At 71.7% G+C, this 54,169-nt stretch carries 47 protein-coding genes, 2 tRNA genes and 1 riboswitch (1 of these 50 cut by a window edge); of the genes, 22 read left to right on the forward strand and 27 right to left on the reverse strand.

Annotated features, from left to right (window positions below; translation table 11 throughout):
* From H566_RS27640 to metF, 4 genes are all read left to right on the forward strand, one after another.
* Positions 1–1,019 carry the 3' portion of a hypothetical protein gene (locus tag H566_RS27640; RefSeq protein ID WP_051378875.1) on the forward strand. The gene continues 295 nt to the left of window position 1, outside the view, so the window shows 1,019 of its 1,314 coding nt (coding positions 296–1,314); its start codon lies beyond the left edge, outside the window; the stop codon is at positions 1,017–1,019.
* Between the two features lie 189 nt (positions 1,020–1,208).
* Positions 1,209–1,337: riboswitch (S-adenosyl-L-homocysteine riboswitch) on the forward strand.
* 37 nt (positions 1,338–1,374) lie between these two features.
* The gene (ahcY, locus tag H566_RS0116250; RefSeq protein ID WP_028312256.1) at positions 1,375–2,793 is read left to right on the forward strand and encodes an adenosylhomocysteinase; all 1,419 of its coding nucleotides are present in this window, start codon (positions 1,375–1,377) and stop codon (positions 2,791–2,793) included.
* Positions 2,794–2,938: 145 nt separating this feature from the next.
* The gene (locus tag H566_RS0116255; protein ID WP_028312257.1) at positions 2,939–3,286 is read left to right on the forward strand and encodes a phage holin family protein; all 348 of its coding nucleotides are present in this window, start codon (positions 2,939–2,941) and stop codon (positions 3,284–3,286) included.
* A 13-nt stretch (positions 3,287–3,299) separates the two neighbouring features.
* Complete coding sequence (gene metF, locus H566_RS0116260) at positions 3,300–4,151, forward strand: methylenetetrahydrofolate reductase [NAD(P)H] (RefSeq protein ID WP_028312258.1); 852 nt, start codon at positions 3,300–3,302, stop codon at positions 4,149–4,151.
* 7 nt (positions 4,152–4,158) lie between these two features.
* Here the strand turns inward: metF and H566_RS25800 are convergent, their stop codons facing one another.
* Positions 4,159–4,770 carry a 5-formyltetrahydrofolate cyclo-ligase gene (locus H566_RS25800; protein WP_084545200.1) on the reverse strand — a complete coding sequence of 204 codons (612 nt, stop codon included), beginning with the start codon at positions 4,768–4,770 and terminating at the stop codon, positions 4,159–4,161.
* Positions 4,771–4,825: 55 nt separating this feature from the next.
* On the opposite strand from H566_RS25800, the gene H566_RS0116270 reads away from it, so the two are divergent.
* The 6 genes from H566_RS0116270 to H566_RS0116295 all read left to right on the forward strand — a co-directional run bounded on the left by H566_RS0116270 (position 4,826) and on the right by H566_RS0116295 (position 11,737).
* Positions 4,826–6,994, forward strand: a complete 2,169-nt coding sequence (locus H566_RS0116270) for a lytic transglycosylase domain-containing protein (RefSeq protein ID WP_156924469.1) — start codon at positions 4,826–4,828, stop codon at positions 6,992–6,994.
* A 46-nt stretch (positions 6,995–7,040) separates the two neighbouring features.
* A complete protein-coding gene (locus tag H566_RS0116275) occupies positions 7,041–8,030 on the forward strand; it encodes a complex I NDUFA9 subunit family protein (protein WP_028312260.1) in 990 nt (329 codons plus the stop codon).
* A gap of 235 nt (positions 8,031–8,265) precedes the next feature.
* A complete protein-coding gene (locus tag H566_RS0116280; protein ID WP_028312261.1) occupies positions 8,266–8,925 on the forward strand; it encodes a glutathione S-transferase family protein in 660 nt (219 codons plus the stop codon).
* Between the two features lie 7 nt (positions 8,926–8,932).
* Entirely contained in the window at positions 8,933–10,504 is a 1,572-nt protein-coding gene (locus H566_RS25805) for a multifunctional CCA addition/repair protein (RefSeq protein WP_084545201.1), read from the forward strand.
* A 26-nt stretch (positions 10,505–10,530) separates the two neighbouring features.
* Positions 10,531–11,367: a ligase-associated DNA damage response endonuclease PdeM gene (pdeM, locus tag H566_RS25810; RefSeq protein WP_084545202.1), complete on the forward strand. Its 837-nt coding sequence runs from the start codon at positions 10,531–10,533 to the stop codon at positions 11,365–11,367.
* The gene (locus H566_RS0116295; protein ID WP_034412052.1) at positions 11,354–11,737 is read left to right on the forward strand and encodes an RNA-binding S4 domain-containing protein; all 384 of its coding nucleotides are present in this window, start codon (positions 11,354–11,356) and stop codon (positions 11,735–11,737) included. The genes pdeM and H566_RS0116295 overlap by 14 nt, the downstream gene beginning before the upstream one ends.
* A gap of 78 nt (positions 11,738–11,815) precedes the next feature.
* On the opposite strand, the gene H566_RS0116300 is transcribed toward H566_RS0116295, so the two are convergent.
* The gene (locus H566_RS0116300) at positions 11,816–12,520 is read right to left on the reverse strand and encodes a short chain dehydrogenase (RefSeq protein ID WP_342668735.1); all 705 of its coding nucleotides are present in this window, start codon (positions 12,518–12,520) and stop codon (positions 11,816–11,818) included.
* Positions 12,521–12,543: 23 nt separating this feature from the next.
* Here H566_RS0116300 and H566_RS0116305 point away from each other — a divergent pair, with 23 nt between their 5' ends.
* Positions 12,544–13,431 (forward strand): LysR family transcriptional regulator, encoded by an 888-nt coding sequence (locus tag H566_RS0116305; protein WP_028312264.1) that lies wholly within the window; start codon positions 12,544–12,546, stop codon positions 13,429–13,431.
* Positions 13,432–13,480: 49 nt separating this feature from the next.
* On the opposite strand, the gene H566_RS0116310 is transcribed toward H566_RS0116305, so the two are convergent.
* The 3 genes from H566_RS0116310 to H566_RS25820 are packed head-to-tail and all read right to left on the reverse strand — an operon-like array spanning position 13,481 to position 15,607.
* Positions 13,481–13,981, reverse strand: coding sequence for a metallophosphoesterase family protein (locus H566_RS0116310; protein WP_034412003.1), 501 nt, complete (start codon positions 13,979–13,981; stop codon positions 13,481–13,483).
* Between the two features lie 5 nt (positions 13,982–13,986).
* Positions 13,987–14,550, reverse strand: a complete 564-nt coding sequence (locus H566_RS27645) for a hypothetical protein (RefSeq protein WP_051378878.1) — start codon at positions 14,548–14,550, stop codon at positions 13,987–13,989.
* Positions 14,531–15,607 carry a type IV toxin-antitoxin system AbiEi family antitoxin gene (locus H566_RS25820; protein ID WP_051378879.1) on the reverse strand — a complete coding sequence of 359 codons (1,077 nt, stop codon included), beginning with the start codon at positions 15,605–15,607 and terminating at the stop codon, positions 14,531–14,533. The genes H566_RS27645 and H566_RS25820 overlap by 20 nt, the downstream gene beginning before the upstream one ends.
* A gap of 245 nt (positions 15,608–15,852) precedes the next feature.
* Here H566_RS25820 and H566_RS0116325 point away from each other — a divergent pair, with 245 nt between their 5' ends.
* The 4 genes from H566_RS0116325 (at position 15,853) to H566_RS0116340 (ending at position 22,152) form a co-directional block, all read left to right on the forward strand.
* Entirely contained in the window at positions 15,853–16,494 is a 642-nt protein-coding gene (locus tag H566_RS0116325) for a TetR/AcrR family transcriptional regulator (protein ID WP_028312266.1), read from the forward strand.
* 73 nt (positions 16,495–16,567) lie between these two features.
* Entirely contained in the window at positions 16,568–18,358 is a 1,791-nt protein-coding gene (locus tag H566_RS0116330; RefSeq protein WP_028312267.1) for an acyl-CoA dehydrogenase C-terminal domain-containing protein, read from the forward strand.
* A 67-nt stretch (positions 18,359–18,425) separates the two neighbouring features.
* The gene (locus H566_RS0116335) at positions 18,426–20,819 is read left to right on the forward strand and encodes a 3-hydroxyacyl-CoA dehydrogenase/enoyl-CoA hydratase family protein (RefSeq protein ID WP_034412004.1); all 2,394 of its coding nucleotides are present in this window, start codon (positions 18,426–18,428) and stop codon (positions 20,817–20,819) included.
* Positions 20,820–20,922: 103 nt separating this feature from the next.
* Positions 20,923–22,152, forward strand: a complete 1,230-nt coding sequence (locus H566_RS0116340) for an acetyl-CoA C-acyltransferase (RefSeq protein WP_028312269.1) — start codon at positions 20,923–20,925, stop codon at positions 22,150–22,152.
* 82 nt (positions 22,153–22,234) lie between these two features.
* Here the strand turns inward: H566_RS0116340 and H566_RS0116345 are convergent, their stop codons facing one another.
* Positions 22,235–23,641, reverse strand: a complete 1,407-nt coding sequence (locus H566_RS0116345; protein ID WP_051378891.1) for a HipA domain-containing protein — start codon at positions 23,639–23,641, stop codon at positions 22,235–22,237.
* Positions 23,638–23,928, reverse strand: coding sequence for a helix-turn-helix domain-containing protein (locus tag H566_RS0116350; protein ID WP_028312271.1), 291 nt, complete (start codon positions 23,926–23,928; stop codon positions 23,638–23,640). Before H566_RS0116350 ends, H566_RS0116345 begins: the two co-directional genes overlap by 4 nt.
* Positions 23,929–24,191: 263 nt before the next feature.
* On the opposite strand from H566_RS0116350, the gene H566_RS0116355 reads away from it, so the two are divergent.
* Positions 24,192–24,971: an enoyl-CoA hydratase gene (locus tag H566_RS0116355; protein ID WP_028312272.1), complete on the forward strand. Its 780-nt coding sequence runs from the start codon at positions 24,192–24,194 to the stop codon at positions 24,969–24,971.
* Positions 24,972–25,053: 82 nt separating this feature from the next.
* On the opposite strand, the gene H566_RS0116360 is transcribed toward H566_RS0116355, so the two are convergent.
* The 5 genes from H566_RS0116360 to H566_RS0116380 form a co-directional block, all read right to left on the reverse strand.
* The gene (locus H566_RS0116360; RefSeq protein WP_028312273.1) at positions 25,054–26,262 is read right to left on the reverse strand and encodes a zinc-dependent alcohol dehydrogenase; all 1,209 of its coding nucleotides are present in this window, start codon (positions 26,260–26,262) and stop codon (positions 25,054–25,056) included.
* Between the two features lie 162 nt (positions 26,263–26,424).
* The gene (locus H566_RS27650; protein WP_051378880.1) at positions 26,425–27,348 is read right to left on the reverse strand and encodes a phosphatase PAP2 family protein; all 924 of its coding nucleotides are present in this window, start codon (positions 27,346–27,348) and stop codon (positions 26,425–26,427) included.
* The gene (locus H566_RS25830) at positions 27,345–29,096 is read right to left on the reverse strand and encodes an ArnT family glycosyltransferase (RefSeq protein ID WP_051378881.1); all 1,752 of its coding nucleotides are present in this window, start codon (positions 29,094–29,096) and stop codon (positions 27,345–27,347) included. The genes H566_RS27650 and H566_RS25830 overlap by 4 nt, the downstream gene beginning before the upstream one ends.
* Complete coding sequence (locus tag H566_RS25835) at positions 29,093–30,271, reverse strand: glycosyltransferase family 2 protein (RefSeq protein WP_084545204.1); 1,179 nt, start codon at positions 30,269–30,271, stop codon at positions 29,093–29,095. Before H566_RS25835 ends, H566_RS25830 begins: the two co-directional genes overlap by 4 nt.
* Complete coding sequence (locus H566_RS0116380) at positions 30,268–31,257, reverse strand: lysylphosphatidylglycerol synthase domain-containing protein (RefSeq protein WP_028312274.1); 990 nt, start codon at positions 31,255–31,257, stop codon at positions 30,268–30,270. The genes H566_RS25835 and H566_RS0116380 overlap by 4 nt, the downstream gene beginning before the upstream one ends.
* A gap of 192 nt (positions 31,258–31,449) precedes the next feature.
* Here H566_RS0116380 and H566_RS0116385 point away from each other — a divergent pair, with 192 nt between their 5' ends.
* On the forward strand, positions 31,450–32,397 hold the full coding sequence (locus H566_RS0116385) for an AEC family transporter (protein ID WP_028312275.1): 948 nt from the start codon (positions 31,450–31,452) through the stop codon (positions 32,395–32,397).
* Positions 32,398–32,487: 90 nt separating this feature from the next.
* Here the strand turns inward: H566_RS0116385 and H566_RS0116390 are convergent, their stop codons facing one another.
* Positions 32,488–33,054 carry a hypothetical protein gene (locus H566_RS0116390; RefSeq protein WP_028312276.1) on the reverse strand — a complete coding sequence of 189 codons (567 nt, stop codon included), beginning with the start codon at positions 33,052–33,054 and terminating at the stop codon, positions 32,488–32,490.
* A gap of 299 nt (positions 33,055–33,353) precedes the next feature.
* On the opposite strand from H566_RS0116390, the gene H566_RS0116395 reads away from it, so the two are divergent.
* The 4 genes from H566_RS0116395 to ampD are packed head-to-tail and all read left to right on the forward strand — an operon-like array spanning position 33,354 to position 38,180.
* A complete protein-coding gene (locus tag H566_RS0116395) occupies positions 33,354–34,283 on the forward strand; it encodes a DUF808 domain-containing protein (protein WP_028312277.1) in 930 nt (309 codons plus the stop codon).
* A 27-nt stretch (positions 34,284–34,310) separates the two neighbouring features.
* Positions 34,311–35,960: a sensor histidine kinase gene (locus tag H566_RS25840; protein ID WP_156924470.1), complete on the forward strand. Its 1,650-nt coding sequence runs from the start codon at positions 34,311–34,313 to the stop codon at positions 35,958–35,960.
* Positions 35,957–37,585, forward strand: coding sequence for a sigma-54-dependent transcriptional regulator (locus H566_RS0116405; protein ID WP_028312278.1), 1,629 nt, complete (start codon positions 35,957–35,959; stop codon positions 37,583–37,585). Before H566_RS25840 ends, H566_RS0116405 begins: the two co-directional genes overlap by 4 nt.
* Before the next feature lies 1 nt (position 37,586).
* Entirely contained in the window at positions 37,587–38,180 is a 594-nt protein-coding gene (gene ampD / locus H566_RS0116410) for a 1,6-anhydro-N-acetylmuramyl-L-alanine amidase AmpD (protein ID WP_028312279.1), read from the forward strand.
* A gap of 98 nt (positions 38,181–38,278) precedes the next feature.
* Here the strand turns inward: ampD and prfA are convergent, their stop codons facing one another.
* From prfA to H566_RS25850, 14 genes are all read right to left on the reverse strand, one after another.
* Positions 38,279–39,355 carry a peptide chain release factor 1 gene (gene prfA / locus H566_RS0116415; RefSeq protein WP_028312280.1) on the reverse strand — a complete coding sequence of 359 codons (1,077 nt, stop codon included), beginning with the start codon at positions 39,353–39,355 and terminating at the stop codon, positions 38,279–38,281.
* A 12-nt stretch (positions 39,356–39,367) separates the two neighbouring features.
* Entirely contained in the window at positions 39,368–40,657 is a 1,290-nt protein-coding gene (gene hemA, locus H566_RS0116420) for a glutamyl-tRNA reductase (protein ID WP_211238112.1), read from the reverse strand.
* A gap of 103 nt (positions 40,658–40,760) precedes the next feature.
* Positions 40,761–40,836: transfer RNA gene (locus H566_RS0116425), tRNA-Lys, on the reverse strand.
* A gap of 122 nt (positions 40,837–40,958) precedes the next feature.
* Positions 40,959–41,034 (reverse strand) — tRNA-Lys (locus tag H566_RS0116430).
* Positions 41,035–41,131: 97 nt separating this feature from the next.
* Positions 41,132–41,839 carry a 7-cyano-7-deazaguanine synthase QueC gene (queC, locus tag H566_RS0116435; RefSeq protein ID WP_034412006.1) on the reverse strand — a complete coding sequence of 236 codons (708 nt, stop codon included), beginning with the start codon at positions 41,837–41,839 and terminating at the stop codon, positions 41,132–41,134.
* Between the two features lie 5 nt (positions 41,840–41,844).
* On the reverse strand, positions 41,845–42,609 hold the full coding sequence (gene ybgF / locus H566_RS0116440) for a tol-pal system protein YbgF (RefSeq protein WP_028312283.1): 765 nt from the start codon (positions 42,607–42,609) through the stop codon (positions 41,845–41,847).
* Between the two features lie 87 nt (positions 42,610–42,696).
* On the reverse strand, positions 42,697–43,215 hold the full coding sequence (pal, locus tag H566_RS0116445; RefSeq protein WP_034412058.1) for a peptidoglycan-associated lipoprotein Pal: 519 nt from the start codon (positions 43,213–43,215) through the stop codon (positions 42,697–42,699).
* A 114-nt stretch (positions 43,216–43,329) separates the two neighbouring features.
* Positions 43,330–44,625 (reverse strand): Tol-Pal system beta propeller repeat protein TolB, encoded by a 1,296-nt coding sequence (tolB, locus tag H566_RS0116450; RefSeq protein WP_028312285.1) that lies wholly within the window; start codon positions 44,623–44,625, stop codon positions 43,330–43,332.
* A gap of 7 nt (positions 44,626–44,632) precedes the next feature.
* Positions 44,633–45,832: a cell envelope integrity protein TolA gene (gene tolA, locus H566_RS25845; RefSeq protein WP_245591390.1), complete on the reverse strand. Its 1,200-nt coding sequence runs from the start codon at positions 45,830–45,832 to the stop codon at positions 44,633–44,635.
* Between the two features lie 13 nt (positions 45,833–45,845).
* Complete coding sequence (tolR, locus tag H566_RS0116460) at positions 45,846–46,283, reverse strand: protein TolR (protein WP_028312286.1); 438 nt, start codon at positions 46,281–46,283, stop codon at positions 45,846–45,848.
* A gap of 11 nt (positions 46,284–46,294) precedes the next feature.
* Positions 46,295–46,969 carry a protein TolQ gene (gene tolQ / locus H566_RS0116465; RefSeq protein WP_028312287.1) on the reverse strand — a complete coding sequence of 225 codons (675 nt, stop codon included), beginning with the start codon at positions 46,967–46,969 and terminating at the stop codon, positions 46,295–46,297.
* A gap of 36 nt (positions 46,970–47,005) precedes the next feature.
* The gene (gene ybgC, locus H566_RS0116470; protein WP_028312288.1) at positions 47,006–47,410 is read right to left on the reverse strand and encodes a tol-pal system-associated acyl-CoA thioesterase; all 405 of its coding nucleotides are present in this window, start codon (positions 47,408–47,410) and stop codon (positions 47,006–47,008) included.
* 100 nt (positions 47,411–47,510) lie between these two features.
* Positions 47,511–48,590: a Holliday junction branch migration DNA helicase RuvB gene (ruvB, locus tag H566_RS0116475; protein ID WP_034412008.1), complete on the reverse strand. Its 1,080-nt coding sequence runs from the start codon at positions 48,588–48,590 to the stop codon at positions 47,511–47,513.
* Positions 48,591–48,626: 36 nt separating this feature from the next.
* Positions 48,627–50,834, reverse strand: a complete 2,208-nt coding sequence (locus H566_RS25850; protein WP_051378882.1) for a M3 family metallopeptidase — start codon at positions 50,832–50,834, stop codon at positions 48,627–48,629.
* A 228-nt stretch (positions 50,835–51,062) separates the two neighbouring features.
* Here H566_RS25850 and H566_RS27655 point away from each other — a divergent pair, with 228 nt between their 5' ends.
* Positions 51,063–53,354 (forward strand): prolyl oligopeptidase family serine peptidase, encoded by a 2,292-nt coding sequence (locus H566_RS27655; protein ID WP_084545206.1) that lies wholly within the window; start codon positions 51,063–51,065, stop codon positions 53,352–53,354.
* The last annotated feature ends 815 nt before the right edge of the window (positions 53,355–54,169 follow it).

Consider the following 54,169-nt stretch of genomic DNA (forward strand, 5'->3'; position numbering starts at 1 on the left):
GCGAGGCCTGGGTGCGCTGGATTCCCAAGACCTACAAGCGCATCCGCGTGTTCGCGCAGGCGGTGCAGGAACCTTCGCTGCCGGCGGCACCCTTCGACGCGGTGGCCGCGTTCTCGGGTGGGGTCGATGCCACCTTCACCGCGATGCGCCATGCCAAGGCCCAGGTCGGCTACCGCAGCCGCAAGCTCCAGGCCTGCGCCTTCATCCACGGCTTCGACATCGGCCTGGATGACGAGGCCGCCTACGAGCACGCCTTCGAGGGGGCGCGTCGCACGCTCGACGACGTGAAGGTGCCCCTCGTCCGCATCCGCACCAACTTCCGCCAGCTCGTGCCCGTGAGCTGGGAAGACGCGCACGTGGCCGCGCTTGCCGCCGCGATGCACACGGTGCAGGGCGTGGCGCGCGCCGCGCTGGTCGGCAGCACCAAGGCCTATGACGAGCTGGTGATTCCCTACGGCTCGCTGCCCATCACCGATGCGCTGCTCACGAGCGAGCGCATGCAGATCATCCACGACGGCGCGAGCCACACCCGCACGCAGAAGGTTGCCGCGATCGCCACCTGGCCGGCGGGCGCTCAGGGCCTGCGCGTGTGCTGGCAGGAAGCCTCGATGGGCCGCAACTGCGGCAAGTGCGAGAAGTGCGTGCGCTCGATGCTCAACTTCCGGGTCAGCAACCTGCCCATCCCCGACTGCTTCGACGAGCCGCTCAAGCCGGCGCGCATCCTCAAGGCGAAGATGCGCGCCGCGCCCATCTTCAAGGAGTACTACTCGCTGTTCATGCATGGGCTGAAGCACGGCGCCTCGCCGACCATCCTCGTGCCGATCGCGATCGTGCTTGGCTTCGCGCCGATCCGCTGGCTGTGGAGCAACGGGCTGGCCCTGCCGGGCCGTGTGATCCGCAAGCTCGGCCGCATGCGCGCAGCAAAGCGCGCGGGCGGTGCGCCGTCGGTGCCGGCGGCGATGATTCCCAAGTGCGCCAAGCCGGCGGTGTTCGAGAACACGCGCTCGCGCACGGTCTGAATGCGCGGTATCGCCGAGCGGTACGTGCCCGAGCCGCGCCACACGGGCGCGTGCTGCATGCCCGGCGCCATGGTTCCGCTCGACTGCCGTGCGTCGGCACGCGCGGCAGCACTTGTCAGCCGGCCCTGCCGGCCGAATCCCCAATTCGACGGATTGAGCGGTCTCGCTACCGCTCTATAATCCGCGCCGCGTTTCGAGGAGCGTTGCGACGGGAAGCTTTCCCGCCAGGCTCGAAGCGCGAAGGACGCCGCCGCCATAGCGCCGCGTCCCGACCTGAAGCCGGGCAGCTCGCCCTGCGATCAACGGCGCTCGCGAACCATCTTTTTTGAACATCAAGAAAGGAGGGCGCGAGTCTATGAGCGCCGTCATCAAGCCCATCGAAACACAAGACTTCATCGTTGCCGACCTCGGCCTCGCCGACTGGGGCCGCAAGGAAATCCGCATCGCCGAGACCGAGATGCCCGGCCTCATCGCGATCCGCGACGAATACGCCGCCACCAAGCCGCTGCGCGGCGCGCGCATCACCGGCTCGCTGCACATGACGATCCAGACCGCCGTTCTCATCGAGACGCTGGTCGCGCTCGGCGCCGAAGTGCGCTGGGCCTCGTGCAACATCTACTCGACCCAGGACCATGCCGCCGCCGCCATCGCCGCGACCGGCGTGCCCGTCTTCGCCGTCAAGGGCGAGACGCTGGAGCAGTACTGGGACTACACCCACCGCATCTTCGAATGGGCCGACGGCGGCTACTCGAACATGATCCTCGACGACGGTGGCGACGCGACGCTGCTGCTGCACCTTGGCGCCGATGCAGAGAAGGATCTGTCGGTGCTCGCCAGCCCCGGCAGCGAGGAAGAGACCGTGCTGTTCGCGGCGATCAAGGCCAAGCTCGCGACCGATCCGGCGTGGTACTCGGCCCGCCTCGGCAAGATCAAGGGCGTGACCGAAGAGACGACCACCGGCGTCAAGCGCCTGTACCAGATGGCCAAGGACGGCAAGCTCAAGTTCCCGGCCATCAACGTGAATGACTCGGTCACCAAGAGCAAGTTCGACAACCTCTACGGCTGCCGCGAATCGCTGGTGGACGGCATCAAGCGCGCCACCGACGTGATGATCGCCGGCAAGGTCGCCGTGGTGTGCGGCTACGGCGACGTGGGCAAGGGCTGCGCCCAGGCGCTGCGCGCGCTGTCGGCCCAGGTGTGGGTGACCGAAGTGGACCCGATCTGCGCGCTCCAGGCCGCGATGGAGGGCTACCGCGTCGTGACGATGGAAGACGCCGTCGCGCACGCCGACATCTTCGTGACCGCCACGGGCAACCTGCACGTCATCACGCACGAGCATCTCGTCGCGATGAAGGACCAGGCCATCGTCTGCAACATCGGTCACTTCGACAACGAGATCGACGTCGCGAGCCTCAAGCAGTACCAGTGGGAGAACATCAAGCCCCAGGTCGATCATGTGATCTTCCCGGACGGCAAGCGGATCATCCTGCTGGCCGAGGGCCGCCTCGTGAACCTCGGCTGCGCCACCGGCCATCCGAGCTACGTCATGAGCAGCTCCTTCGCGAACCAGACGATCGCCCAGATCGAGCTGTTCACGAACACCTCGGCCTATCCGATCGGCGTGTACGTGCTGCCCAAGCATCTGGACGAGAAGGTCGCCCGCCTGCAACTGCGCAAGCTCGGCGTGAAGCTGACCAAGCTCAGCGACGCGCAGGCGCGCTACATCGGCGTCAGCACCGAAGGCCCGTACAAGCCGGACAGCTACCGCTACTGATGCGGGCGGGGCGGCGAGCGCCGTCCTCTCGACGGGCCACCGCCGCGACGGCAGTGGCCCGCGCAAGCGCGCGGCATGCCCCTGGCGGCCAGCCGCATGACCGCCGCGCTCCCGGCGCGGCAACCGATTCCCCACGAGGAAACCGATGCGCCTCCTGCTCGTCTGGCTGCTCAATGCGATCGCGCTGCTCGGCGTGGCCTATGTGATGCCCTCGGTGCACGTTGCCAGCTTCGGCTCGGCGCTCATCGCGGCGGCCGTGCTCGGCGTCGTCAACCTGCTGATCCGGCCGGTGCTGGTGCTGGTGACGCTGCCCATCACCGTGCTCACGCTCGGCTTCTTCTACCTAGTGGTCAACGGCCTGCTGTTCTGGTTCGTCGGCTCCATCCTCGAAGGCTTCAGCGTCGGCGGCTTCTGGGCCGGCGTGCTCGGCGGGCTGCTGTACGGCCTGATCTCCTGGCTGCTGTCCTTCCTCGTGCCGGCCCGCGAGGCCTGAACGGAAACAAAACATGCAACGCAGCTACAGCTTCGAATTCTTCCCGCCCAAGACGCCCGAGGGCGCGCAGAAGCTCGCCGCCACGCGCGCCGAACTCATCGCGCTCGGGCCCGACTTCATCAGCGTGACCTTCGGCGCCGGCGGCACCACGCGCGAAGGCACGCTCGCCGCCGTGCTCGACGTGATCGCCGATGGCGTGCCGGCCGCGCCGCACCTGTCCTGCGTCGGCTCCACGCGCGCCGGCATCCGCGACATCCTCAACGAATACAAGGGCGCCGGCATCCGCCGCATCGTCGCGCTGCGCGGCGACCTGCCGTCGGGCTGGGGCGAGATCGGCGAGTTCCGCTTCGCCAACGAGCTGGTCGAGTTCATCCGCGCCGAGACGGGCGACCACTTCCACATCGAGGTCGCGGCCTATCCGGAAGTGCATCCGCAGGCGCGCTCGGCCTCGGCCGACCTCGCCAACTTCGTGCGCAAGGTGAACGCGGGCGCCGACTCGGCCATCACGCAGATGTTCTTCAACGCCGACGCCTACTTCCGCTTCGTCGATGACGTGCGCAAGGCCGGCGTGACCGTGCCGATCGTGCCGGGGATCATGCCGATCACCAATTTCACGAGCCTGCGCCGCTTTGCCGAAGGCTGCGGCGCCGAGCTGCCGCGCTGGATCGGCGAGCGCCTGCGCGACTACGGCGACGACCTCGCGTCGATCCGCGCCTTCGGCCTGGATGTGATGACCGACATGTGCGAGCGGCTGCTGGCCGCCGGCGTGCCGGGGCTGCACTTCTACACGCTGAATGCGGCGGGGCCGGTGAAAGGGTTGTGGAATCGGCTCGGTTTGCAAGGCCGCCTGCCGGCCAAGCCCTGAACCTGTATCAGTGCCGGCCGGTCATCGACCTGCCGGCATCGCTCGCGACGGCATCGAGCGCGATGTCGTGCGGTTCGGCCTCCAGCGCGCAACGCGCCGACTCGAAGCCGATGCCCACCGACTTCGCCCCGCCCGCGATCAGCTCGGCCAGCGTGCGGTCGTAGTAGCCCCCGCCATACCCCAGCCGCCACCCCGCCGGATCGAACCCCACACACGGAATCACCAGCACCTCCGGCACCACCCGCACATCCTCGGCCGGCACCGCCAGCCCGAGCGCGTCGCGCCCCTGCGGCGCCGTCCCGTCCCATTCGCGGAACACCATCGGCGCCGCCTTCTCGACCACCACCGGCAGCCCGAGCTGCGCGCCGGCGTCGAGCAGCATCCGCCACAGCGCATCCAGCTCCGGCTCGCCACGGATCGGCAGATAGGCCGCCACCACCCGCCCGGCGAGCCCCCGTTCGCCCGCGAGCGCGACGATCGCGTCGAAGGCATTGCGCGCGATCGCGGCCTCGGCTTTCGCGCGTTCCTCGGCGGGGATTTCGGCGCGCCTTTTCAGCAGCAATTGGCGCAATTCCTTGCGTGCTAGAGTCGTTTGGTCGCCCGAAACAGTCGCAGTCATGGTGTCCGTTTTCCTTCGAAATCAAGCGCGCGCCATGGTGGCGACCGCCCTTTGCATGAGCCTCGATGCCAGCGTCGTGTCGGCCCAGCCGGCCGGCATCGTGGCATCGAAATCCGCCGCCCGGCATGCCGGGACGGTCGCGGGCATGGCGGTTTCCGCCAACGGTGCGGGTGCCGCGCTCGCGGCCTCTGGCGCGGCAGGCTCGGCCTCCGGCGTGACCGCCGCCGCGTCGGGCGCCACGGCCGCCGCCGCGCGCGCCGCCATTCCGCAATCGCCCGACGACATCTTCGTCGCGCTGCGCGAGGCCTCGCGCGCCAACGATGCCGCCCGCGTCCAGGCGCTGGCCGACGCGCTGCCGCCCGATTTCGACATCCCGTCCTACGTCGAGTACTACCGCCTGCGCGCCCAGATCTACGACGGCAACGGCCTGCCGCGCGCCGTCACGCCCGACGAGGCCATCCGCGCCTACCTCGCGCGCTGGCAGGGCGAGGCGATCGCCGACCGGCTGCGCAACGACTGGCTGCTCGCCGTCGGCAAGCGCCGCGACATCGACCTGTTCGAGCAGCAGTACCCGCTGTTCGTGCTGAAGGACGACCGCCAGCTGGAGTGCTACGCGCTCGCCTTCCGCGCCCAGCGCCTGCTCGGCGAATCGGCCAGCTCGGTCGAGGGCGCGCTGTCGCCGTCGGCGCGTGACGCCCTGCGCGATGCGCTGTCGCGCGATGCCGCGCCGCTGCTGTTCGACGGCAAGGGCTGGGGCGACGGCTGCCAGCTGCTGGTCGAGACGCTCGCCGCCGGCCAGGTGCTCAATGACGACGACATCTGGCATTTCCTGCGCATCGCCTTCGACGCCAATCGCCTGACCGAATCGCGCCGCGCCGCGCGCTGGCTCGCCAACGCGCCCGACAAGTCGGCCCTCGACCAGGCCGCCGACAAGCCCGCCGTCTTCCTCGCCAAGGCCGACCTCAGCGACGCGCCGTCGCAGGAACTGGCCGTGCTCGCGCTCATCCGCATCGCGCGCGACGACCCGCGCGCCGCCGCCGTCTGGGCCGACCGCATCGGCGCCCGGCTCGCGCCCGCGCGCGCCGCCGCCGCCTGGGCGCAACTGGGCGGCATCGCCGCGCGCCGCACGCTGCCCGAGGCGGCCGACTGGTTCCGCCGCGCCGACGCCGCGTCGCCCGACGCCCGCCTGCCCGACGACGTGCTCGTCTGGCAGGCCCGCGCCGCGCTGCGCGCCGGCGACTGGAAGGGCTTGCGCATCGCCATCGACCGCATGAGCCCCGGCATGGCCGCCGATCCGGCCTGGGTGTACTGGCGCGCCCGCGCGATCCAGCCGCAAAGCCCCGAACGCGCGAAGGAGCTGCTGCGCTCGATCGCCGGCGACCAGTCCTTCTACGCGCTGCTCGCGCATGAAGACCTCGGCCGGCCCATCACCGTGCCGCCGCGCGCGCCCGCGCCCGGCGATGCCGAGGTCGCGCCCTTCGGCAGCAACGGCGGCATCGCGCGCTCGCTGCGCTTTTACGCGCTCAACCTGCGCTTCGAGGCCATCCGCGAATGGAACTGGCAGATGCGCGGCCTTACCGACCGCCAGCTGCTCGCCGCCGCCGAGTACGCGCGCCGTCAGGGCATCTACGACCGCGCCATCGCCGCCGCCGAGCGCACGCGCGACGAGCACGACTACTCGCTGCGCTACATCAGCCCCTTCCGCGATCTGGTCGAGCGCCAGGCCAGCCAGCTCTCGCTCGATCCGGCCTGGGTGTACGGCCTGGTGCGCCAGGAATCGCGCTTCATGCCGTCGGTGCGCAGCTCGGTGGGCGCGGCCGGGCTGATGCAGGTGATGCCTGCGACCGCGAAGTACGTGGCGAAGCGCATCGGCTGGGCCGACTACAAGCCCGAACTCATCGACGAGCCCGACACCAACATCACCCTCGGCACCAGCTATCTCAGGCTCGTGTACGACGACCTCGACCAGTCGGCCGTGCTCGCCTCGGCGGCCTACAACGCCGGGCCGGGCCGGGCGCGCCAGTGGCGCTCGACGCTCACCCGGCCGGTGGAGGGCGCCATCTTTGCCGAGACGATCCCGTTCAACGAGACGCGCGATTACGTGAAGCGCGTGCTCGCCAATGCGACGCTGTACGCGGCATTGTTCGAGGGCCGTCCGCAGTCGCTGAGGAGCCGGCTCGGCAGCATCGCGCCCTCGGCTGCGGCCACGACCGATCTGCCGTGAACTTGCGCTGCGGACCCGATTCAAAGACCAACAACATCCGAGTCCAATGAAGCATCGACGAATTCTCCTGATTGGCGGCACCGGCTTCATCGGCCGCGCCATCGCCGCGCGGCTCGCCGCCCGGGGCGCGACCGTGACCGTGCCGACGCGACGCGCCGCGCGCGCCGGCCAGCTGCCCACGCTGCCGACCGCGCAGGTGGTCGAGGCCAACGTCAACGATCCGGCCGCGCTCGCACGCCTCGTGGCGGGGCAGGACGCGGTCATCAACCTCGTCGGCATCCTGCATTCGCGGCGCGGCGAGCCTTACGGCCCGGATTTCGCGCGGGCGCATGTCGATCTGCCGCGCGCGATCGCCGCCGCGATGAAGGCCGAGGCCGCGCGCGCCGGCCGGCCGCTGCGGCTGCTGCACATGAGCGCGCTCGGCGCCGATTCGGCCGGGCCGTCGATGTACCAGCGCAGCAAGGGCGACGGCGAGGCGGCGTTGCGCGGCGAGGTGGCCGGCTCGGCGCTGGCGCTGACGATCTTCCGGCCGTCGGTGGTGTTCGGGCCGGAGGACAGCTTCCTCAACCTGTTCGCGAAGCTGGCGGCGAAGGCGCCGGTGCTGCCGATCGGTGGCGCGGACGCGCGCTTCCAGCCGGTGTTCGTCGGCGATGTGGCCGATGCCTTCGTCAACGCGCTCGACGATCCGGCCACGTACGGCCGCGCCTACGAGCTGTGCGGGCCGAAAACCTATTCGCTGCGCGAGCTGGTGGCCTTCGCGGCGCGGGCGTCGGGGCATCCGCGCTGCGTGATCGGGCTGCCGGCGGTGGCGGCGCGCATGCAGGCGCTGGCGCTGGAATTCGCGCCGGGCGGGCCGCTGATGTCGCGCGACAACCTCGATTCGATGAAGACCGACAACGTCGCGCCGGCCGGCTGGCAGCCCGCGCCCGAGCTTGGCCTCGCGTCGCTCACGCCGGTCGAGGCGGCGGCCGACTGGCTGCCCGGCACGGGGCGGCTCGGCAAGCTCGACGATTACCGGCGCGCCGGGCAGCGCTGAGGCGGCATCCGGTCGGCCCGGCTGGGCGGCATCCGGTCGCGACCGGCGCGCGGCGCGGCAACACCACCCGCGGCTCGGCGCGCGCGTTCATCGCCGCGCCCGCCGCCGCCCGTCTGGCCCGCGCCATGCATGCGGCCATGAATGCGCCGTGTGCATCAACACAATCGACAATCCTCGTTTGACGCGCCGCCGCATGCGCCGCGACATTGACCCTTCCGTAACCCGAGGTCATGCCATGTACGAGCTGGTGATTGCCGACAAGAACTATTCCTCCTGGTCGATGCGCGCCTGGGTGCTGATGCGCCATCTGGGTCTCGACTTCACCGAGCGTCTCGTGCGCCTGGCCCAGCCCGACACCGCCGCGCTCATCGGCGGCGTGTCGCCGTCGGGCCGCGTGCCGGTGCTGCTCGACGACGGCTTCGCGGTGTGGGATTCGCTCGCCATCGCCGAATACCTGGCCGAGCGCCATCCCGAACTGCGCGTCTGGCCCGCCGATGCGCGCGCCCGCGCCCGCGCGCGCTCCGTGTCGGCCGAGATGCATGCCGGCTTCCAGGCGCTGCGCCAGAACATGTCGATGAACATCCGCAAGCGCTCGCCGGGTCTGGGCCACACGCCCGAGGCGCTGGCCGAGGTGGCGCGCATCGACGCGATGTGGAGCGGGCTGCTCGCCGAGCATGGCGGGCCCTTCCTGTTCGGCGCCGAATTCACGGCGGCGGACGCGATGTACGCGCCGGTCGCGACACGCTTCGTCACCTACTCGGCACCGCTGTCGGCCGCGTCGCAGGCATATGTGGAAGCCGTGCTGGGCGTGCGCGCGGTGGCCGAATGGATCGCCGCCGGCGTGGCCGATCCGGTCGCCATCGAGAAGTACGACCGGCCGCACGAGCAGGAGTAGTCCGCCCATGTCCGTCCCCCGCGATCCGCTCACGCCGCCGCCCGCGCCGGGCGATGCCGGCCCGCGCGTGTACCAGGTCGGCGGCTCGCTGCGCGACGAGCTGCTCGGCCTGCCGGTGCAGGACCGCGACTGGGTCGTGGTGGGCGCGACGCCGCAGCAGCTGCTCGACATGGGCTTTGTCGCGGTGGGCAAGGACTTCCCGGTCTTCCTGCATCCGGTCACGCATGAGGAATACGCACTCGCGCGCACCGAGCGCAAGACCGCGCCCGGCTATCACGGCTTCGCGATCCATGCCTCGCCCGAGGTGACGCTGGATGAAGACCTGCTGCGCCGCGACCTGACGATCAACGCGATCGCGCGCGGGCCGTATGCGTTGTCGGTCGAGCGGCCGTTGGCGAAGCGCGCGGCGACGGGGGCGGGCGGTTTCGCGCCGGCAGGGGCTTCGGCTGGCGTGTCGCCGGCGTTGACGGAAGTGGCGACATCGGCCATCGCGCCGCCCGCAGGTCCGGCGTCCGCCGCCGAACTGGCCGATCCGCACGGCGGCCGCGCCGACATCGCCGCGCGCGTCTTCCGTCACGTGAGCCCGGCCTTCGCCGAAGACCCGGTGCGCATCCTGCGGCTCGCTCGCTTTGCCGCGCGCTTCACCGACTTCACCGTCGCGCCCGAGACGCTGACGCTCATGCGCGCGATGGTCGCGGCCGGCGAGGTCGATGCGCTCGTGCCCGAGCGCGTGTGGCAGGAGCTGTCGCGCGGGCTCATGGAAAAGCGGCCGTCGCGCATGTTCGAGGTGCTGCGCGACTGCGGCGCGCTCGCGCGGCTGCTGCCCGAGCTGGACCGCCTCTGGGGCGTGCCCCAGCGCGCCGACTACCACCCCGAGGTCGATACCGGCGTGCACGCGATGATGGTCATCGACATGTCGGCCCGCCTCGGCCTGCCGCTCGACGTGCGCTACGCCGCGCTGCTGCACGACCTCGGCAAGGGCACGACGCCGGCCGACGTGCTGCCGCGCCACATCGGCCACGAGCAGCGCAGCGAGCGGATGGCCGAGGAGGTGAGCCGCCGCCTCAAGGTGCCGACCGACTGCCGCGATCTCGCCCGGCTGGTCGCGCGCGACCACGGCCGCTTCTACAAGATCGACGAGATGCGCGCCGCCACCGTGCTCGACACGCTCGACGCCTGCGACGCCATGCGCAAGCCCGAGCGCTTCGCGCGCGTGCTCGACGCCTGCGAATGCGACCGGCGCGGCCGGCTCGGCTGGGAGGACGCCGGCTTTCCCTGGCGCGAACCCTGGCTTGCCGCGCTCACGGCCGCGCGTGGCGTGGACGCCGGCGCGATCGCGAAGGAAGCCACCGCGCGCCATGCCGAGCACGAGGCGCGCAAGGCAGCGCAGGACGCGGCGGCAGGGCAGGGCGCCCGGCCGGTGTCCACCAATGCCGCCGATGCGCAGTCCGCGGCCGACGCGCCAACGTCCCCCGCCGCGAAGCCCGCCCGCGCCAACCCCGCCGAAGCCATCCGCGAAGCCGTGCGCCATGCGCGCATCGCCGCCGTCGCCGCCGCGCTCGGCAAGCCCGCGCACTGAGGGCCGATGCGCGCCAGCCGTTCCGCATGAAGTTCAAGCTGCATTCCGAAGACATCTTTCTCGCGCCCGAGCGCGCGCTCGACTGGCTGCGCCGCCGCACCCTGCTCGTGGCCGATGCCCACTTCGGCAAGGCCGCGAGCTATCGCGCCAAGGGCATGCCGGTGCCCGAAGGCACGACCGCCGACAACCTGCGCCGACTCGACGCGGCCATCGACCGCCATGGCGCCGAGCGCGTGATCTTCCTCGGCGACTTCATGCACGACGCCCATGCGCACAACCCGCGCACGCTCGCCGCGCTGCGCGACTGGCGCGCGCGCCGGCGCCAGCTCGCGCTCGTGCTCGTCGGCGGCAACCATGACGCGAAGGCCGGCGCGCTGCCCGTCGACCTCGGCATCGACGAGCGGCCCGAAGGCTGGCGCGAGGAGGGCTTCGCCTTCTGCCATCACCCCTGCGAGATCGACGGCGCCTATGTGCTCGCGGGCCATCTGCATCCGGCGTGGCGGCTCGCGACGCGGCGCGAGGGGCTGCGGCTGCCGTGCTTCCACTTCGGCGCGCGTACCGGCGTGCTGCCGGCTTTCGGCGATTTCACCGGCGGCATGATGGTTGATGCCGCGCCGGGCGACGCCATCTGCGTGGTGACGCCGGAACGGGTGTTCGCGGTGCCGCGCGCGGCGGCCGGTGACGCCGCCGTGCAGGCGGCGGGCGCGGCGTGCATGGCGGCCTTGGCGCCGTCCGTCGCCCCCGCCCTCGGCACTTCCGCGCAGGCGCAAGCCGCCGCGCGGGTTCACGCTGCAAAGGCTCGCAAGGGCGAGCCGGAAACCCTCAACCTTCTCGACGGGACTCCTGCCTATGGCCGTGACTGAACGCGTCCGACTCGACAAATGGCTCTGGGCCGCGCGCTTCTTCAAGACGCGCAGCCTCGCGACCGAGGCCTGCCAGGCCGGGCGCATCAAGCTCAACGGCGCGGTGGTGAAACCGGCGCACGACGTGCGCGCGGGCGACTGGCTGCTCGTGCGCTCGCCCGGCGGCGAATTCGAGATCCAGGTGCAGGGCGTGAGCGATGTGCGCGGCCCGGCGCCGGTGGCGCAGGCGCTCTACGCCGAGACCGACGCCAGCCGCAAGAGCCGCGAGCGCGAAGCCGAACAGCGCCGGCTCGCGCCCGAGCCGAGCTTCGAGCTGCACGGTCGGCCGACCAAGCGCGACCGGCGCGAGATGGAGCGCTGGCGCGGCTGAACCGCCGGCCTGCCGCATGGCACCGCGGGCCGCGCACCGCGCGAGCCTTGCCGCCTGCATGCCCAGTTGCCGCGCGCCTCAGCTCCAGACGCGATACACCTGCCCCGTCTCGCCGGCCTCGATGCTGCGGCGATAGGCGCGCGCCACCTTGGCGGCCGGCGCGTCGTCGAAGCCGGGCAGGTAGTCGCCGTACTTCGGCAGCGATTCGGTCAGCACCGTCGGGCTCACCGCGTTGATGCGCAGGCCGCGCGGCAGATCGACAGCCGCGCTGCGCGCGAAGGCGTCGATGCCGGCATTGCTCACGCTTGCATTGCTGCCGCCGCGCACCGGCTGCTCGCTCAGGCAGCCGCTCGTGAGCGTGATCGAGCCGCCGTCGGCGAGCCAGGGCAGGGCGGCGAGCGCGACATTGATCTGCCCGAGCAGCTTGCCGCCGAGGCCGGCAGCGAACTGCGCCGGCGAGGTGTCGGTCAGCGGCCCGAAATGCGGATCGCCGGCGGCGACGACGATCGCGTCGAAGCGGCCGATGCTTTCGAGCGCGGCCGCGATCGAGGCCGGATCGGTGATGTCGGCATGATGGGCGCCGCTGCTGCGCCCGACGGGCACGATCTCGTGCCGCGCGCCCAGCAATTCGGCAACGGCGCGCCCGATGGCGCCGCTGGCGCCGACGATGACGATCTTCATGACTGCTCTCCTTGTGAGGTGTGGGGAGCAGCGATTCTGTAAACCGGCCCGCCGCGCGTGAACCGCCCGGCGGTGCCGACAGTTCTCACCGCCAGTACGCAATCAGCACGCAATCCGCCTTCCACATGGACAAGCTGCGCAGCATGGAAGTCCTCGTCGCCGTGGCCGAGCACGGCAGCTTCACCGCCGCCGCCGAGGCGCTCGGCATGTCGTCGGGCATGGCGGGCAAGCACATCAGGCAGCTGGAGGAAGCGATCGGCACGCGGCTGTTCACGCGCAGCACGCGGCGGCTGGCGCTGACCGAGATCGGCACGCGCTACTGCGAGCGCAGCCGCGCCATCCTGGCCGAGGTGGCCGCCGCCGACGATGATGCGGCGGCGCTGCGCGGCGGCCCGCGCGGCACGCTGCGCGTGAGCTGCACCGTCGCCTTCGCCTGCTTCGCGCTCGCGGGCGCGCTGGTGGACTATCTCGCGGCCCATCCCGAGGTGCAGGTCGATCTGGTGGCCGACGACCGCATCGTCGATGTGGTGGGGCAGGGCTTCGACGCGGCCTTCCGCGTCGGGCCGCTCGATGATTCGGGGCTGGTCGCGCGGCCCTTGCAGCCCTATCGCATGCTGCTGTGCGGCGCGCCGGCCTATCTGGCGCGGGCCGGGCGGCCCGAGACACCGGCCGCGCTCGCCGGGCATGCGCGGCTCGTGTTCACCTACGGCGGACACGACGTGCGCTGGGCGCTTGACGGTGGCCTGCCCGCGTCCGGGCCGGTGCGGCTGCGCGCGAACAACGGCATCGCGTTGCGCACGGCGGCGCTCGCCGGCTTCGGTCTCGTGATGCTGCCAGCGGCGCTTGTCGCCGACGACATCGCGGCGGGCCGGCTCGTGAGCCTGCTCGACAGCTTCCAGCCGCCGCCCCGGCCGATGCATCTAGTGACGGTGCGTGACCGCCGCATGCCGCCGAAGCTGCGCAGCTTCGTGGACTTCATGGTCGGGCGGTTCGGGGCGGGCGCGGCGGGTTGAGCGTTGTGCGACGGCGTGGCGCTTGATCGCGACGGCGCGCCAGGGGTGGTCAGCGCGTCGCCACCGGCACCGCCGCCTCGCCCACCAGATTGACGAACTCCACCGCCAGCACTGCCCCGTCGGCGCCCGCCTCGATGCGCAGCCGCGCCAGCGCGATCGGCAGCGTGAAGCGTCGCGGACCCGCGCTGCCGGGGTTCACATGCAGCACGCCGTCTTCCTCGAACAGCGTCGGCCGGTGCGAATGCCCGGTCACGATCACGCGCGCGCCGACGTGCTGCGGAAAGCGCCGCAGGTCGGCCTCGTCATGCACGACGAACACGCGCACGCCGCCGAGGTCGAGCGTCGCCCACTCGGGAATCGCGCGCGCCCAGTCGCCCCGGTCGTTGTTGCCGCGCACGACGGTGACGGGCGCGATGCGGCCGAGCGCCGCCAGCACCTCCGGTCTGCAGATGTCGCCGGCATGGACGATGGCGTCGCAGCCGGCGAGGGCGGCCAGCGCCTCGGGGCGCACGAGGTTGTGGGTGTCGGAGATGAGGCCGAGGGTGGGCATGGAGGTCACTCCGTCATGGGGCCGTGCCGGAAGCCGGCGGCGAAGGCCGCCAGCAGGCGCGAGGCGTGGTCGCTGTCGTCATCGGGCAGGGCGCGGGCGAGGCCGAGCGCGAGCTTCGTGCAAAGGCTTGCGTCGTCGAGCAGGGCGGTGATCGCGGCGCGAGTGTCGGGCCGGGCGAGCGTCGCGGCATCGTGGCCGGGCGGCCAGGCGATCGTGCGGTCGCCGGATTCGATCGCGCCGAAGGGGATGAGATCGACGGGCACCGGACTGCCGCCGTGGACGCGCAGCAGGCGCTGGGTCTGGGCGGCCGAGGCATGCCAGCCCGGGCAGGCGAGCAGGGCGGCGCGCAGGCGCTCGTAATCAGGCCAGCCGGCGAGGGCGAAGGCCATGTCGATGTCGCGGGTCGCGCGGGGCGCGGGCAGGCCGTGCACATGGTCGAGCAGCAGATCGCGGGCGGTCGCGCCGACGATGAGGCAGTCGAGGCCGAGGCGGGCGGCGGCCTCGCCCACCTCGGCCGCGATGTCGGCGATGAAGGCCGGCACCGGCCGTTCAGGCTTGAGCGAGCGCATCGGCGAGGTGGCTGTCGAACAGTTGCGCCGCGACCGCGAGCGCGCGCGGGTCGAGCGTGGCGATGAGCTGGGCGTGCACGAGCGGCGCTGGCGCGAGCGGGCCGTCGGGCACGCGGTCGAGATCCCAGAAGCGCTGGAGGATCTCGACCTCGCCATCGGCCGCCGCGCGCAGCTGCCCGGCGCGCGCAAGGCCGCGCAGGCCGGCGTCCAGGTCGTCAGGCGCGAGGTGGAGCGTGACCGTCGCCGGCTTGAGCGCCTGCGTGTAATGCCAGGCGGCCACGTCGCCGCCCCATTGCGCGCCGTGGGCGAGCGGATCGAGGTCGCGCCACCAGTCGGGCTTGCCGGCGGTGAAGCGCCGGGCCTTCAGGCGCGGATGCAGCCGCGTCGGCCAGTGGTTCTCCCATTCGGTGAACAGGCGGCGCGGCTCGATGAGCCGGCGGCGGCCGTCAACCGTGCGCAGATGGCCGCGCCGCGTCAGGTCGTCGAGCACCGCGCCGACGCCGCCGAGGGCGACGCCGGCCGCGGCGGCGATGTCGCGATAGGTGGCGTCGAGTAGCGCCGGGCGCACGAGCAGGCCGAACACGACGCGCAGCGCGGCGGCGTTGCCGGCGCCGCCGTTGGCGCGCTTGCCGGCGAGGAGGCTCGTGGCCTCGTCGTCGGGTTTGTTGCCAACGATCTGCACGAACAGGCCGGCGCCGCGCAGGAAGGCGTTGCCGGCGGCGTCGATGAATTCGAGGTTGTTGGCGCGGCAGCGCTCGGCCTGGGCGGCGTTGATGTGCGGCGCGACAAGCAGTGCGGGGTCGTCGGGCCAACTGGTCATGACAACGCGCGCAAGGTCGGCGGGTTTGGGTGGTCTGGTGATGACGAACGCCCGATAGCGACGCTCACCCGCCGCGCCGACGATGGCGACAAGGGCGTCGGCCGGGGCGCCGCCTTCGGCCACCTGCCGTGTGGCGAGCGTGGCCTGCAAGCCGGTGCGCTCGCGCAACGCGGCGAGTGCCCGGTCGAGCAGGGTGGCCTCGGCGGCGAGGCCGGGAGGCATGGCGAGCGCATTCATCAGCGGTCTTGTTCAAAAATCAGTTGTGTTCATTTTCTCTGAACAGGAAGAAAAAATGAACAAGCCGCAGGTATTCCCGGACACCTGTCCTTCCCGCCCCTCCCGACAAACCCTCGACCGCCTGTAACGCACTTCCACCTGTCATCAATCCCAGCTAAAAAAGCACGACCGTTCGTTTTGTCCGGCGCCGCCACTCAAGCAGCAACCCGACGCCGGCACGACCAGACAACCGAGTTCCCCCCGCCATGTCCACCCCCCTCAACCCCTCCGCCAGCAGCACCCCCCGCACCGGCAAGGGCGAGCAGACCCGCGCCGCCATCCTCGCCGCCGCGCTCGACCTCGCCGCGCGCGACGGGCTGGAGGGCCTGACCATCGGCCTCATCTCCGAGCGCACGGGCATGAGCAAGTCGGGCGTGTTCGCGCATTTCGGCTCGCGCGAGGAATTGCAGATCGCCGTCCTCAGCGAATACCACCGCGTCTTCCGCGCCGACGTGTTCGAGCCCGCGCTCGCGCTGCCGCGCGGCCTGCCGCGCCTGGAGGCGATGGTCGCCAACTGGATCCGCCGCGTGTGCGAGGTCGAGATCCCGCACGGCTGCCTGTACGTGAGCAGCGCCGCCGAATTCGACGACCGTCCCGGCGCCGTGCGCGACGCCCTGTGCGCGATGGTCGAGGACTGGCAGGCCGCGCTGCGCCGCGCGCTCGCCCAGGCCGTTGACGAAGGCCATCTGCGCCCCGGCCTCGACCCCGACCAGTTCATCCACGAGCTGTACGGAAACCTGCTCGCCCTGCATCACCAGGCGCGGCTGTTGCGCGACGCCCGCGCCGCCGACCGCGCCCGCATCGCCTTCGCGCGGCTCATCGACAGCTGCCGCGCGCCGGCCGGCTGACCGCTGCGTCCACCGTCCGCCCCCGCCCCGAACACCAAGCCGCGCCCCGCGCCAGATCACACCGGAGACCACCATGCCCAGCTACCGCGCCCCGCTCCGCGACATGCAGTTCGTGCTGCACGAACTGCTCGACGCCGAGTCCGTGCTCAAGCATCTCCCCGCCCACGCCGACACCGGCCGCGACACGCTCGACGCGGTGCTGGAGGAGGGCGCCAAGTTTTGCGAGAACGTCATCGCCCCGCTCAACCTGCCCGGCGACGCCGAGGGCTGCCATTACGACCGCGACACGCGCAGCGTCACCACGCCCAAGGGTTTCGTCGATGCCTACGCGCAGTACCGCGACGGCGGCTGGCCCACGCTCTCGGCCGATCCCGACCACGGCGGCCAGGGCCTGCCCTATGTGCTCAACACCGCCTTCTTCGAGATGGGCAACTCGGCCAACCAGGCCTGGCTCATGTACCCCGGCCTCACCCACGGCGCCTACGAATGCCTGCACGCCCACGGCAGCGAGGAACTCAAGGCCGCCTACCTGCCCAAGCTCGTGAGCGGCGAATGGCTTGGCACCATGTGCCTGACCGAGCCCCACTGCGGCACCGACCTCGGCCTGCTGCGCACCAAGGCCACACCGCGCGACGACGGCAGCTACGCCATCACCGGCAGCAAGATCTTCATCAGCGCCGGCGAGCACGACATGACGCCCAACATCGTCCACCTCGTGCTCGCGCGGCTGCCCGGCGCGCCTGAGGGCAGCAAGGGCATCTCGCTGTTTCTGGTACCCAAGTTCGTGCCGGCCGCCGACGGTTCGCCGGGCGAGCGCAACGGCCTGTTCTGCGCCGGCATCGAGCACAAGATGGGCATCCACGCCAACGCCACCTGCCAGCTTGTGCTGGAGGACGCGCGCGGCTGGCTCATCGGCGAGCCGCACCGCGGCCTCGCGGCGATGTTCGTGATGATGAACGCGGCCCGCGTCGCGGTCGGCGTGCAGTCGCTGGGCCTGGGCGAAGTGGCCTACCAGAACGCCGCCGCCTATGCGAAGGACCGCCGCCAGGGCCGCGCCCTCACCGGCCCGGCCGAGCCCGACAAGCCCGCCGACACGCTGCTCGTCCATCCCGACGTGCGCCGCATGCTGCTCACGGCGCGCGCGTACACCGAGGGCGCGCGGGCGCTGCTGTACTACACCGCGCTCCAGATCGACATCGAGCACCACCATCCCGACGAGGACGCCCGCCGCGACGCGGCCGACGTGGTGGCCCTGCTCACGCCCATCTGCAAGGCCTTCGTGACCGACAACGGATTCACCGCCGCCACGGCCGCGCAGCAGGTGTTCGGCGGCCACGGCTACATCCATGAATGGGGCGTCGAGCAGTTCGTGCGCGATGCGCGCATCAACATGATCTACGAGGGCACCAACGGCGTTCAGGCGCTCGACCTGCTGGGCCGCAAGGTGCTCGGCGACATGGGCGCCAAGCTGCGCAAGTTCGGCGAGCAGGTGAAGGCCTTCATCGAGGAAGAGGGCGTGAACGAGGCGATGCAGGAGTTCGTCAACCCGCTCGCCGACCTCGCCGGCAAGGTCGAGAAGATGACGATGGAAGTCGCGATGAAGGCCATGGGCAACCGCGACGAGGCCGGCGCCGCCGCCACCGACTACCTGCGCGTGGTCGGCCATCTGGTGTACGCCTGGCTGTTCGCGCGCATGGCCAAGCTCGCGCTCGACAAGGCCGACGGCGGCGATCCGTTCTACGCCGCCAAGCTCGCGACGGCGCGCTTCTACTTCGTGCGCCTGCTGCCCGAAACGGCCGCCCTCATCCGCGCCGGCCGCTCCGGCGCCGGCAACCTCATGGCGCTCGACGCCGGGCTGTTCTGATCCGCGCCGGCTGCTGCGCGACGCGCGCGGCGGCCGGACCCACCGATCCGCTCTGAAGGAGCATTTCATGTCCATCTCCATCCGCAAGGTCGCGGTGCTCGGCGCCGGGGTCATGGGCGCGCAGATCGCCGCCCATTGCATCAATGCGCGCGTGCCGGTCGTGCTGTTCGACCTGCCGACCGAGGGCCGGCCCAATGCCATCGCCGAGAAGGCCGTGGCCGGGCTGGTCAAGCTGAAGCCCGCGCCCTTCGGCGACGCAGGTGAGGCCGGCCTCATCGAACTCGCCAACTACGACAGCGACCTCGGCAAGCTGGCCGGCTGCGATCTCGTGATCGAGGCCATCGCCGAGCGGCTCGACTGGAAGCGCGCGCTGTACGAGAAGGTGGCGCCGCATCTCGCGCCGCATGCGATCTTCGCCACCAACACCTCGGGCCTGCCGCTCGCGCAACTGAGCGAGGGCTTTGACGCGGAGCTGGCGCGGCGCTTCGTTGGCGTGCACTTCTTCAACCCGCCGCGCTACATGCATCTGGCCGAACTCATCGCGCTGCCCGCGACCGAGCCGGACATCCTCGATGCGCTCGAAACCTTCCTCACGCACACGCTCGGCAAGGGCGTGGTGCATGCGAAGGACACGCCCAACTTCGTCGGCAACCGCGTGGGCGTGTTCAGCATCCTGTCGGCCTTTCACCATGCCGCGCGCCTGGGCCTGGGCTATGACGTGATCGACGACCTGACGGGCAGCAAGCTCGGCCGCGCCAAGTCGGGCACCTTTCGCACCGCCGACGTCGTGGGCCTCGACACGCTCGCCCATGTGATCGCGACGATGGAACGCGGCCTGCCCGACGACCCCTTCCGCGCGCACTTCGGCACGCCGGCCGTGCTCAGGGCGCTGATCGACAAGGGCGCGCTCGGCCAGAAGACCGGCGCCGGCTTCTACCGCAAGGACGGCAAGGCCATCCTGCGGCTCGACCCCGCCAAGGGCGAGTACGTGCCGGCCGGCGGCAAGGCCGACGAGATCGTCGGCCGCATGCTTAAGAAGCCCGCGCCCGAGCGCTTCAGGCTGCTGCGCGAATCGTCCAATCCGCAGGCGCAGTTCCTGTGGAGCGTGTTCCGCGACGTGTGGCACTACATTGCCGTGCACCTCGGCGACATCGCCCGCAGCGCGCGCGAGATCGACCTCGCGATCCGCTTCGGCTTCGGCTGGACCGAAGGCCCGTTCGAGACCTGGCAGAACGCCGGCTGGAAGCAGATCGCCGGCTGGATTGCGGAGGACATCGCGGCCGGCAAGGCGATGAGCGACACGCCGCTGCCCGCCTGGGTGAACGAGATCGACGCCGCCCACGGCCCCGAGGGCTCGTGGTCGGCGAGCGAAGGCCGCTACGTCCGCCCGCGCGAGCTGCCGGTGTACGAAAGGCAGATCTTCCGTGCCTCTTTGGCCGGCGACGGCGGCGCCGATCCGCGCACGGCCGGCACCACCGTGTTCGAGGACGACGCCATCCGCCTCTGGCATGCCGACGGCGCCGGCCGCGACGAGGTGCTGATCGCCTCGTTCAAGACCAAGATGAACACCATCGGCCCGGGCGTGATCGCCGGGCTGCACAAGGGCATCGAGCTGGCCGAGGCCAATTACAAGGGCCTCGTGATCTGGCAGCCGGCGAGCCTGAGCGGCGGGCCGTTCTCGGCCGGCGCCGACCTCCAGGCGATGCTGCCGGCCTTCATGGCCAAGGGGCCGGCCGGCATCGAGCCGGCGCAGAAGGCGCTGCAGGACGTGTTCCTGCGCCTGCGCTACGCGAGCGTGCCGACGGTGGCGGCGCTCGCCGGCATCGTGCTCGGCGGCGGCTGCGAACTGGCCGTGCATTGCGCCAAGCGCGTCGCGCATCTGGAGAGCTATGTGGGGCTGGTGGAGATCGGCGTCGGTCTGCTGCCCGGCGGCGGCGGCAGCACCTACCTCGCGCGCCGCGCCGCCGAGCTGACGCCCGAGGGCGGCGACCTGCTGCCGGCGCTGAAGACGCTGTTCACCAACGTGGCGATGGCCAACGTCGGCACTTCGGCGCTGGAGAGCCGCAGGTACGGCTATCTGCTGCCCGACGACCCGGTGGTGCTCAACATCCACGAGCTGCTGTCGGCCGCGATCGAGACGGCGCGCGGCCTGCACGGCGCCGGCTACCGGCCGCCGCTGCCGGGCCGCACCTTCGCGGTCGCGGGCCGGTCGGCCATCGCGACCATCCGCGCCCAGCTCGCCAACCTGCGCGACGGCGGCCTCATCACCGCCTATGACGAACAGCTCGCAAGCACGATCGCCGAGGTGATGTGCGGCGGCCAGGTCGAGGCCGGCTCGATCGCCGACGAGGCCACGCTGCTCGCGCTGGAGCGCAAGCATTTCGGCCGGCTGCTCGGCAACCCGAAGACGCAGGAACGGATCATGAGCCTGCTGAACGGCGGCAAGCCGGTGCGCAACTGAACTTGGCCGACGGAACCCAGAACACTCCGGCCGGCTTCCGGCCATCGATTCCGGCGCTGCCGGCAGCGGGCCAGTCCCGCGCCGCCGCCGAAGGAGAGACGCAATGACCAAGCAACTCCAGGACGCCTACGTCGTCGCCGCGGTGCGCACGCCGATCGGCAAGGCGCCGCGCGGCATGTTCCGCAACACGCGGCCCGACGACCTGCTCGTGCACGCGGTGCGCAGCGCGCTGGCGAAGGTGCCCGCGCTTGACCCGGCGACCATCGACGACATGATCGTCGGCTGCTCCTTTCCCGAGGGCGAGCAGGGGCTGAACGTGGCGCGCATCGCCGCGCTGCTCGCCGGCCTGCCCAGCACCGTGGCCGGCGCGACCGTCAACCGCTTCTGCGCCTCGGGCATCACGGCGGTGCAGATCGCGGCCGACCGCATCCGCACCGGCGAGGCCGAGGTGATGATCGCGGCCGGCACCGAGAGCATGTCGATGGTGCCGATGGGCGGCGCGCGGCCGAGCTTCAATCCGGCCATCTTCGCCGCCGACGAGAACGTCGGCATCGCCTGGGGCATGGGCCTGACGGCCGAGAAGGTCGCCCAGCAATGGAAGGTGAGCCGCGACGATCAGGACGCCTTCGCGGTCGAGTCGCACCGGCGCGCGGTGGCCGCCACGCAGTCGGGCGGCTTCGCCGACGAGATCGCGCCATTCGAGATCGTCGAGCGCTTTCCGAGGCTCGGCAGCGCTGAGGTGGACGAGCGCCGCCGCCTCGTCGCCGCCGACGAAGGCCCGCGCGCCGACACCTCGCTGGAAGCGCTTGCAAGGCTGAAGCCGGCCTTCGCCGCGCCGAAGGACCCGGCCGGCCGCGCGACCGGCTTCGGCAGCGTGACGGCGGGCAACAGCTCGCAGACCTCGGACGGCGCGGGCGCGCTGGTGCTCGTGAGCGAGGCGGTGCTCAAGCGCTTCAACCTCGTGCCGCTCGCGCGCTGGGCCGGCTTCGCGGTGCGCGGCGTGCCGCCGGACGTGATGGGCATCGGGCCGAAGGTGGCGATCCCGGCGGTGCTGGAGCGCGCGGGCATCGCGCTGGCGGACGTGGGCTGGATCGAGCTGAACGAGGCGTTCGCCGCGCAGTCGCTGGCCGTCATCCGCGATCTCGGGCTCGATCCGGCGAAGGTCAATCCGAATGGTGGCGCGATCGCGCTCGGGCATCCGCTCGGGGCCACGGGCGCGATCCGCAGCGCGACTGCGATCCACGGCATGCGGCGCAGCGGGGCGAGGTACTCGATGGTGACGATGTGCGTGGGGACGGGGATGGGGGCGGCGGGGGTGTTCGAGCGGGTGTAAGCCACCGAAGCCCGTTCGGGCTGGAGGGCGGGTGCGCCCACATCAGCCATCCAGCCCGGCTGCGCGGCCCGCCATTGGCGGCTCAGAGATAGTCGGCCTTGATCGCCACCGCCTCATCGAGCAGGCGTCCAAGCCGCTCCGCCTGCCGCGCCACGAAGTCCGCTAGGCCCACGACAAACCCGCGCTCCTCCGCCAGATACCCGCCGCGCTCCGCCTGCTCCCGCGCCGCGCCACCCGCCAGCTTCGCGAGCCGTCGCCCCTCGCGCCGCATGAAGCGCCGGTCGATGCCGCAGCGCCCAGCGAAATCCGCGAGCGCGAAGGCGCTCACCTCCGCATGCACGAACACATCGCCCCAGGCCATCGCCAGTTCGGTGTCGAAGCCTTCGTAGGCCAGCACGCCGACGAGGTCGTACCACTCGGCCGGCTCCAGCAGCCCGCCGGGCCGGACGTGGAACGAGAAGTTCTTGCCGTGCGCGTCGCTGTTGCCGATGAGGAACTGGAACAGTGCCCAGCGCAGCAGCGCGAGCCGCGTCGCCGCCTTGTTGCCCGCGAACGCGACGCAGCCGAACAGCCGCTCGAAGCTCATGCCGTCGCGGATGTGGCTAACCTCGGGCGCGTTGCCGAGGTTGCGTTCGTACTTGTGGCTCACGGGCAGGTCGCAGGCCTGGCAGGCATCGACGATGTGCGCGCGCCGCACGAAAGGCCGCCCGCCGACGGTCAGCGCCACGCGATCGAAGCGCTTCACCACCAGCACCGGACGCGGCACGCGCAGCAGCGTCACCTCGGCCGCCGGCAGCCCCATGCGCCGCGCGAGCGACATGCAGAAATGCTCGTTCACCGCGAGATGCGGCGTGCGCGCGTCGCCGGTGTCGGGCTTGAGCAGATGGGTCGAGGCGAGCCGCCCGCCATCCACGAGAAACAGCCGCCCGCCCTCGGCAAGCGGCCGGTCGAGCCAGACCAGCAGCTTGTCCTGGAGCCCCGCGACCGACATGCGCAGCCGGCCGTCCCAGACCGTGAGCGGCAGTTGCGCATGGCGCGCGATGCGGTCGTCGAGTTCGGCGGGCGTGATCTCGCGCGGCGTGGGGTCGGCGGCGGTGGCGGCGCCGGTCGGCGCGCTGGCGGTGCCGGACTCGCCGCGCGTGATGGCGGGCGCGTTGTCGGCGCTCGGCGTGAAGCGCAGCGCGCCGGCCGTCTCGGCGCCGAGCGCGCGGATGAGGCCGAACACGTTCGTGCGCGCGAGGCCGTTGTAGGCGAGGGCGGTGTCGAGCGCCCGGCCCTCGGGCAGCAGATGCTCGATGAAGCGCTTGACCGACGCCGAGGCATGGCCGGGCGCCGGTGGCGCGAACGGCAGCGCGGGCGACAACGGGAAGCCCGCCGCGTCGGCCGCCCAGTCGGCGTCGTAGGCGAGCGACCAGCGGTCGTCGCGCGCGTCGTGGTCGATGCGCGCGATGTGCCGGTCGCCGGTCCACACATGCAGTTCGTGGCTCACGGCCGCGCCGCCGCCTCGCCGGATGCCGCCGCCTCGCGCGCCCACGGATGCTCCTTCGGCAGCACCATCAGCGCGAGCCCGAGCCCGTCGAGCACCGCGAGCGCCTTGTCGAGCCGTACCGTGCCCTGGCCGTTTTCCAGCCGCGACATCAGGTCCACCGACACGCCGAGCAGGCTGGCCGCGTCGTCGATGCGCAGCGCCTGCGCCTTGCGCCGCTCGCGCACCACGGCACCAAGCGCGCCGGGCAGGGCCAGCAGCGCGGGTGCGGGAGAAAGGTCTGGATTCATTTCGGACTTTCAGGAAGGCGCAATCCTCGCAAGCGGCGGATGCAGCCGGTTTCCGTTTTTCCGAAACTATCGCGCGAAAGCGCTGCACCGGCCACGGAATTTCGGTATTCCGGAAACGCCCCGCCGTCCCCTTGATCCGCCCGCATTCCCGCCGCCCCGCGCGGCGCCCAGAATCACTCCATCACCCGCGCGCCCCACGGCACGCCGGCCCGCCCGGCGCCGTCCCGCGCGGCGGCCTCAACCGCTCTCACCGAAAGCCATCCATGAGCCAGGTCCTGACCCACATCGAAGCCGGCGTGCTGCGCGTCGTGCTCAACCGTCCCGACAAGAAGAACGCGCTCACCGCCGCGATGTACGAGGAGCTGAACGAGGCCTTCGACCGCGCCGCCGCCGAGCCGGAGGTGCGCGCCATCCTGTTCGCGGCCGAGGGGCCGGCCTTCTGCGCCGGCAACGATCTGGCCGACTTCCAGGCCAATCCGCCGCGCGGCCCCGAGGCGCCGGTGATGCAGTTCATCCGCAATCTCGCCTGCTGCCAGAAGCCGATGGTCGCGGCGGTGCGCGGGCCGGCGGTCGGCATCGGCGCGACGATGCTGCTGCATTGCGATCTGGTCTATGCCGCCGACGACGCGGTGTTCGCGCTGCCCTTCGCGCGCCTCGGCCTCTGCCCCGAGGCGGCGTCGAGCCTGCTGCTGCCGCGCCTCGCCGGCCTGCAACGCGCGACCGAAAAGCTTCTGCTTGGCGAACCCTTCGGCGTCGACGAGGCGCTGGAAATGGGCTTCGTCAACCGCCTCGTGCCGCCCGACGAGCTGCTGGCCTACGCGCTGCGCCAGGCCGCCAAGCTGGTGGCGCTGCCGGTCGAATCGGTGCGTGCGACGCGCGAACTGCTGCGCGGCATCAGCGGCAAGGGCACCGCGGGCAAGGCGCACGAGGCGCTGCTGGCGCGCATCGACGAGGAGGGCGCGATGTTCGAGCGCCTGCTCGCCGAGCCGTCGGCGCAGGCGGCCTTCGCGGCCTTCCTGAGCGGGCAGAAGCCGGGCGCCTGAGCGGCCCCGGACGGCGCGGCGGCAGGCGCCCGCCGTGCCGAAGCGGCCGGCATGCCGCCATGCCACCCGAAGGCGGCAGCGCTCACGCCGCCGTCGTCACCCGCCCTACGCCGGGCGCCAGCCCCGGCTTGAGCACGACCTTGATGCAGCCGTCCTCCTTCTCGCGGAAGACCTTGTACATCGCCGGGCCGTCCTCCAGCGCCATCGTGTGGGTGATGACGAAGCTCGGGTCGATCTGCCCGGCCTCGATGCGCTTGAGCAGGTCGTCGGTCCAGCGGTTCACATGGGTCTGGCCGGTGCGGATGGTCAGGCCCTTGTTCATCGCCGCGCCGAAGGGGAGCTTGTCGAGCAGCCCGCCGTACACGCCCGGCACCGACAGCACGCCCGCCGGCCGGCAGACGTACATCATTTCCCGCAGCACATGCGGCCGGTCGGTCTCCAGCATCACCGCCTGCTTGGCGCGGTCCATCATCGAATCGAGATGGCCGCTCGCATGCGACTCCAGCCCGACGCAGTCGATGCACTTGTCCGGCCCCTTGCCGTGGGTGATGTCCTGCAGCCGCTCGATGACGCTCTCGTTCTCGAAGTCGATCACCGTCGCGCCGGCCGCCGCCGCCATCGCGAGCCGCTCTGGCACACGGTCGATCACCACCACGCGCATCGCGCCGAGCAGCAGCGCGCTGCGCAGCGCGAACTGCCCCACCGGCCCCGCGCCCCAGATCGCGACGATGTCGGTCGGCTGGATGTCGCATTGCACGGCGGCCTGCCAGCCCGTCGGCAGGATGTCGCCGAGGAAGAGCACCTGCTCGTCCGTGAGACCGTCGGGGATCTTCACCGGCGTCACGTCGGCGTAGGGCACGCGCACATATTCGGCCTGGCCGCCGGGATAGCCGCCGGTGAGATGGCTGTAGCCGAACAGGCCGGCGGTGGCGTGGCCGAAGGCCTTGTCGCCGAGGTCCTTCTTGCGGTTGCTGCGCTCGCACACGGAGTAGTTGCCGCGCCGGCACTGGTCGCATTCGCCGCAGCAGATGGTGAAGGGCACGACCACGCGGTCGCCCACCTTGAGGCGTTTGTTGGCCGGGCCGACCTCGACCACCTCGCCCATGAACTCGTGACCCATGATGTCGCCGCGCTCCATGCCGGGCACGAAGCCGTCGAACAGATGCAGGTCGGAGCCGCAGATGGCGCAGCTCGTGACGCGGACGATCGCGTCGCGCGGCGCCTCGATCGTCGGGTCCGGAACGGTGTCGCAGCGGATGTCCTTCTTGCCGTGCCAGCAGAGCGCTCTCATGGCCTGACTCCTCGGGTGAATGGGCGTCAGGTAGCGCGGCAAGAGGTGTTCCCTGCGCCGCAGGCGCCGTGGCGCAGGGGCGGGCGGCGCGGCGGGCGGGGTGCCGGCGGCCGGAATTGCAAGCGGGCGGTCGGGCTTACACGCGCGGCGTGGTGAAGGCGATCAGGCGTGCTCGCCAGTGGCCGGCTCGCGGGCGGGCATGGCGTCCGTCGTGACGACGGCCGAGCCGGTATCGGGCAGCGCCGTCGTGCCCGCCTTCATCTCCCGCAGCGGCGCCCAGACGAAATCGCGCGCGAGGCAGAACAGCCCCGTCACCGCCAGCAGCCGCAGCAGCGGCGTCGCGAGCGGATAGGGCGGCCCGAGCCACAACCCCCAGCCGCAGATGCCGACCAGCACCAGCACCAGCAGGTGATAGGGCCAGAAGCCCGGCGCGTCGGGCCAGCGCTTCATGAGCCGCGCGGCGACGGCGGTGGCGAGCAGGCCGAGCGCCGCGCCGCCGAGGGTATCGACCGGCCAGTGCGCGCCGACGCCCACGCGGCTGGCCGCGATCAGCGCGCCGACGAGGATGAGCGCGCCGCGCAGCCAGGCCGGCCGCAGATGCCAGGCCAGCACCGCCACCGTCACGAAGGCGGTCACGCTGTGGCCCGACGGAAAGCTCACGCGTCGATAGGGCGAGCCGACGAGCCGGAAGGCCTCGGCGTCGAGCACGGCGGGCGGACGCGGCAGGTCGAGCAGCGGCTTCATGCCGTGCGTGAACACGGTGGCGACCAGCGCCGCGATCAGCGCGAACCACACGAGCTGGCGGAAGCGGTGCGCGAAAGGCGCGAGCAGCAGCAGCGCCGGCACGGTGTCGCCGGCGTAGGTGACGAGGCTGAGCGCGCGGTCGGACAGCGGCCGCGCCGCGTCGTTGATCGCGTGAAAGCCCGCGTGATAGCCGCCCGCGAGCGTCACCGCCGCCGCCGCGCCGCCGAGCAGCAGCGCGAGCAGCGTCGATTGCAGCAGCGAATCCCGCGCCGCCCAGACGGGAGGCAGCACGGCGCGGCGCGCCTCGTGGCGACGGCGCAGGGCGGCGAGGTAGGCGGTCATTGCGCGGGGCGGTCGGCGGGTTGGGGCGTGGCGGGCGCGTCGGCGCCGGCGCCGGCATCGGCCGGGGCGTCGCCGGGCGCCGGGGGCGTCGCGCGCGGCGTGGCGCTGTCGGCGCGCGGGGTGGCGGGCGTGGCCGACGGCGCGGCCGTCGGCGCCGAATCCGCCTCGCGCCGCACCAGCAGCACGCCGCCCTGGCGGAATTCCTCCACCAGCACGGCGTTCGGACCCAACTCGGTTTGCAGCGAGGCCATCTGGTCGATCTTGAGGAAGGCCCATTCGCCCGGCTCGGGCGTGCGCGGCGGCGTGGCCGCGCCGCGATACACGCTGAACGTCGGCAGCTTGGTGCCGTAGCTCACCACCGTCGCGCCGGCCGCGCGCGCATGCAGGCCGGCGGCGCGCGTCGGTTCCTGCTGGCCGTTGGCGATGGCCGGCACGAGCGCGAACCACACCGCCACCTGCATCGCGATGCCGAGCACCACGAGCGAGGTGAGCGGCGCGCAGATCCAGGCCGCGAAGCCCGCCACCAGCGCCGCCACCGACACCGCGATATAGCCCGGCCCGACCGCTTCCAGCGCGCCCGCGAGCAGCGCCGCGTCCCAGGGCCGGTGGGTGTTGGCGAGCACCGTCGGCAGCCACAGCGGCACGCTCGCGATCACGCCCAGCACGATCCAGCCCGGCAGCATCAGCGCCAGCCGCCCCGGCAGCCGCAGCGCCTGCCGGCCGAACAGCACGAACAGCGGCGTGCAGCCGTACAGCAGGTAGTGCGGCAGCTGCGTGGACGACGTCGAGAAGATGAGGAAGACCGGCACGAACCACGCGACGCAATAGCGGTCGAGCGAATCGCCGGTGCTCGCGCGGCGGAAGGCGCCCGGCAGCAGCGCGCTGAAGGGCGCGACGATGAGCGGCAGCGTCGCGACGTAGTACCAGAGGTGGCCGCCGTGGCCTTCCATCGTGCGGCTGTAGCGGTTGACGTTGTGGTCGAACAGGAAGTGACGGATGAAGTCGCCGCCGTCGCTCAGCCAGCAGGCCACACCCCAGGGCAGCACCACGGCCAGCACGATGAGCCAGGCCGCCCAGTCGAAGGCCGAGCGCAGGAAGATGAACAGCCGCCGTTCCCACAGCGCCCAGATCAGCCCCGTGAGGCCGGGCACCACGATGGCCACCGGCCCCTTGCACAGCACGCCGAGGCCGATCCACAGCGCGGCGCGCAGCAGCGGCGCGCGCCGGCCGCTTTCGAGATGGCGCCAGAGGTCGAGGCCGGCGGCGGCGAGCAGCAGGTTGAGGATGGCGTCGGCCGTCGCGGCATGGCCGATGAGCGCCGGGATCAGCCCGAGCGCGAGCGAGGCGGCGGCGAGCCAGGCCTTCTCGGGCTCGTTCTCGCGCTCGCGCACGAAGCCGAAGGTGATCCACATCCAGATCGTCGCTGCGATCATCGACGGCAGCCGGAACGCAAACTCGTTCACGCCGAACACGCTGACTGAAAGCGCTTGCAGCCAGTAGCTGAGCATCGGCTTGTCGTAGCGCGGCGCGCCGTCGAGCGTGGTGGTGAGGAAGTTGCCGCTGCGCAGCATCTCCAGCGTCGCCTCGCTGAAGGCGCCTTCGTCGAGGTCGAACAGCGGCTGCTGGCTGCTGCCGAGCCAGAAGCCCGCGATCGCGAAGATCAGCAGCCCGACGAACACCGGCATGCGCCTCGGCAAGCTGGCGCCGAGGCCGTGGCGGCCGTTGTCGGTGGAGAAGATGGCGCTCACGGGCGCGGCTCCGGCGTGCCGGCGGGCGTGGCTGCGGTGCCGGCGGGCGCGCCGCCGCCGCTCACGCCGCCCGCCTGCGGTGCCGGACTCACGATCGCGAAGCCGCCGGTCTGGCCGAGGCCGGGCATCGCCGGCGGCGTGGTCACGGCCGGCTCGGCCGGTGCCTTCATGCCGGGCAGCAGATGCCAGCCGCCCGCGTCACCGGCGACCGGGCTGGCGTCGGTGAGCGGCGTCGGGCGCATCGGCTGGAACACGCGCGTCAGCATCTCCGACACGAGGCCGGTGGTGATGAACTGGGCCGCGAACATGAGCAGCAGCATCGCGGTGAAGAACATCGGCCGTCCGCCGATCGACTCGCCCATCACCAGCTTGAGGAAGGCGAGCCAGGTCATCATCGTCCCGCCCACCGCGCCGAAGATCAGCCCGAGGCTGCCGAAGAAATGCCCCGGCCGCGCCTGGAAGCGCATGAAGAAGAACACCGTCAGCAGATCGAGGATGACGCGGAAGGTGCGCGAGATGCCGTACTTGCTCTGGCCGACCATGCGGGCGTGGTGGCTCACGTCCATCTCGCCGATGCGCTGCGGCGACGTCACCATCGCCGCCCACACCGGGATGAGCCGGTGCATCTCGCCGTACAGGCGCACGCGCTTGATCATCGCCGCGCGGTAGATCTTGAGCGAGCAGCCGTAGTCGCTGATGCGGATGCCGGTCATGCGGCCGATGAGCCGGTTGGCGATGCGCGACGGGATCTTGCGCAGGATGAGGCCGTCCTTGCGGTTGGCGCGCCGGCCGCAGAGCAGGTCGAGCTTGCGCTCGATGAGCGCCTTGACCATGCCGGGGATGTCGGCCGGGTCGTTCTGGAGGTCGCCGTCGAGCGTGGCGATGAGTTCGCCGCGCGCCGCGTCGATGCCGGCCTGCATCGCGGCGGTCTGGCCGAGGTTGCGCGCGAGTTCGAGCGGGCGCACATGGCTGCCCCACTTGTCGCGCGCCTGCTCGGCTTCGGCCTGGGTCGCGTCGCGGCTGCCGTCGTTGACGAGGATGAGTTCCCACGGGCCGGCATAGCTGCCGAGCGCGGCATGGACGCGGTCCACCAGCGGCAGCACGTTGCCGGACTCGTGATAGAGCGGGATGACGATGGACAGCGACGGCGCGCTGGCCGGGACGGCTTGGTTCATGGGCGTTCTTGCGAAGGAATCCGGGAAGGAATGAGCAGGCTGGCGCCGGTCGCGGCGAGCGCGACGGCCAGCATGAGCAGATGAAGTTGCACCGCGGCGGCGAGCAGCCCGGCGGCCGGCAGGCCCCAGGGCGTCATGGCGAGCAGCACGCCGCTCTCGAAGCTGCCGGCGCCGAGTGGCGCGTGCACGGGCAGCACGGTGGAAAGATCGCCGCCGATCGCGCCCGCGAGGCCGGCGCCGAAGGGCAGGGCACCGACGAGCGCGAGCACCGCGCCGAGCGCGACCAGCTTCACGCCCCAGGCGAGCCAGGTGAGGCCGATGTCGCGCGCGAAGGCGCCGGCCGGGCGGTGCAGCAGTTCGAGCGCGGGCGCGAGCCGGGGCACGCGCGCCGACAGCAGCGGCGCGGCGCGCGCGATGACCAGCGGCGCGACGGCCGAGCCGGCCAGCGCCGCCAGCCCGCCGAGCCGCGCGACGCCGTCGGCCGTGAGCGCGAAGGTCAGCCCGCCGATGCCCGCGAGCGCCTGGAGGTCGAGCAGCCGCAGCCACAGCAGCACGCCCACGCCGCGCGCCTTGGGCAGTCCGGCCTCGCGGTGCAGCAGCAGCGGCAGGCCCAGATCGCCGGCGCGCGCGGGCAGCAGCCAGTTGGCGGCGTTGTTGAGCAGCAGGCAGCGCAGCAGGCAGAGGAAGCCGGGCGCGGCCTCGGGCGGCGCGGGGCGGGCGGGCGTTGCGGCGGCGCCAACCGCCGCTGGCGCCAGCACCTGCACCAGCCGCAGCGCGCGCAGCGCATAGCTGCCGCCCAGCCCGCCGGCCGCGAGCGCGAGCGGCAGCGCGCCGGCCGCCGCGAACTGGCGCAGCAGCTCGCGCCAGCCCACAGCCGCTTCGACCAGACAGAAATAGACGATGAAGATCAGCCCGGCGGTCACGAGCCGCGCGAGTTCGGCGCGGGCGTCGTCCGTGGTGGCAGGGCGGGAATCGGCGTGGGACATGAGCGGGTGGTGGCGAAGCGCTGACACCGTCCGGTCCGACGCTCGATAAGGAAGAAGGCTGCCTCGCGGCACGGCGCGCGCGATTGCGACCCGTCGGCCGGCCCGCTGCGCCGGGCGCGATTGTATGAAATCGGCCCTGCCGCCCGGCGCGCGCGTGGTGCAATGCGCGGCCGCCGCTTACGCCACGCTTGCATGACCGCCTTCCTCGACAACCTCTTCCTCGCCTTCCCGCTGTTCTCGCTGGTGCTGCTGGGCTGGTGCCTCGCGCGCTGGGCCGGCTGGGGCGACGAGGCCGCGCGCACGCTGCTGCGCTTCGTGTTCGGCATCGGGCTGCCGGCGCTGCTGTTCCGGCTGATGGCGGGGCTGTCGAAGCTGCCGCCGGTGGACGGGCGGCTGCTCGCGGCCTATTTCGGCAGCGTGTTCGTGGTGTTCGCGCTGGCGCGGCTCGCGGGCTGGAAGGGCTTCGGCATGGACGGCGAGGCGCAGTCGGTGTTCGCGCTCGGCGGCGTGTTTCCCAACAACGTGATGCTCGGCATCCCGCTGGCGCGCGTGCTGCTCGGCGACGCGGCGCTGCCCGGCGTGGCGCTGGTGCTGGTGTTCAACTCGCTCACGCTGTGGACGCTCGTGACCGTGTCGGTCGAATGGTCGCGCCACGGCTCGGTATCGCCGGCCGGCTTCGCCAAGGTGGTGAAGAGCGTGCTGACCAATCCGCTGGTGGCGGCGATCCTGCTGGGCAGCCTGTTCGGCAGCACGCGGCTGGAGCTGCCCGCGCCGGTGGACCGGACGCTGGCGATGATCGGCGACGCCGCCGCGCCGCTGTCGCTGATCGCGCTGGGCATGGGCATCGTCGAGTATGGGCTGCGCGAGGAGCTGGGGCGGTCGCTCGCGATCGTCGGCTTCAAGCTCGTGGCGCAGCCGCTGGTGGCGCTGGGCATCGCGCTCGCGCTCGGCATGGGGCCGATGGAGACGGCGGTGGCGGTGCTGATGACGTCGCTCGCAACCGGCTCGAACGTCTATCTGATGGCCCAGCAGTTCAGGACGATGCAGGGCGCGGTGGCGGGCGCGATCGTGCTGGGCACGGCGCTTGGCGCCATCACCACGCCGCTGGCGATCACGCTCGTGCATCTGGCGCGCGGCTGAGGGCGGCTCGGGCACGGCCACCGCGACGGGTCAGGATGGGCGACCGCTCGGCGAGGCATGCCGTTTGATGTCCGCCGGGCGGGAGGCGTCTCAGCCCTGGCGCGCAGCGCGCTCGAACAGCCGCTCGGCGTTGCAGGCGGCACCGCGATCGGGCTGGAACTGGATGTGCGGCAGGTCGAGCATGAGCGGCTTGCCGTCCCCGGCCTGGCGGCTGTCCGGATCGGCGCGGCCCGACGGCGGCTCGCCAACCAGGTGGCGCAGCACCGCCGTGGCCGATTCCGCGATCAGCCTGACGAGGTCGAGCCGCGCCGCGAGCGACTGGCGTCGGCGCAGGCGCTGGGCCGGATCGTCGAATTCGGGATCGTCGGCGAGGCGGCGGCTGCTGCGGTCGGCATCGATGCGGGCGATCGCAAGCGTGAGTTCGTCGGCGACGAGGGCGATCTCGACCGCCATGTCGGCGAGGCCGGCGGCCATCGTGCCGGTGTCGGCGCTGATGGCGGCGCGCAGGTAGTGCCAGCGCGCCACGCTCAGCCGCAGGGCGCGGCCGTGGCGGTCGTCGTCGTTCAGGGCCTGGGCCTCGGCGCACCAGAGGTCGAGGCGGGCGAGGGCGAAGCCGAGTTCGGAGCCGGGGACGGCAAGGCGGGTCTGGAAGGTCATGACGGCTTTCCTGTCGGGAGCGCCTCGCGTTCGCTGGCTGGCGCCGGGTGTTGTTCGATGCGCGCAAGCTTGGCCAGGCGGCCGCGCGCCGCGCAGGTGACAGGCGGTTACGCGCAGGTATCACTTGCTCCGCCGTCGACGGCGCGGCCGGCGGATGGCGTCCGGCATCGCGCCTGCGGGGATGCGCGCCGGCGGCATCCGGCCGCGAAGCGATCGCCTTGTCCCGACGCGGCGCGCGGTCGGGCCGGATGTGAGAGATTCCGCGCCAGTCTTTCAACCGCCCACCGGAGCCTTCGCGCATGGCCGCCTCCAGCCTGTTAGCCCTCATCGATGACATCGCGACCGTGCTCGACGATGTCGCGCTGCTGACCAAGGTCGCGGCCAAGAAGACCGCCGGCGTGCTCGGCGACGACCTCGCGCTCAACGCCCAGCAGGTCACGGGCGTGAGCGCCGACCGCGAGCTGCCCGTGGTGTGGGCGGTGGGGCTGGGCTCGTTGCGCAACAAGGCCATCCTGGTGCCGGCGGCGCTGCTCATCAGCGCGGTCGCGCCTTGGGCTGTGACGCCGCTGCTCATGGTGGGCGGCGCCTTCCTGTGCTTCGAGGGCTTCGAGAAGCTGGCGCACAAGTTCCTGCACCCCGGCGCCGACGAAGCCGCCGAGCGCGAGGAACTCGCGCGCGCCGTGGCCGACCCGAACCTCGACCTCGTGGCTTACGAGAAGGACAAGATCAAGGGCGCGATCCGCACCGACTTCATCCTCTCGGCCGAGATCATCGCGATCACGCTCGGCGCGGTGGCCGACGCCTCCCTCATGACGCGGGTGCTGGTGCTGGTCGGCATCGCGCTGGTGATGACGGTGGGCGTGTACGGCTTCGTCGCCGCGATCGTGAAGATCGACGACGCCGGCCTGTGGCTCGCGCGGCGCGGCGGCGCGGGCGCGGCGCTGGGCCGGCTGATGCTCGCGGGCGCGCCCTGGCTCATGAAGGGGCTGTCGGCGGCGGGCATGGTGGCGATGTTCCTCGTCGGCGGTGGCATCCTCGCCCACGGTTTCCCGGCCGCGCATCACCTTGAAGAGGTGCTGGCCGAGGGCGTGCGCCACTGGCCGGCGGGCCAGCTGTTCTCGGGCCTCGCGCCGATGGCCTTCAACGGGCTGGTGGGCGTGGTGGCCGGCGCGCTGGTGCTGGCCGGCGTGACGCTGGTGGGCAGGCTGCGCGGCAAGCCCGCGCACTGAGCGGGAATGTCGCAGGTGTCGGTCCCGTTGTCTGCCGCACCCTTCGGCAGCGACAACCCCGAGCAGCTCGCGCTCAAGCGCGCCCGCATGGCCTGCGTGGTGCGCTGCGTGCTCGCCTTCGGGCTGACGGCGCTGGCCTCGGCCCAGCGGCTGGAGGTGGCGACCCGGCCGACCGGCGTGTCGGCGCTGATCGGCTACTGCCTGTTCTCGCTGGCGGCGCTCAACGTGGTGTATCTGCGCCCGGGCACGGCGCGGCTCCAGACCCGCGTCGGCGTCGTGGCCGACCTGGTGGCGATGGTGCTGCTGCAATCGGTATCGGGCGGGGTGCGCGGCGGGCTGGTGGCGCTGTTCTTCGCGCCGCTGGTGACGTCGTCGCTGCTGCTGGAGCGCTCGTTCGCGCTGCTGATCGCGGCGGTGGCGAGCATCGCGATCGTGGGCGACACGGTGGTGCGCGACCTGCTCTCGCTGGGTGAGGTGGCGTATTTCGAGTCGGGTCTGCTGGGCGCGACGATGTTCGTCGTGGCGCTGGTGCTCACCCAGCTGGCCCAGCGCGTGCGCTCGCAGGAATCGCTGGTGGCGGCCACGGCGGCCGAGCTGAACGCGCAGTTCCGCGTCAACGCCACCGTGATCGAGGCGATGTCGCAGGGCGTGCTCATCATCGGCCGCGACGCGCACATCCAGCTGTCCAATCCGGCGGCGCGCCGGCTGCTCGGCCGCGAGCTGGCGGCGCTCGAAGGCCGCACCGCCATGAGCAACGGCGGCCACTGGTGGGAGCTGGCGACGCTGCTCCAGACCTGGGTGCGCAACCAGGCGCGCGGCCTGCCGCCGGCGGTGATGCTCACGCTGCCGCCCGACGACGAGGCGCCGGGCGCCGGCCCGCGCAAGCTGAGGCTGAGGCCCGTGGGCCTGGGCGGCGCGATCGGCACGGGCGACGCGCCGCTCGTCATATACATCGAGGATCTGGCCGAGACCGAAACCCAGGCCAGCCAACTCAAGCTCGCCTCGATGGGGCGGCTGACGGCCAGCATCGCGCACGAGATCCGCAATCCGCTCGCTGCCATCGCGCATGCCAACGCGCTGCTGCGCGAGAGCGCCGACCCGATCGACGCGCGCCTGCACGACATCGTGGGCGACAACGCGCGCCGCATCGACCGCATCGTCGAGGACATCCTGTCGGTGTCGCAGAGCACGCGCATCGAGCCCGAGACGCTGCGCCTGCGCGACGCGATCGACACCGCCGTGGCCGAGCTGCTGCCCGGCGGCCCCGAGGCGCGGGCGCGCGTGAGCATCGACGTGCCGGCCGACGCCACGCTGCGCTTCGACCGCATGCACTTCGGCCGCATCGTCGGCAACCTGCTCGCCAACGCGCTGCGCCATGCGAGCGCGACGCCGGGCGCGATCGCGGTGCAGCTGCGTCTGGGCGCCGGCGGCGGCTCGGTGCTGCTCGTGGCCGACGATGGCGAAGGCGTCGCACCCGAACATCTGCGCAAGCTGTTCGAACCCTTCTTCACCACGCACCGCAAGGGCACGGGCCTCGGACTCTATCTGTCGCGCGAACTGGCCAGCGCCAACGGCGCGACACTGGTGCTGCAATCGCCGGGCGGCGGCCAGGGCCGCCATCGCGGCGCCTGCTTCGCGCTGCGCCTGCCCGCCGCGCTCGCACAGGAAGCCTCATGACCAGCAAGACTTGGCAGCCGCAGCGCGTGCTCGTCGTCGATGACGAGCCTGACCTGCTCGAACTGCTCGAACTCACGCTCATCAAGATGGGCCTCGACGTCGATTCGGCGCCCACGCTCGCGCGCGCCCGCGACCTGCTCGCGCGCCACGCCTACGCGCTCTGCCTGACCGACATGCGCCTGCCCGACGGCGACGGCATCGACCTCGTGCGCGAGGTGGCCGAGCGCCTGCCGGCGCTGCCGATCGCGGTGCTCACGGCCTTCGGCAGCGCCGAGAGCGCCGTGGCCGCGCTCAAGGCCGGCGCCTTCGACTATCTGACCAAGCCGGTCGCGCTCGACCAGCTGCGCACCACCGTCGCCTCGGCGCTGCGCTCGCCAGACGAGAGCGCGCCGGCCGCGAGCGCCAGCACCGGCGGCGACGTGGGCCGCTGGCTCATCGGCCGCTCGCCCGCGATGGCGCGGCTGCGCGAACTCGCGCGCCGGCTCGCGCTGAGCATGGCGCCGGTCGCCATCCACGGCGAATCGGGCTCGGGCAAGGAAGTGGTGGCGCGCGCCATCCACGAATGCAGCGCGCGCGCCGCCAAGCCCTTCGTGGCCGTCAACTGCGGCGCGATTCCCGAAACGCTCATGGAGGCCGAGTTCTTCGGCTACCGCAAGGGCGCCTTCACCGGCGCCGACGGCGACCGCGAAGGCTTCTTCCAGGCCGCGCGCGGCGGCACGCTGCTGCTCGACGAGGTGGGCGAGCTGCCGCTGTCGATGCAGGTGAAGCTGCTGCGCGCGATCCAGGAACGGCGCATCCGGCGTCTGGGCGGCAACGGCGAGGAGCCGGTGGACGTGCGCATCATCAGCGCCACCCACCGCGACCTGCCGGCGCGCGTGGCCGAAGGGCTGTTCCGCTCCGACCTGTTCTACCGCCTGAATGTGCTGGAGCTGAAGGTGCCGCCGCTGCGAGAGCGCCGCGAAGACCTCGACGATCTCGTCGCCACCCTCCTCGACCGCCTGGCCGAGCGCGAGCGCATGGCGCCCAAACGCCTGACGCCGGCCGCGATGGCGACGCTGCGCGCCTACGACTTCCCGGGCAACGTGCGCGAGCTGGAGAACATCCTCGAACGCGCGAGTGCGCTGAGCCTCGGCACCGAGATCGATTCGCTCGACATGGCGATGCCGGCGCGCATGGCCGGCGCGGACGGCACCGAGCGGCGCGAGCCGCCGTCGGCGCAGCCGCAGTGGGCGTCGCCGTCAGCGCCACGTGCGCCGGCCGCCGCGCCACCCGCATCGGCGGTGTCGCTCGCTCGTGACGACTGGCCGACGATCCGGCTGCCCTCCATGCCCGGTCCCGACGGCGACGACGGCCCCGAGGACGACCGCACGCCACCCGTGCGCGCCGACTTCGCCGACGGCCTCGCGGGCGCGGACGGGCCGGCCGGCGTCTTCGCCGAGTCCGGCTCGGCCGCCGGCCGCGTGAGCTTTCCGCTCTCGCTGCCCGAGCATCTGGAGCGCATCGAGCGCGACATCATCCGGCAGGCGCTGGAGGAGACGCGCCACAACCGCACCGCCGCCGCGCGCCTGCTCGGCCTCACCTTCCGCCAGCTGCGCTACCGCATGCAGCAGCTCGACATCGGCTGAGATGACGCATTTCCACATCGACGCCGACGGCCGCTGCGCACCCGCGCGCCAGCTCGCCTCGCCGCATCACGACATGCGGCCCGAGGGCATGCGGGTCGAGCTGATCGTGCTGCACAACATCAGCCTGCCGCCGGGGCGCTTCGGCGGCGAGGAGATCTGCGATTTCTTCCTCGGCCGGCTCGATCCGCGCGGGGATGCCTTCCTGGAATCGATCCGGCACATGCGGGTGTCCGCGCACTTCCTGCTGCGGCGCGACGGCGCGGTCGTGCAGTTCGTGCCGACGGGGCTGCGCGCCTGGCATGCGGGCCTGTCGCAATGGCGCGGGCGCGAGCGCTGCAACGACTTTTCCATCGGCATCGAGATCGAGGGCACCGACGATCTGCCGTATGACGAGCGCCAGTACGCGGCGCTCGGGCCGCTGCTGCAAGCGCTTGCGGCGGCGCATCCGGCGGTGAACGGCGTGGCTGGGCACGAGCACGTTGCGCCGGTGCGCAAGACCGATCCGGGGCCGGCGTTCGACTGGGTGCGGGTGCTGAAGGAGTCAGGTCTGCCGCGTGCGTGGTTCGACGCGGTGCCGGCGGAGCGGCTGGGCTGAACGGCGGGTGATGCCAGCGCGGCGTGGGGTGTTGCGTGGCGAGTGCGGTCAGGCGATGCCGGCCGCGGGCGTCCGGGCGGCGATCAGGCGCGCGGCCGTCAGTCCTGCCCGAGCGCCGCGAGCTGCTCGGCCTGGTGCTCGGCGCGCAGTGCGGCCGTCACCTCGTCCAGCTCGCCTTCCATGATCCCGTCGAGCCGGTAGAGCGTGAGGTTGATGCGGTGGTCGGTGAGCCGGCCCTGCGGGAAGTTGTAGGTGCGGATGCGCTCGCTGCGGTCGCCGCTGCCGACGAGGCTCTTGCGCGTCGCGGCCTCGCGGCCCTGCTGCTCGCGCACGCGCAGGTCGCGCAGGCGCGAGGCGAGCACCTTCATCGCCTTGTCCTTGTTGCGGTGCTGCGAGCGGTCGTCCTGGCATTCGGCCACCAGCCCGGTCGGCAGGTGGGTGATGCGCACCGCCGATTCGGTCTTGTTGATGTGCTGGCCGCCGGCGCCGCTGGCGCGGAACACGTCGATGCGCAGCTCGTCGGGCGAAATCTGCACGTCCACCTCGTCGGCCTCGGGCAGCACGGCCACGGTGCAGGCTGAGGTGTGGATGCGGCCCTGCGCCTCGGTGGCCGGCACGCGCTGCACGCGGTGGGCGCCGCTCTCGAACTTGAGATGGCTGTAGGCGCCGTCGCCCTCGATGCGCACGATGACTTCGCGGTAGCCGCCGAGTTCCGATTGCGAGGCGGACAGGATTTCGGTGCGCCAGCCGAGGCGCTCGGCGTAGCGCAGATACATGCGCAGCAGATCGCCGGCGAACAGGGCGGATTCGTCGCCGCCGGTGCCGGCGCGGATTTCGAGCAGGACGGGGCGGTCGTCGTTGGGGTCGCGCGGCAGCAAGAGGGTTTGCAGCTCGCGCTCGGTCGCGTCGATGCGCTCGCGCGCGGCCTCGACCTCGGCGGCGGCGAAGTCGCGCAGCTCGGGGTCACGCAGCATCTCGTCGGCGGCGGCGAGGTCGGCGACGGCGGTCTTCCAGTCGCGGTAGCGCGCGACGACGGTGCCGAGGTCGGCGTTCTCGCGCGTGAGCTTGCGGTACTCGGTCATGTCGTTGACGACCGCCGGGTCCTGCAAGGCAAGTTCGATTTCGCTCAGGCGGACGCAGAGCTGGTCCAGCCTGGCCTGCATGGAGGCCTTCATGGCGCGCCTTTGCTAGCGCCGGCGGCCGCGTGGCTGCGCGTCGAGCGGAAAGAGTTGCGGGACGGCGTCGAGCAGGCGCTCGCGTGGCTCGCCCGTGGCCTCGTTGAGCGCGGCGAGCGGGCGGTGCATGAACTTGCTGGTGAGCCGGCGCGCGAGCTGCTCCATCACGTCGTCGGGCGAATGGCCGGCGGCGATCAGGCGGCGGGCGCGCGCGAGTTCGTCGTCGCGCAGCGCCTCGCCGGCCTCGCGCACCTGGTTGATGACGGGCACGTTGCCGCGTCGCTCCAGCCAGGCCATGAAGCCCTGCACGCGCGTCTCGATGATGGCTTCGGCCTGCGTGACGGCGAGCTGGCGCTGGTTCATGCCTTCCCGCACCGCCTCGCCGAGGTCATCGACCGTGTAGAGATAGACGTCGGGCATGCGCGCGACTTCGGGCTCGATGTCGCGCGGCACGGCCAGATCGACCATGAAGACGGGCTTGTGGCGGCGCGCCTTGAGCGCGCGCTCCATGAGGCCGAGGCCGATGATCGGCAGCGTCGAGGCCGTGCACGAGACGACGATGTCGAATTCGGCGATGCGCTGGGGCAGGTCGCTCAGGCGCATCGCGCTCGCGCCGAACTTCTCGGCCAGCGCATGGCCGCGTTCAAGCGTGCGGTTGGCGATGACGATGTTGCGCGGATGCTGGGCCGCGAAGTGCGTCGCCGTGAGGTCGATCATCTCGCCCGCGCCGACGAAGAGCACGTTCAGCTCGTCGAGCCGAGGCCAGATGCGCTGCGCGAGCCGCACGGCGGCGGCGGCCATGCTGATGGAATGCGCGCCGATCTCGGTATGCGTGCGGACTTCCTTCGCCACCGCGAAGGTGCGTTGGAACAGCTGGCCGAGCATCGAGCCGAGCGATCCGCTGGCTTCGGCGGCGCGCGCCGCCTGCTTCATCTGGCCGAGGATCTGCGGCTCGCCGAGCACCATCGAATCGAGCCCGCTCGCGACGCGGAAGGCGTGGCGCACGGCCTGTTCCTGCGGCAGCGTGTAGAGATGGCTCTGGAGCGAGTGCTGATCGAGCTGATGCCAGTCGGCCAGCCAGCCGCCGATGCGCGCGACATCCATGTCGCACTGCGACGCGCAATACAGCTCGGTGCGATTGCAGGTCGAGACGATCGCGACTTCAGGCGCGGGACGCGAGAAGGCCGAACGAAGCGCGGAAAGGGCGGAACCGAGGGTCTCGGGCGAGAAACTGACACGTTCGCGGATGGCGACCGGAGCAGTGTTGTGATTGAGCCCGAGGGCGAGTATCGACATGGCCAGTCAATCGAGCGAAGGCTTGCGCACAACGCCAGATTCTATTGCGACACCAATCGCAAACTGAACCAGGCTTTGGGACCCGCGCGAAAACGGCGGAAGGGGAATTTGGTGGGCCCTGAGTGACTCGAACACTCGACCAACGGATTAAGAGTCCGCTGCTCTACCAACTGAGCTAAGAGCCCCCAATTGCCTGCAAGCTGCACTACTGCTTGCTTGGCAAGCCTGCCGTGAAGCAGGAAAGACTGCGAGTATAACGACTGTTTCGACTCTTGCAAGTGCTGCGTTGCAAATTTGTCATTACTGCTGGTGGGTCGTGCGTGACTCGAACACGCGACCAACGGATTAAAAGTCCGCTGCTCTACCGACTGAGCTAACGACCCACAGCCCCGCTACTTCTGCCAAAGCGCGGTCGAACCGCGCAAGACAGCCGAAAATTATAGCCAGCCGAGCTTTGAATGGTCAAAACCGCTGGCTAGTTCAGGCATCGCGATAGCGCGTCGGGTCGATCGTGCCCGCGTCGAGAAAGCCCTGGCGGCGCAGGCGGCAGGCATCGCACTTGCCGCAGGCACGGCCCTCGGCATCGGCCTGGTAGCACGACACCGTCATGCCGAAATTGACGCCCAGTTCCATGCCGCGCTTCACGATGTCGGCCTTGGACAGGTCGATGATCGGCGCATGAATCTTCATGCTCTGGCCTTCGACGCCGGCCTTTGTCGCGAGGTTGGCGAGCGTCGTGTAGGCGTTGACATAGGCCGGTCGGCAATCCGGATAGCCCGAGTAATCGACGGCGTTCGCGCCGAAGAAGATGTCCGTCGCGCCGATCACCTCGGCCCAGCCCAGCGCGATCGACAGCATGATCGTGTTGCGCGCCGGCACGTAGGTGACGGGGATGGTGCCGGCGGCAGCGGGCGAAGTCGGCACCTCGATGCCGGTATCGGTCAGCGCCGAGCCGTGCGGGCCGTGGAAAAGATGCGACAGGTCGAGGCTCACGACTTCATGGCGCACGGCGCCGAGTGCCACCGCGACCTTGCGCGCGGCATCGAGTTCGGCGCTGTGGCGCTGGCCGTAGTGCATCGACAGCGCATGGCAGTCGAAGCCCTGCTCGCGCGCGATCGCGAGCACGGTGGCGGAATCCATGCCGCCCGACAGCAGCACGACGGCGGGGCGCTTCTGGGTTTCGCTCATGTCGTTCAGGGCTTGAGGGTGGCGAGCCGGTCCTTCGCGCTCGCGGCGGCGGGCGAGTCCGGGTACTTGATGGTGATCGCCATGAAGGTCGTGCGCGCGTTCTTCTTGTCGGCCAGCTCGACCTGCGAGTTGCCGATGTTGAGCAGCGCATCGGGCACGCGCGGGCTGTCGGGGAAGGCCTTGATGAAGGTGCGATGCGTGTCGATCGCCTTGGCGAAGTCGCGCGTGGCGAACTGCGCGTTGCCGAGCCAGAAGGTGGCGAGGCCGGTGTAGGGGCTGTCGGGATAGCGGCTCAGGAAGCCGCTGAAGCCGTCGGCGGCGCGCGGGAACTGGCTCTGGCGGAAGGCTTCGAACGCGGCGTTGTAGGCCTTGATCTGCTCCTGGTCCACCGAGAACTGCTGGCCGTCGATCGTGACCTGCTGCGGCTCGGTGCGCTTCAGGCGCGAGTCGATGTCGGCGTAGAAGTCGCGCTGCTTGCGCTGCTGGTCGGCGACATCGCGTTGCAGGGTCTCGATCACGCCGCGCAGGCGCGCGATTTCCTGATTGAGGCCATCGATCTGCTGGGCGCTGTCGAACTGGAGCTTGGTGAGCCGCTTTTCGAGCGCGTCGGCGCGGTCGCGGTCGGTGTCACCGGTGGATTTGATCTGCGAGCGCAGATCGAGGATGGCGCGGCGGGCTTCGTCGTCGTCGAAGAGGCCGGCATGGGCGGGGGAGAGGGCGGCCAGGCTCAGGCTGAGCATGGCCACGGCGGGCAGGACTTTACGGATCATGAGGAGCTGGGCCGCTGACGCTGGGACCGGGCGATTCTACGTCCGGCCCCCTCGCGCGCGGCCCTCACTCCCCGCCGCTACTGCTGCTTACTGGTAGCGCAGGTCGGCGCGACGGTTTTCGGCCCACGAGGCTTCGTCATGGCCGGTCGCCTTCGGCTTTTCCTTGCCGAAGCTGACGGCTTCGAGCTGGCCGTCGGCGGCGCCGACGAGCGTGAGCGCCTTGCGGACGGCTTCGGCGCGCTTCTGGCCGAGGGCCAGGTTGTATTCACGCGTGCCGCGCTCGTCGCAGTTGCCTTCGATCGAGACCTTGCGATCGGCACGCGAGGCGAGGTACTTGCCGTGCGCGTCGACCGTGCCCTGGTAGTCGGCCTTGACGGCGTAGCTGTCGAAGTCGAAGTAGACGCTGCGCTTGGCCAGCGGGCTTTGCGGGTCGTTCAACGGATCGACGGCGACGGGCGCGACGGCGCGCGGGTCGGTCTTGGCGCCGGCGGCAGGCGCCGGGGCCGGCGCGGCGGTGTCGATCGCGGCGGGCTTGGTTTCGACGGGGACCTTGCTCGAGCAGGCGGCCAGGGCGGCCAGGGCAATCAGGGTCAGGGCGGTGCGCATCTTCACGGAATTCTCCTTGTGCAGCTTGGGCGGATGAGTGGGTACTGCAGGTAAACGGCGCATCGCGGATGCGGTGCGCGGGGGCGGGCATCACCTCGCGGCAATGCCACGGATTCAGTTCATGAACGGACCCCAGGTCGGCTCACGGACGTCGCCACTGACGACGGAAAGGCGCGAGCGTACCCGACCGTCGGTCGAGACCATGCCGAGTGCGTCGCGTCCGCCCGCCGTCGTGGCGTAAAGCAGATAGCGGCCGTTCGGCGCAAAACTTGGGCTTTCATCCATGTTGCCGTCAGTGAGCAACAGCTCATCGTTGGTGGCGAGGTCCATCACGGCGATGCGGAAGCGGCCCTCGCGGCGCGCGACGTAGGACATGAGCTTGCCGTCGCCCGACAGGCGCGGGCTCGTGTGGTAGTCGCCCTTGAACGTGAGGCGCTGGGCGTCGCCACCGTTGGCGGGCATGCGGTAGATCTGCGGGCCGCCGCTGCGGTCGCTGGTGAAGTAGATCCAAGCGCCGTCCGGCGAGAAGGTGGCCTCGGTGTCGATCGCGTTCGAGCTGGTGATGCGGCGCGGCGCGCTGCCGCCGCTCGCGCTCAGCAGATAGATCTGGCTCATGCCGTTGAGCGTGAGCGTCACGGCAATGCTGCGGCCGTCGGGCGACCAGGCGGGCGCCGAGTTGCTGCCGCGGAATTCGGCCACGACGCGACGCTGGCCCGTGGGCAGCGAATGCGCATAGACGATCGGCTTGCGCTTCTCGAACGAGACGTAGGCGAGCTGGGTGCCGTCCGGACTCCACGACGGGCTGATGATCGGCTCGGGCGAGGTGAGCGCGGGCAGGGCGTTCTCGCCGTCGCTGTCCGCGATCTGGAGCTGGTACTGGTTGCCGCGCTTGAGCACGTAGGCGATGCGCGTCGCGAAGATGCCCTTGTCGCCGGTGAGCTTCTCGTAGATCAGGTCGGCAATCTTGTGCGCGGCGAGCCGGATCTGGCCGGCGCCCGGAGTGAACGAGGTGCCAATGACCGATTGCTGGCGCGCCACGTCATGCAGCCGGAAACGCACGTCGAAGCGGCCGTCGGCCAGCCGCGTCACGCTGCCGACCGCGAGCGCGTCGGCGCCGCGCCCGCGCCAGTCGGCGTAGTTGATGCTGCTGTTCTCGTCGAGCATCTGGCTGCCGCCATCGACGATGCGGAACAGGCCGCAGCGCACGAGGTCAGCGCGCACGACCTCGGTGATCGCAGGCAGGTTCTGCGCGGCCAGCGCCGGCTCGTTCGAGAACGCGGCGATGGCCACCGGGATCTGCCGGGCGCCGACGCCGGTCACGTCGATCTTGAGCTGGGCACCGGCCGGGCCGGCGCCGATGAGGGCAGCGCTCGCGCCGGCGGCGGCGAGGAAGTCGCGTCGTTGGGTCATGTCGGGATCAACGGTCCTTGGGCCGGTGGGAGACATCGAATTCGCGCGGCGGGCGGCCGCTGGCGTCGGGCGGGAAGGGCGCGCTCTTGCGGATCGCGCGCTCGACCGCCTCGTCGAAGCCGGGCACGCCCGACGACTGCTTCTTGCTGATGTCCATCACGTCGCCGGTCGGGTCGAGGGTGACGTGATAGACGACGGCCGGATTGCCCGAAAGCGACTCGGGCACGTCGAAAACCGTGTTGCCGCGAATCTTCTGCGCGACGCGGGCGCCGTAGCCGCCATCGCCGCGCGGGCCGGCGTTGCGGTCGTTGGGGCCGGAGCCGGACGCGCCGTTGCCCGTGCCGGTCGCGCCGGCGACGCCGGTCGGGCTGCCGCCGCCCGCAAGCGCGGCCATGCGGGCGAGGCCTTCCTTGTAGCGCTTGTCGGCGGCGGCCTGGTCGGCGGCCTTCGCGGCGGCGTCGGCCTTGGCCTTGGCGTCGGCAGCGGCCTTGGCTTTCGCGTCCGCGTCGGCCTTGGCCTTCGCATCGGCGGCGGCATCGGCCTTCGCCTTGGCATCCGCGTCGGCCTTCGCCTTGGCGTCGGCGGCAGCCTTCGCGGCCGCATCCGCCCTGGCCTTGGCATCGGCGGCGGCCTTGGCCTTCGCGGCGTCGTCGGCCTTCTGGCGTTCGAGCGCGGCCTTCTGCTGGTCGGCCTTGAGCTGCTCCTGGCGCTTGCGGGCGTCGTCGAGCTTCTGCTGTTCGAGCGCCTTCTGCTGCTCGATGCGCTTGCGCTCGGCCGCCGCCGCCTCGGCTTCCTTCTGCGCCTGCTCGGCCTTGCGCTGGCGTTCGAGCGCGATGTCGGCCTGCGTGGGCTTGGCGGGCGCGACCGGTACCGGCGGCGGGGGCGGGGGCACTTCGCGCGGGAGTTCGACGGCGCGCGCGGGTGGCGCGGGCGGCGGCTCGGGTTCGGGCTGGGCCTGCTGCTCGACGGGCGGCTCGGGCTGTTCGGCCGGCTGGGCGAGTGGCTTCGCGCCGCTCACGAGCGGCTCGGTCCACAGCTCGGCCTCGACCGATTCGGGCGCCTCGGTATGCCAGGCGACGCCGATCGCCAGCAGCGCGAACAGCAGCGCATGCATGCCGACCGCAAGCGCGAACGGCTTGGTCCAGCCCGGTTCGTTGCTGCGGTCCGGGCGCCCGTGGCGGGCCGGCATCTGGAGGGTGGGAGTCACGGCGGGAAGACGGTCAGGGCTTGGGCAGCACGTTGAGCGCGACGCGCTTGACGTCGGCGCGCTGCAGGCCGCCCATCACCTGGATCACGGTGTCGTACTTGACGTTCTTGTCGCCGGAGATGACGACCGGCGTGTCGGGCCGCGCGGCCTGCACGCGCCTGGCCTCGGCGATGATGGTCTCGACATCGGCGGCGGTTTCGGGCACGCCCGGCTCGCGCAGCCGCATGTAGGTGCGGCCGTCGGCCTTGATGATCACTTCGAGCGGCGTGGCCTGCTGCTGCGGCGACGCCTTGCCCACGCTAGGCAGCTCGACCACCGACGGATTCACGAAGGGCGCCGTGACCATGAAGATCACCAGCAGCACCAGCATGACGTCGATGTAGGGGACCACGTTGATCTCGGCCTTGCTGCGGCGCCGGCGCGAGCGGGAACTGGATTGAAGGCTTGCCATGACGCGAGCGCTTATTTCTGCCGCAGAAGCACGTTGGAAAATTCGTCCACGAAATTGTCGAGACGGTTCGCGAGCCGATCGACGTCGGCGGTGAAACGGTTGTAAGCAACAAATGCCGGGATCGCCGCGAACAGGCCGATCGCCGTCGCCACCAGTGCTTCTGCGATGCCGGGCGCCACGCTCGCGAGCGTCGCCTGCTGCACGTTCGACAGGCCGACGAAGGCATGCATGATCCCCCACACCGTGCCGAACAGCCCGATGTACGGCGACACCGAACCCACGTTGGCCAGGAAGGGCAGGCCGCGTTCGAGCGCATCCAGTTCGCGCTGGAAGGCCACGCGCATCGCGCGCCGCGTGCCGTCGAGCATCGCGGCGGGGTCGGCCCCCGGCGATTGGCGCCACTTCAGGAACTCGCCCATACCGGCATCGAAGATGCGCTCCAGCGTGCCAGCCTCGGCGCGGCGCGCATGCACGCGCTGGTAGAGCTTGCCGAGGTCGCCGCCCGACCAGAACTCTTCCTCGAAGCGGTGGGTCTGGTCGCTGGTCTGCCGCAGCTGCATGAGCTTGCGGAAGATGGTCGTCCACGAGCCGAGCGACATGATCGCGAGGATGGCCATCACGGCCTGCACCAGCAGGCTCGCGTTGAGCACGAGATGGATGATCGACAGTTCGGGAGACGCGTTCATGCGCAGGCGGAGGAGGGTTGTTGTCGGTCGGCCGCGTCAGCGCGCGGTCGCGAAGATGGCCTTGAGTTCGGCCGGCAGGCGGGTCGCGCGGTTGCGCGCGAGGTCGAGGCAGGCGAGGCGCACGCGCGCTTCGAGCAGCAATTCGCCGTCACGGCGGATTTCCTGGTGCAGATCGAGTGTCGCGCCGGCAATGTCGGCCGCGCGGGTGATGATTTCGAGAACATCGTCGAGTTTGGCGGGGGCGATGTAGTCGGCTTCGACGCGCCGCACCACGAAGGCCAGTTGCTTATCGGCAATCCATTGCGCTTGGTGAATGTCGTGCGCGCGGAGGATTTCGGTGCGGGCGCGTTCGAGAAATCGCAGGTAGTTGGCGTAATAGACGATTCCGCCTGCGTCGGTGTCTTCGTAATAGACGCGGACGGCGTGCCGATAGCAGTTCATCGAAAAATTGTAACCGACCGGATTCGAGGGTTTTGGCGCTGGAGGCCCCGCGAGCCGTAAGCGGAAAGTAAATGTTTCGGCTCGCGAAACCCGGTTGCATTTAATTGTCGCTGTCCTTCCACAGCGACGGCGTCGAAGGCGCGGGCGCGCCGAGCCCGAAATGCGCATAGGCCGACGCCGTCGCGATGCGCCCGCGCGGCGTGCGCTGCAGATAGCCCTGCTGGATCAGATAGGGCTCGATCACGTCCTCGATCGTGTCGCGCTCCTCGCCGATGGCCGCCGCGAGGTTGTCGAGGCCGACCGGCCCGCCGCCGAATTTGTGCAGCACCGCTTCCAGCAGCGCGCGGTCCATGAGGTCGAAGCCGACCTGATCGACGTCGAGCATGGCGAGCGCGGCGTCGGCCATCGGCTTCGTCACCACGCCCTTGCCCTTGACCTCGGCGTAGTCGCGCACGCGGCGCAGCAGCCGGTTGGCGATGCGGGGCGTGCCGCGCGCGCGTCGCGCGATCTCGAACGCGCCCTCGGGCTCGATGCGCGTGTCGAGCAGCCCGGCCGAGCGCGTGACGATGTGGGCCAGCTCCTCGGCCGTGTAGAACTCCAGCCGCGCCACGATGCCGAAGCGGTCGCGCAGCGGATTGGTGAGCATGCCGGCGCGCGTCGTGGCGCCCACCAGCGTGAAGGGTTGCAGGTCGAGCTTGAGGCTGCGCGCCGAGGGGCCCTCGCCGATCATGATGTCGATCTGGTAGTCCTCCAGCGCGGGGTAGAGGATTTCCTCGACCACGGGCGAGAGCCGGTGGATCTCGTCGATGAACAGGACGTCGTTGGCTTCGAGGTTGGTGAGGATGGCCGCGAGATCGCCCGGGCGCTCCAGCACCGGGCCGGAGGTCTGCTTGAGGTTCACGCCCATCTCGCGCGCGACGATGTGGGCGAGCGTGGTCTTGCCGAGGCCCGGCGGGCCGAACAGCAGCACATGGTCGAGCGCCTCGGCGCGACGGCGCGCGGCCTCGATGAAGATTTCGAGCTGGCCGCGGATCTTCTGCTGGCCGACGTAGTCGTCGAGCTGTTTCGGGCGCAGCGCGCGCTCGAAGGCTTCCTCGTTGGGCGAGGCCGGGCGGCCGCTGACGATGCGCGCGGCCTCGGCCGGGGCCTGGCTGCTCAGGGCGTCTCTTTCGATGGGCATGGGGCGGCTCGGATGAAGTTCGGTGGCGCGGATGGATCAGGGGCGGGATGCGGCGGGCGCACGGCGCTCGGGCGCGGTGGCCGGCGCGGCATCGTGGACCGGCCGGTCGCCGGTCGCGGCTGCCGTGGAGGGCGTGGGCGCGGCTTCCGCGCCGGGGACGGCCGGCGCCGCCGGCACGCCCAGTTCCTCCATGAAGGCCGCGTTGCTGATCGGCCGGCCGAGGAAGCGCTCGACCATCGCCTTCGGGTCGCGCTGTCCGCCCTGGCTCAGCACCTCGTCGCGGTAGCGCCGGCCGAGCGCCGGATCGAGCATGTGCCCGCCGCGAAACACCGAGGCCATGTCGAGCGCCAGCACCTGCGACCACAGATAGCCGTAGTAGCCCGCCGCGTAACCGCCGCTCGCGATGTGCTCGAAGCCGGCCGGGAACAGCGTGTCGGGCACATGGCCGAGCGGCGTCGCGCCTTCGAGCCGGTCCCACAGCGCCTCGGCGTCCTGCGGCGCGCCCGAGTACAGCCGCATGTCGTAGCTCGCGTACAGCCACTGGCGCGCATAGCGCAGGCCCGCGCCGAAATGCCGCGCCGCCTGGAGCTTGCCGATCAGCGCGTCGGACAGCGGCGGGCAGGTCTTGCAAAGCTGGCCGAACAGCGCCAGCGACTCGCGCTGCCAGGCCCATTCCTCGGCCATCTGCGACGGCGCCTCGACGAAGTCGCGCTTCACCGCCGTGCCCGACTGGTCGAGCCAGCGCGTGCGCGACAGCGCGCCGTGCATGACGTGGCCGAACTCGTGCAGCAGCGTTTCCAGCTCGTCGTGGTCGAGGCCGTCGCGGTTGAAGTTGGTGACCAGCGCCCCGAGCGGCCGGCGGCCGAGCAGCCCCGACGCATTGCGCAGCGAGAACGCCGCCGCGTGCGCGTACTTGTCCTTGCGCGGGAACAGGTCGAGATAGACACCCGCGACGAACTCGCCCGGCTTGCCGTCGGCGTCGGCGTCGAACACGTCGAAGTAGCGCACGTCGGGATGCCAGGCCTTCACCTTGCGCTCGACGAAGCGCAGGCCGTAGAGCTGCTCGTTGATGCGCAGCGCGAAAGCGATCGCGGCCTCGGTCGGGAAGTGCTTGCGCAGCGCGTCCTGGTCGATGTCGAAGCGCTGCTTGCGCACGAGGGTGTCGTAGTAGGCCGTGTCCCAGCGCTCGATGCGCACCTCGGCGGGCGGCTTGCCCAGCTCGCGCGCCTTGGCGTCGCGCAGGGTGGCGACGTCGGCCTTCTCGCCCTCGGTCACGGCGCGCTCGACCTGGCCGAGAAAGTCGAACACGGTCTGCGGATTGCCGGTCATGCGCCGGCGCATCGCCCAGGTGGCGTAGTCGGGATCGCCGTGCAGCGCGGCGAGTTCGGTGCGCGTGGCGACGAGCTGGTCGAGCAGGGCGAGGTTGTCGGTGCCGCCCTTGCGCTGGAAGGCGAGCCAGTAGCGCCGGCGCGCGTCCTCGCGGCGCGCGAGTTCCATGAACGGGCGGTACTGCGGATAGCTCAGGTCGAGCAGGTAGTTGCCGGCCGCGTCGCGCTGCCGGGCCTTCAGGTAGGCGGGCGGCAGGCCGTCCATGTCGGCCGGCGTCATGACGACGACGGTGCGGTCTTCGCGCAGCCGTTTGCTGAACTGCTGGCCGAGGTCGCTGAGGCGGCTTTGCAGCTCGCTGGCGCGGGCGCGCCGCTCGGGCGGCAGGCTGACGCCGTTGTCGTCGAAGGCGTCGAGCAGGTCGCGCCGGTAGGCGGCGTCGATGTCGTCGGTGGCGGGCAGGTCGCGTACGCGGCGGTAGATGGCCTCGCTCTGGTACAGCTCGGTGGTGAAGGGCGTGTAGCGCAGCAGGCAGGCGTCGGCGGCGTCGCGCGTGGCCTTGCTGGTGAAGGTGTTGGCGACGAGTTCGAGCGGGCCGAAGAAGTCTTCGGTCTGGCGTGACAGCTCGTTGATCTCGGCCAGCACGCCGGCGGGTTCGGTCTTGGCCTCGATCGCGGCCTTGAGCTGGCGGGCGCGGGCGAGCTGGCGGTCGCAGCCGGCCTGGATGTCGCGCGCGGTGAAGGCGGGCAGCAGGGTGCGCGGGACGGCGGCTTCGGCGGCCTCGGCCGCGACGGGCCCGACCGCCGCGACGGCGGCGAGCAGCGCGGCCCGGGCCAGGACCGCGCCGAGGCCCGCGCGACGCGGGAGCGAAGAAGGACGCGGGCCGGACGCGAGTGACGGAGCGGGCAGTCGGGACATCGGAAATCGGGGCGTGAGGTGCTGCGCGAGGGCCGGCGCGCCGATGGCGGCGCGGGAAGCGGGCGAGTCTAAACCGCGCCCGGTGACGGGTCGGGCGGCGCGGCGTGTCCGGCGGTGTCGGCCCGGCCGCCCGCGTTGACGCACGCCGCGCGGCGCGGCTAGCTTCGTTGCGCGCGGCGCGCATCGCGCCCGGCCAGAAGGAGACAGCTTCGAGATGGGCACAGCCGCATGACGGTCCGAATGCCAGCGCGGCGGTCGCGGTCGGCGCGCTTCGCCGGCGCGGCGGCCCCGGTCCGTGCGGCCGTCGCGCCGCTGTCCGTCGCCGGGCTGCTTGCCATCGCGCTGCCCGCCGGCCCCGCGCGCGCCGAGCCGCCTTCGGAACCCGCCGCGCCGCACGCGCCCGAGCGTCCCGTCACCGACTTCTATTACGGCGACACCGTGCGCGACCCCTGGCGCTGGATGGAAAACCTCGGCGATCCGGCCGTGCGCGACTGGCTGCGCGTCGAGGGTCTGCACGCGAGCCGCGTGCTTGCCGCGATGCCGCAGCGCCAGCGACTGCGCCGCGTGCTCGACGAGGCCGAGGCGGCGCTGCCCTTCACCATCGAGGCGCCGCGCCGGCTGCCGGGCGGTGCGCTCGTCTATCTGCGCCGCGACCGGGGCGCGAACCAGTACCGGCTCGTCTTCCGCGCCGCGCCCGGCGCGCCCGAGACCGTGCTGGTCGATCCCGACGCGCTGGAGCGCCGCACCGGCCGGCCGCACGCGATCGACTGGTTTGTGCCCGCGCCCGACGGCCGCGTCGTCGCCTACGGGCTGTCGGCCGATGGCGCCGAGAACGCCGCGATGCACCTGATCGACACGCGCACGCGACGCGAACTCGGCGCGCCGGTCGCCGGCACCGCGCGCGGCGACGTGAGCTTCTCGCCCGACGGCCGCGAGCTGTGGTTCGCGCGCCTGCCGGTCGCCGGCCCCGACGCCGCGCCCACCGACCGCTATCGCGGCAGCCGGCTCTGGCGGCTCGCGGTCGGCGCGCCCGCGTCCGCCGCCCGGCTCGTGCCCTTGCCCGGCGACGAGGCGCTCGACGCGCCCGAGGTCGGGCCGCCCGCCATCCGCTTCCCGATGCTGCTGATGTCGGAGGACGGCGACGCCGTCGCGCGCATCGCCGACGGCGCGGGCGACACGCTGGAGCTGTGGCACGCCCGCCTCGACGATCTGCGCGCCGGCCGCCCGCGATGGCGCCGGCTCGCGCGGCGCGAGGACGGCGTGGTGGCCTTCGTGTTCGCGCGCGGCCGGGCCTGGGCGCTGACCGAGGCCGGCGCGCCGAGGCGGCGGCTGGTCGCGGCACCGCTCGCGCGCTTCGACGCCGCGAGCGCGCCGACGGTCGTCGCCGAGGGCGCGCGCGTGCTGCTCGGCCTCGCGGCGGCGGCCGACGGCGTGTATCTCGAAGCGCGCGAGGGGCCGGGCAAGCGGCTGTGGCGACTCGATGACGCGCTCGCCGACGGCGACGCGGACCGTCCGGCGGATGCGCTGGCCGTCGCGCTGCCGGCCGGCCGCGTCTTCTCGCTCGCCGACGCCCACGCCGACCGCCGCCTGCCCGGCCTGCTGCTCGACCTGCAAGGCTGGACCGAGCCGCGCCGCATCTTCGAGATCGGCGCCGACGGCGCGGCGCGCGACACCGGCCTCCAGCCCGCCGGCCCGGCGCCGGCCGACGTCGCGGCCGACGACTGGCTCGTGCCCGCCGCCGACGGCGCGCCGGTGCCGCTCACCGTGCTGCGCCGCCGCGACGCGCCGGCCGACGGCGGCAATCCGGCCATCGTCTGGGCTTACGGTGCCTATGGCGAGACCGAGGAGCCGATGTATTCGCCGTCGCGCCTCGCCTGGGTCGCGGCGGGCGGCGTGTTTGCCGTGGCCAATGTGCGCGGCGGCGGCTACTACGGCGCCGACTGGCGCGAGGCCGGGCAGGGCGCGGGCAAGCCCAACAGCTGGCGTGACCTCATCGCCTGCGCCGAGGCGCTGGTCGAGCGCGGCCTGACCGCGCCGGCGCGGCTCGGCGTGTGGGGCGCGAGCGCGGGCGGCATCGCGGCCGGGCGGGCCTTCACTGAGCGGCCGGGGCTGTTCGGCGCGGCGGTCGTGTCGTCGGGCCTGCTCGACATGCTGCGCGCCGAGACCGCCGCCAACGGCGTGCCCAACATCGCCGAATTCGGCAGCGTGACAACCGAGGCCGGCTACCGCGCGCTGCGCGAGATGAGTCCCTACGAGCATGTGCTGCCGGGCCAGCGCCATCCGGCCGTGCTGCTGACGGCGGGCATCAACGACCCGCGCGTCGAGCCCTGGCATGCGGCCAAGATGGCGGCGCGGCTGCGCGCGGCCGACCCGGAGCGCGACGCGGCGCCGGTGCTGCTGCGCATCGACTGGCAGGGCGGGCACGGGGGCGGGAGCACGCGGGCGCAATGGCTCGACGAGCGGGCCGATGTGCTGGGGTTCTTCGCATGGCGGCTCGGGGGGCTGCGGCTGTTGCGCTGAGCTTGTGGCGGGGTGCGGGGGCTTGTGGCGGGGTACGGGGAGGGGCGTGGGCGGGGCGACTGGAGCGCCCGCCGCCGGAGGCGGCGGGTTCCCTCGCTGCGGCGGCAGGAGGCGGCCCGGTCCGCCAACTCGCCTTGCCCCGACGGGGCAAGGCTCAGACATGCGGACCTGAGCGGCTGCGCCGCTCGCCGCCACCCGTCGCCTTCGCTCGGCGCTCCAGACGCCCCGCTCACGCCCCTCCCCGCACCCCGCCACCGTTAAGCGATCACCGCCCATTGGGCCGCTGCGCGGCCCTCGGGCTGGGGTGGAGGGCGTCACCCTGGCTTACGGCTACGGCTACGGCTACGGCTACGGCTACGGCTACGGCTACGGCTACGGCTACGGCTACGGCTACAGCGATGGCGATGGCGATGGCGATGGCGATGGCGATGGCGATGGCGTGCGCGGTCATCGCACCGGTTGTGGCAGTAGCTGCAACAACGGCCAGCACGAGCCTCGCCCCAACCCGAAAATCCAAGGCCCGAAGCCAGCAGCCAAGCCCTCGCTCAAGCCGGCTCAAAGCCATCGGGCCAGCCCCCCGAGCCAGCCCGAGGGCCGCGTAGCGGCCCAATGGGCCCAGGTAGCCGAGCGAGGGGCGGGGGTGGGGATGGGCGGGGCGGCGGGCGTCTGGAGCGCCGAGCGAACGAGGTAGACGACGGCAAGCCGCGCAGCGGCTTAGGGCTGCCTGTTTGAAGCCCGCGCAGCGGGCTGAGTTGGCAGCCCGGCCGTCGGGCTACCGAAGGCAGCGAGGGCAGCCGGCCCACCGGGCCGGCCGC

Origin of the sequence: Derxia gummosa DSM 723, from assembly GCF_000482785.1 — a bacterium.
In the GTDB taxonomy this organism is placed as follows: Bacteria; Pseudomonadota; Gammaproteobacteria; order Burkholderiales; family Burkholderiaceae_E; genus Derxia; species Derxia gummosa.

Excerpts from the sequence above, each read along its gene's own strand:
- H566_RS0116275 (WP_028312260.1), top strand. The coding sequence starts at position 7,041 with ATGAAGCATCGACGAATTCTCCTGATTGGCGGCACCGGCTTCATCGGC.
- H566_RS0116305 (WP_028312264.1), top strand. The coding sequence starts at position 12,544 with ATGGACAAGCTGCGCAGCATGGAAGTCCTCGTCGCCGTGGCCGAGCAC.
- H566_RS0116295 (WP_034412052.1), top strand. The coding sequence starts at position 11,354 with ATGGCCGTGACTGAACGCGTCCGACTCGACAAATGGCTCTGGGCCGCG.
- H566_RS0116405 (WP_028312278.1), top strand. The coding sequence starts at position 35,957 with ATGACCAGCAAGACTTGGCAGCCGCAGCGCGTGCTCGTCGTCGATGAC.
- tolQ (WP_028312287.1), bottom strand. The coding sequence starts at position 46,969 with ATGAACGCGTCTCCCGAACTGTCGATCATCCATCTCGTGCTCAACGCG.
- H566_RS27650 (WP_051378880.1), bottom strand. The coding sequence starts at position 27,348 with ATGACCGCCTACCTCGCCGCCCTGCGCCGTCGCCACGAGGCGCGCCGC.
- H566_RS0116340 (WP_028312269.1), top strand. The coding sequence starts at position 20,923 with ATGACCAAGCAACTCCAGGACGCCTACGTCGTCGCCGCGGTGCGCACG.
- ybgC (WP_028312288.1), bottom strand. The coding sequence starts at position 47,410 with ATGAACTGCTATCGGCACGCCGTCCGCGTCTATTACGAAGACACCGAC.
- ahcY (WP_028312256.1), top strand. The coding sequence starts at position 1,375 with ATGAGCGCCGTCATCAAGCCCATCGAAACACAAGACTTCATCGTTGCC.
- pal (WP_034412058.1), bottom strand. The coding sequence starts at position 43,215 with ATGCGCACCGCCCTGACCCTGATTGCCCTGGCCGCCCTGGCCGCCTGC.
- queC (WP_034412006.1), bottom strand. The coding sequence starts at position 41,839 with ATGAGCGAAACCCAGAAGCGCCCCGCCGTCGTGCTGCTGTCGGGCGGC.
- H566_RS25820 (WP_051378879.1), bottom strand. The coding sequence starts at position 15,607 with ATGAATGCGCTCGCCATGCCTCCCGGCCTCGCCGCCGAGGCCACCCTG.
- H566_RS0116360 (WP_028312273.1), bottom strand. The coding sequence starts at position 26,262 with ATGAGAGCGCTCTGCTGGCACGGCAAGAAGGACATCCGCTGCGACACC.
- tolR (WP_028312286.1), bottom strand. The coding sequence starts at position 46,283 with ATGGCAAGCCTTCAATCCAGTTCCCGCTCGCGCCGGCGCCGCAGCAAG.
- ruvB (WP_034412008.1), bottom strand. The coding sequence starts at position 48,590 with ATGCCCATCGAAAGAGACGCCCTGAGCAGCCAGGCCCCGGCCGAGGCC.
- H566_RS0116335 (WP_034412004.1), top strand. The coding sequence starts at position 18,426 with ATGTCCATCTCCATCCGCAAGGTCGCGGTGCTCGGCGCCGGGGTCATG.
- H566_RS0116350 (WP_028312271.1), bottom strand. The coding sequence starts at position 23,928 with ATGAATCCAGACCTTTCTCCCGCACCCGCGCTGCTGGCCCTGCCCGGC.
- H566_RS0116380 (WP_028312274.1), bottom strand. The coding sequence starts at position 31,257 with ATGTCCCACGCCGATTCCCGCCCTGCCACCACGGACGACGCCCGCGCC.
- H566_RS27655 (WP_084545206.1), top strand. The coding sequence starts at position 51,063 with ATGACGGTCCGAATGCCAGCGCGGCGGTCGCGGTCGGCGCGCTTCGCC.
- H566_RS0116395 (WP_028312277.1), top strand. The coding sequence starts at position 33,354 with ATGGCCGCCTCCAGCCTGTTAGCCCTCATCGATGACATCGCGACCGTG.
- H566_RS0116325 (WP_028312266.1), top strand. The coding sequence starts at position 15,853 with ATGTCCACCCCCCTCAACCCCTCCGCCAGCAGCACCCCCCGCACCGGC.
- H566_RS25805 (WP_084545201.1), top strand. The coding sequence starts at position 8,933 with ATGTCCGTCCCCCGCGATCCGCTCACGCCGCCGCCCGCGCCGGGCGAT.
- ybgF (WP_028312283.1), bottom strand. The coding sequence starts at position 42,609 with ATGATCCGTAAAGTCCTGCCCGCCGTGGCCATGCTCAGCCTGAGCCTG.
- H566_RS0116385 (WP_028312275.1), top strand. The coding sequence starts at position 31,450 with ATGACCGCCTTCCTCGACAACCTCTTCCTCGCCTTCCCGCTGTTCTCG.
- tolB (WP_028312285.1), bottom strand. The coding sequence starts at position 44,625 with ATGACCCAACGACGCGACTTCCTCGCCGCCGCCGGCGCGAGCGCTGCC.
- H566_RS0116310 (WP_034412003.1), bottom strand. The coding sequence starts at position 13,981 with ATGCCCACCCTCGGCCTCATCTCCGACACCCACAACCTCGTGCGCCCC.
- ampD (WP_028312279.1), top strand. The coding sequence starts at position 37,587 with ATGACGCATTTCCACATCGACGCCGACGGCCGCTGCGCACCCGCGCGC.
- H566_RS25800 (WP_084545200.1), bottom strand. The coding sequence starts at position 4,770 with ATGACTGCGACTGTTTCGGGCGACCAAACGACTCTAGCACGCAAGGAA.
- H566_RS0116270 (WP_156924469.1), top strand. The coding sequence starts at position 4,826 with ATGAGCCTCGATGCCAGCGTCGTGTCGGCCCAGCCGGCCGGCATCGTG.
- H566_RS0116280 (WP_028312261.1), top strand. The coding sequence starts at position 8,266 with ATGTACGAGCTGGTGATTGCCGACAAGAACTATTCCTCCTGGTCGATG.
- pdeM (WP_084545202.1), top strand. The coding sequence starts at position 10,531 with ATGAAGTTCAAGCTGCATTCCGAAGACATCTTTCTCGCGCCCGAGCGC.
- H566_RS0116355 (WP_028312272.1), top strand. The coding sequence starts at position 24,192 with ATGAGCCAGGTCCTGACCCACATCGAAGCCGGCGTGCTGCGCGTCGTG.
- H566_RS0116330 (WP_028312267.1), top strand. The coding sequence starts at position 16,568 with ATGCCCAGCTACCGCGCCCCGCTCCGCGACATGCAGTTCGTGCTGCAC.
- H566_RS0116255 (WP_028312257.1), top strand. The coding sequence starts at position 2,939 with ATGCGCCTCCTGCTCGTCTGGCTGCTCAATGCGATCGCGCTGCTCGGC.
- H566_RS27645 (WP_051378878.1), bottom strand. The coding sequence starts at position 14,550 with ATGCGCTCGCTCAAGCCTGAACGGCCGGTGCCGGCCTTCATCGCCGAC.
- metF (WP_028312258.1), top strand. The coding sequence starts at position 3,300 with ATGCAACGCAGCTACAGCTTCGAATTCTTCCCGCCCAAGACGCCCGAG.
- H566_RS0116390 (WP_028312276.1), bottom strand. The coding sequence starts at position 33,054 with ATGACCTTCCAGACCCGCCTTGCCGTCCCCGGCTCCGAACTCGGCTTC.
- H566_RS25850 (WP_051378882.1), bottom strand. The coding sequence starts at position 50,834 with ATGTCCCGACTGCCCGCTCCGTCACTCGCGTCCGGCCCGCGTCCTTCT.
- H566_RS25835 (WP_084545204.1), bottom strand. The coding sequence starts at position 30,271 with ATGAACCAAGCCGTCCCGGCCAGCGCGCCGTCGCTGTCCATCGTCATC.
- prfA (WP_028312280.1), bottom strand. The coding sequence starts at position 39,355 with ATGAAGGCCTCCATGCAGGCCAGGCTGGACCAGCTCTGCGTCCGCCTG.